Genomic DNA, 57,671 nt, shown 5'->3' with positions numbered 1-57,671 from the left:
GCCTCCATCCCCTTTCTCCAGTCGGCAAAGGCACCAAAAAATATCCTTGATGAAGAGATTTTGTTGCCCTTTATATAACCATGCGGTATGGTATCTCTAGTAATTCGCTGGTCGGTAAACCCATTTTTTACCGCAATAAAAATAGAATTGCCAACATTAAGTTTAGTTTCTACACCAGATTTCCATTTACCTTGTTCAACTGAGCCAGCAATTAGTCCTTTTTTGGAGGTATCGTTATACAACGCCCCTACTTCTGCGCTCATTTGAGGAGCGTCACTCATTAGCTTTTTAGTATGATAACTGATGAATGTATCGTTATCAAACGGCACAAAAACAGAATTAACGCCCGATTGATTCCCAAAATAACTTACATCACCTTGTATTGGAAATAGCTCATTAGATGACAAGGAATTACCAAATAGCTGAACTTGGCATAAAAAATAAGGCAATGCATCATAGACATAAAAGATTTGGTGCATTTCTGGTAAGCCTTTTCCTTTAAGCGTAATGATATGTTTTTTCCCCTTCCCAATGGCATCATTTAGCAGTTCATTCCTATAAGTTCTACTATCATAATCTTTTGAGCTATATATCTTACCCAGATTTTTCACTAGTGAGAACCCATTTTCTAACCATTGGGTTGTTTGTTGAAAAACCTTAAAATTTCCCTTTTTTAAATCATAGCTGATCTTGCCAGTTTTGCCAAACGGAATATCAACTCCCCAAGATTTGGTCAGGAGAAAGAACACTAGTAATAAGCTTAAGAAAGAGGCTTTTTTATTGATCATTTTTAGGTTAAGCTTTTGTAGCCATTACATTGATTATTTTACCATTAAGCCTAACCTTTACCATTTTAGGATTTGAGGAATACACTCTATATTTGGTTACCTTACCATCTTTCCAGTTGATGTCTACCGTAAAGTTACCCCTTGCTTTAAGTCCCTTGATCATGCCATATTTTTTCCAGGCATCTGGAATTGCAGGTAGAAGATCAATAAATCCATCATGGCTCTGTAATAACATCTCTACAATTGCCGCAGATGCACCAAAATTTCCATCAATCTGAAATGGCGGTCCAGCAGACAGCATATTAGGATAAACGCCACCTCCTGCTCCATAATTGATATCAGTTCTAAGGGTTGGCTTTAAAATTTCCCTGAGCAATTTAAAAGCTCGATTTCCATCTTGCAGCCTTGCCCAAAACAATTGTTTATAAGCTATAGACCAACTTGGCCCATCATCACCCCTAACTTCTAATGTTTTTTTTGCGGCTTCAGCCAGCGCTGGCGTAGAATAAGGAGTAATTAAAGCTGCTGGATATAAGCCATACAAATGAGAAATATGCCTATGCTGTGGGTCGGTTTCCTTATAATCTTCGAGCCATTCCTGAATACGTCCATCTTTGCTAATTATTCCTGCAGGCGGGAGCATTTTTAACCTGGATTGAAGCTCTGCCCTAAATTCAGCATCGATGCCCAATAATTTGGATGCGGTAATTACATTACTGAACAGCTCTCTTACAATCTGATTATCGATAGTTGGCCCCATAGAGATGCTTGCTGTGCGCCCATTTGGCAGATAGAAAGAATTTTCTGGAGAAACGGAAGGTGAAGTAACTAACCAACCTGATTTTGGATCTTTGATCAACGCACTTTTGTAAAATGCCGCTGAACCTTTCAGCACAGGATAAATACTTTTAAGATATTTTAGGTCTTGGCTAAAGGCATAATGTTCCCAAAGGTTATTGCATAACCAACCAGAACCCGCATTTGAAGCTCCCCAAGAAGCACTTTCTCCAGGCTCTGTAAAACCCCAAACATTGGTGATTACATGGGCAATCCAACCATCTGCATTATAATAAGCTTTCGCCGTTCTTTCCCCAGGCTTTTGCAAACTGCGCACCAATTCTGAAAGAGGCAGATTTAACTCTGAAAGATTAGCTGGTTCTATGGCCCAATGGTTCATTTGAACATTTACGTCTAAATGGTAATCTCCATTCCATGGCGTATTAATTTGATTAGCCCATAAACCTTGTAAATTGGGAGGTAGCAAGCCAACGCGTGTACTGCTAATACTTAAATATCTTCCGAATTGAAAGAATAAGGGTGCCAAAGCCACATCATCCCCATAATTTTTATAGAAATTATCAAGTCTTAAATTAGTAGGAAGCTTTGTCGAATTTCCTTCACCCAAATCTATGCTTACTCTTTTAAAAAGCTTTGCGTATTTTGTAATATGGTTGCTAAGTTCTAGTTGAAAAGGCTTTTTCTTGGCTGTAAAGAGTATATCAGCAGTTTTCTTTTCAAAATTTGGGTCTTTAAAATCTGTTGCGGCAGAAACGTAAATAACCACTTCTGTTGCATTTTCTATGATTAATGAGTTTTGATCCGCAATAATACTTCCACCAGTAAGTTTTGCGTTCACCCTACTAAAGTACCTCATCCCTTTGCCATCAGTTCCATTATCTAATTGGCCAAACATTTGCAATTCGTTACCCACCACTTTAACTGTTGATTTTTCAGGTCGATTGATAGTAATACTTAGATTTAATTTACCTGGCTGATCTGCAGTGAGCCTGATCATATTTACATCACTATCAAAGCTGCAAAAGTATTCTTTCTTGTAGTTAACCCCATTTAAACGATAGGTAGCTTTAGCTACTGCTGTATTTAAATCAAGTTCCCTTCTATATGTTTCGGGATTGGTATTAGGATTTTTCACTCCTGGATAGGTAAAATTAAGTTGTAAGTTGCCAAGCATTTGGTATTTACCCCATTGTGCACCTCCTGACCCAGGTCCCTTGCAAACAAAATCGCGATTTACCAAATCTTGGGCTTCATCATTCTTACCTTCTAAAATAAGCTGTCTTATTTTTGGCAGGCTTTTATAGGCCTCGTAATTATTCGCATCTTGCTTGCTACCAGACCACAGGGTGATATCATTTAAAACAATATTCTCCTTCCATACCCCACCATCAGGTGTCATACCTAATCTGCCGTTACCCAAAGGCAAGGTTTCTTCCCACATTTTTGCGGGCGAATTATACCATAACATTTGTGGTTTAACTTGTGCAAAAGACCTATGTATCGTGGCAAAACATAAAATTGAACAAAGAATAAAAACGAAAAGCTTTTTACACATACTTATTTTAAATTTACATAGGACTTTAATTACCTAAAAGCCTATCTACGGAACCAATTATTGATTAATTTATTGTTTATTCCAAAATCTAAGCTCACTCATGTTACTGTAGTTACCATCACCAGTTGTTACATGCTTAATCCTGATTCTGATGTAACGAATTGGTTTCCCCTGGTTATCTAAATCCACAGTAATTGCATTTTTTCCATCATCACTACGCACAACATCTTTAAGCAATGTCCATCCTTTAGCTATAGATTCATTTGCCCAACCACTATTGTTTGCCCTAAGTGTGGTAGTGGCATTGGTTAAATCGGCAATACCCCATACTTCAAACTGATCTGGGTTATTGCAACAATCTCTTCCTGTTTCTTCTATTCGAGCCAAATTTGAATAAACCTTTCCTAAATCAAAGGTGAGCACATGTGGCATTCCACCGCTCCCATCGCTATGAAAAATATTCGGATAACCCTGTGGACCTACACTTCCATCCCATAATTTGCTAATGCTTGTCCCTGATTCATAGGTATTCACATCATTTGGCAAACGAACTTCTCTAAACAACGAACGGTCGCACAATACATAAGTAAATATTTTCGGGAATGTAGAAAAATCCGTTACCGTGAAAACATCTAAAGAACCTTGCCCTGGGATATAAGAAGATTTATAAAGGATATCGGTTCCTGCTTTATAATCAGTAAGCGTAATGTTATTCTCGGTAGGTAAAAGTGTTTTATCAATACTTGCCCCGCTCGTATTTGTATACCTGATAATGGTATTTACATTAATGGTATCTGGTGTATCAAAATTCAATTGCACAGAACCATTACTGTTTACCACGTATGGATTTGTAGCATTAAAAGGCCTGTTGAGCAAGCCTGATTGATATAAAGGTCCAAATACCCTTACGTTATTGGCGGCAATTGGAATAGACCTATTGCCTTTCGCATCATAAGAATAAATGGTAAAGGTATAGGTATATTCCTTTAGGCTTGGAATCACTACTTTAATGACATCTGAAGTATTATGACTGGTTGCACTGACCACTACAGAATCTAAATTGTTATTCCAATAAATCACATATTTACTTACACTTGGATCTGGACTCGGATTCCACCACAATGCCGTTCTTAAATTCCCAGGTTTGGTTGTTACGTTGTCAACTTTACCTGGATAAACAATTTCTCCGTTCTTTAAATAATCTTTAAAGGCAATATCATCTTTAGTACAACTTATGATTACTATAACCAATAGTAATAACAGCCCACTAATTTTATATATATTTTTCATGTTAAAAAATTTAGCTTTTATAATTTTTACATCTTATTACCGTGGATCACCATAAATAGCCATTTCCATTGCATGGGCAAAAGTACCGCTAGACCAAGTGCTACTTACCGATAGGCGGATATAGTTAACTTTGGGATTGGTTAAAGGGAAGTTGAAGCTTACACCAGCTTTTACAAAATCATTATCGGCTGTTGTATGTGCTACGGGAGCTAGTCCTGAAGGAGGTGGAGGATAATTATAATTACCCATATTTATCCAATCGCCTATAATTGTACCCACAGGTGCCGATAATGGTAATTGCGCATCTCTAGGCGCTGTAGCGTTTGAGCCCCATACCGAAAATACCTTTGGATTACCGTGACCATAAGCGAATTTATCGCTTCCATCAGGTCTTTCCCATAAAACAAAGCGACTTAATTTTGCACTTATGCCCAAACCAAAAGTTGCAATTGCAGGCATTGCCCCACCAGGCGCGGTGTGCCATCCATTAGAATTCCCATCTGTTTTTCCATCCCACAAATAAGGCAAGTCCCATCCATACGCAATCACGCCATCACTAGCAAGCCTGTATTGGAAAAACTTAGTCCTATCGAGAATAGTTTCAAAAAATGGAGTAACAGTTTTATAGGTGGTATCTGAAATATTACCAAAATTATCTGTCACATAATAGCCGATTTTTTTTGCGACAGGTGCGTAACCTCTTACCGAGTAATCTATAGTTTCTATCTTACCATAATGCTGATCAATAACATCAGAGCTATTATTATCACTTACACCTAACAGAATAATGCCCAGGTTCTTTTTCAATGGATTTAGACCTGTTATTTTTATCCCACCAAAATCTGCCTCAGCATTAATTGTTGGTTTTAAAAGTAAATATGGCGGCGTATCTGGATTAACCTTTACCACTACAGGATCCGATTTAACCTCTGCTCTGCTAACTGCATACAACGTAACGTCGTAAACTTGCTTCTTGGCAAACCCATCAACCATGATGGTATCAGAATAGTAACTAGATTTTGTTTCTCTTGTAGTTACACCATTTATCTTATATCGAGCCAAAACGTATAAAAGGTTTTTAGAGTTGGGTAAATCATATGTAATATAGGCACCACCATTAAAATTATCTACTTTAATATTGGTTACCAACCCTGGCTTAGCCATATCTGTAGATGATGGTTCGTTATAGCTTTCAACTTTTTCACAAGCACTGAAGCTAGCGAAAGCTGAGATTATGGCTAACGAAAACAGCCAATTTTTAAAATTTTTCATATTATTTAATGTAAATATTTATAAACATCATTTTATTTACCAATAAGGATTTTGAACCAGGTTTGGATTAACTACCAAATCATAGCTCTTAATTGGCCATAAGTAATCTTTTAAACCAAATACTGGAATAAACTGCGTTGTTGGGCGATAATAGTTTATCGCATCAGCATTATTTATGCTCCAACCTTGTATAGGGTTACTTAGAACAGCTTGTAGTTCTTTCCACCTACGTAAATCCCAACCACTCTGTCCTTCAAAACACAATTCAATCCTTCTTTCTTGATGAATGATTTGTCTTAAACCATCTTTGGTGCTAAATTTATTCGGGGTTTTAGAGTAGTTTGTCCATGAGGCCTGAACACCTTGCAAACCAGCCCTTTGTCTTACCTTATCAATATAAGTAAACACCTCTGCTGTTGGCCCATTTACTTCATTTAAAGCCTCAGCATAGAGTAGGTATAAACCGGCTAACCTGATTAACGGTAGGCGGAACGGAGACGGTTGAAAACCATCATCATAAACAGATGCATAACTTACCAATTTTTTAGGCCAATAACCCGTTATGTTCAATCTTATATTATCACTAGGTGCTGCAAAACCACTTCCTCTTGCAGAAACAAAGTACAGCGGGTTGGCAGGGTCATCTTGATTATTTCTACCATTTCCAAACCATACACCACCATCAAAAGCTACATCCGCATAAAATCTAGCTTCGCGAGCAAAATGACCTTTTATAGTTTCATAACCTTGCTGTATATAATAACGGCTGGCATTATCGCCAGTTTTAATGGTATTTCTTCCTGCATAATCCCAAGTTTTATCTTCAGTTATTGGCACACCATTTACTGTATAAAATAGTTCTTGCGTACTTATTGGAGCAGAAAAAGTTGAAGGATTTGAGAAAGCATTAACAGCCGATTTTGCAGTTAATCTTGGCGTAGAATGTCCTTGGTAATTAAATTCGGGGTTTGAGGCCCAGATTACCTCGGGATTTAATTCCCATTTTTCTGTCACTGCATTTTGCACATCCAGTTCTCTTTTTATCGAATCGGATAGTTTACCTACTGTTGATGGAGAATTAAAAACATACAATTTAACACCTTGTGTTTCTGCAGCAGTTATAGCCGCTTTGGCTGCTAAAGCTGCCTTGTTCCATTTTTGCAAATCATAAACCAATGGAAAAAGACTAGCTCCTTCCTTGTCTTTAAAGCTCGCATAGTCTGGATTGCCGTTAAAAAGTGGGCTTGCGGCAGTCGCTAACACATCTGCTTTCACCGAAAGGGAGATTACACTAGTTACCCTACCTAATTCTGTTGCCTGACTTGTAATATTAGGTGGTAAATCAGGTGTAGCCTCATCTAATAATGAAACAATATAGTCCACAACTTCATCAACGGATGATCTTTTTACACGAACCTCATCTGTAGTGCTATTTATGGCCAAATTTGTTTTAATTAACGGTATTGGACCATACATTTTAAATAGCACATAGTGATAATAAGCTTTCAAGAATTTAGTCTCAGCTATCCATCTTTTTTTTTCTGCAGCACTTAAATCAATAGGCTGATCTATGTTCTCGAGCATGGTATTGCATATTCTTATCGACCTCCACAAACTGTAGCTGCCTTCGCTTCCATCCCAAGCATTTAATCCAGGGTTTGCTGCAGTTTGTGTGCCTCTCAACAAATTAAAACCAGTTCTGTTAAAGCCTTGAAAATTATCTAGAGAATTGGAATAAATTAGTTCTGAAGAAGTTGTAAAGCCTGGATTAGTAGCCACGTCATTCATTCTTTGTAAATAGGCATAACACGAATAAAGATAATTCTGTGCTTCATTTCTATTTCTAAAAGCATAATCAAGTGTGCCAATATTGTCAGGTGTTACATCAAGATACTTTTTACATGAAGTAAAAGACCAAATTGCAATGATGATGCAACTATATTTGAAATATATTTTTATCGTTTTCATTATAATGTTACGTTTAAACCAACATTGAATACCTTTTGTATAGGATAGGCAAAACCATTTCCACCTTGTTCTGGATCCCACATTTTAAATGGACTCCAGGTAATTAAATTTAATCCATTGAAATAGATGCGGCAAGAAGAAAGCTTAATGCTTTTGGAAATTTTTGCTGGAAGTGTATAACCAACTTCCAAAGATTTTAATCTCATCAGTCTGCCATTCCTCATCCACCATGTACTGGTTTGTGCATTATTTTCCAAATCAACCGCGTTTACAGCTAATCTTGGGTATAGCGCATAAAGGTTTTGATTTTCTGGAGACCAATGGTTATCTGCAAAATCTTTAAGCAATTGTGTATTTCCTAAAATATATTGTTGATCACTTGGTACAAAAGGACTAACCTTACGAGGATCTATAAAAAATGTCATCCTATCTTGGCCTGTAAAAAAGGCAGAAAGATCAAAACCTTTATAAGATGAGCTGAAACCAAAACCATAGACTAATTCTGGCGATTGTGGATAGCCGATATATGCTTTGTCTGCATCATCAATTCTACCATCATTGTTTAAATCTCTATACTTGATGTCACCTGCTTTTGGTGGTTTTCCATTAGTAGAAAAAATTTGAGTTGGTGAGTTCAGCACCTCTTTATCGTCAACAAATAAACGCTCGGCAATGTAGCCAAAGTTTCTGCTAATAGGTTGCCCTGTGGTATACCGATAAGCCTCTGCCCATTGCGGTTCTTCGTAATTAATGTATTTATTTTTAGCAAAAGTTAGATTAGATCTTACTGCAAAAGAGAAATCGTTAACCTTGAATTTATAATCTAGTGATAAGTCCATTCCTCTTGACCTTGCCTCACCCACATTTGCGCCAACTGCTGCCTCTAAACCTAACGTTGTAGGCAGATTGGCTCTGGTCATATAAATATCGTATCTGTAATTATTGTAAAACTCTGCGATTAGATTAAGATTTTTGAAAAATGTGGCTTCCAATGCTAGATTGGTTTGCCTTGAAGTTTCCCAAGTAACATCCTTATTTTCATAATTATTGATAAATACACCTTCTCTACTTGATCCATTGTTAAATCCAAACTGTGCATAATTTCCACCTCCATTCAGATTAACATCAGAGATGTAAAAAAATCTTTGTGCACCGATGGCATCATTACCAACAATACCATAACTACCTCTTAATTTTAGGCGGTTAACTACTTTGGAAATTCCTCCCTCCCAGAATTTTTCGTTAGAAACAATCCATCCAGCACCAATTGTTGGGAAAAACCCAAATCTGTGGTCTTCAGAAAATCTTTCTGAACCATTATACCCAAAATTTGTCTCCACAAAATAGCGGCTCTTATAAGAATAAGTTAATCGTCCTGCTAAACCCAAATTGCGAAAAGGCAGCGAATTTTGCAATGAACTTGCGTTACTGTAAACTGTTTGTTGAGCTGTACCAATTAAAGTACCACTCACACTGTGGCTACCAAAAGTCCTATCGTAATTTAATGACGCCTGACCATATAAAAAGGTATTTATATTAGTGCCTCCTGGACTGTAGCTTAAATATTCTTGCGCAATGTTTGGCGCACCATTAACCACAGAAGAGTTTAGCCAATTTAACACATAGGTGTTGCTAGCCTTATCATAAGAACCTACATTATAATAAAATGCAGAATAAGCCCTTTGAGAGTCAAAATAAGAATACCTATTTGTACTAAATATAGATTTAAAAGAAAGTCCTTCAGTAAAAAAATTTAATTTTTGGTTGAGCTCAAATTGTGCAGACATTCTAGATTCTGATGAATTTTTATGCCCACGAAGCATGGCTGCATAAGGATTGTTGTCTAAAATACTGTTTACGCCTGATCCCCCTCTATTTCCAAAAAGAATATGTTGTGTATTTTGATTAGCGGCATCAGCAGGGAAAAATGCAGGGAAATTTACTGGACTGGTATGAACTGCAATGTTATATAAATCAGTAGAGAATCCTCCATCCGTAGCAACTGGACCATTGTATTCACTAAAATTGCCCGATAAACGCACAACCATTTCAGTGGTTTTAGTTAAATCTATATTTACATTTGAACGAAGTTGATAGTTGCGAAATTTCACGTTGTTATCGTTGTTATTTCTATCGTCTTGTTTAAGTACGCCGTTATCTAAATTATATGAGCCAGCTATATAATACCTAGCAACACCACCACCCCCGCTTACGCTCATATTTGCACGTTGGGTACTTGTACGCTTTTTAAATAGCATATCTAACCAATCAACAGCAGGATAAACGTATTGGTTATAACCTGGACTTTTATTTACCGTAGCCTGGGTATTAATAATCTGGTTTGGTGTAAACATAGGATCCATACCTCTACCAATAGATGCCTCGTTGAAAAGTTTCATATAGGTAATAGGATCGGCAAGTTGAAGGTTTTCTGCAGATTGAGAAGAAGAATTTTCTAGTCTAAAGCTTATCTTAGCCTTACCTTCTCTACCAGACTTGGTACTCACTAAAATTACTCCATTTGCACCTCTTGCACCATATAATGCGGTTGCGCTTGCGTCTTTAAGAATGGAAAAACTTTCGATATCATCTACCTGCAAACGGGCCAAGTCTGAATTGGTCAATTCTACATTATCTATCAAAATAAGTGGATCCCTTTTATAACCAAAAGTAGTTACACCCCTGATAAAAAACTGAGAATTATCCTGTCCAGGTTGCCCAGTACGTTGATAACCGATTACCCCTGCAATTTGCCCTGAAAGTGCATTAGTTAAATTACTTGAAGGAATTTTAAGGTTGGCAACTTTTACAGTAGTTACCGAACCGACAACAGCTTCTTTTCGCTGTTTTTGACCTAATGCTGTAATTACTACTTCATTTGCTAAAGTAGTAGCCTCTTCTTTTAATACTATAGTATAGGAAGCCTCGTTGGTAACATTTACATTTTTTGATATGTAGCCAACCAATGAAACTTTAAGTACGGCTCCTGTTGTTACATCTAAAACAAAACGTCCATTGGCGTCGGTCTGAGTACCTAATTTCGTGTTTTCAACACTAATATTAACTCCAGGGAGCACTAAGCCTAAAGTATCCAGTACTGTTCCAGTAATTGTTTTCTTTGGAGATTGTTGACTAAGAGCGGGTAAAGCACAAAATAAGAGCTGAACGAATAAAGCTATGTAGGCAAATCCCCTTAAATGTTCGAGCTTTAAAAGCGCAGCAATGCGCTTGCAAAACAAAAATGAGTGTGTCATTTATTTTTAAACTTTAAAATGAGTGAGCTTAAGGCGAAGCAAGATTATTAGCCTTAAGAAAATTATTTTCCTTTAGATGTTCTGATGGAAATTATCCATCAATGGAAATGACGGAATTGCAGAAAACACAGATTCTCCAGCATAATTTAGATTTGGAATTGTTCATATATGTTATATTTGGTTGATTTCTTCTTTTCACTATTATTTGCAGTTGGCACTATAAATAGCTTTAACTCAAATATTAATGGCTTTGGCATTATTTTATCAAGCCGAATGTCTTATTGCCCTACACACAGACTTATTTTATTTATACCTAAACTTGAAAAGAATGAATTAAGTCAATTGCACTATCCTATCCTATCCTATTTAGTTAATGCAATTATAAACAATTTTTTTAATATTTCAATACTCTTAAAAAAAAATAAAAATATTCTAGTTATCAGCTATCCACCTTTAACATAGACAGATAAGAAAGAAAGCAAATCCAACATTAAGATAAGGGGTCATTATATCCTTGATTCTAAATTGTTCCACTAAAAATGATTCTATCTATAATAGACCAAACGATAAAAAAGAATTAGGCTATTCCAACTTTAGAGAACAGCGCAAAAACCAAAACCATTAATACAATTAAGAGTCCATTATAAAAATATCTTTCTTTCCATGGCTTCACATCTACCATATTTTCCATCTTTAGTTCATAAGCTTTTTTGAGTGGAAAAAACCTACCAATAATTAGCATCAAAATAGAAGTTACCAAGAAAATAAGCGCTAGGCAATGCAGGTAGTGAAGATGGGACTTAAAAATGAACTGGCTGAGCACATAACACGAAATGAAGAACACAACCCCAATCTTAGCGGCTGCTGGAGGCATTTTTTTAGTAAAAAAACCAAGAAATATAATAGTAAAGATAGGTAGACTAAAAATTGCGCTTATTTTTTGTAAATATTCATAAAAGCCACCCTGCGAAAAAACAATAAACGGGGCAAATAACATGGCAAATAAAGAAACTGAGATCTGAAATAATCTACCAGTCCTGAGCAGACTACGTTCGGTCAAGACAATACCTCTTCGTTTCTCTACAAAGGGTTTATACAGATTTAGCGTAAACAAGGTGCTTGAACTGTTTAAGCCTGCATTAAAAGTAGTTATTGCAGCACCAAACAGCATACAGGCAGCCAACCCAGTTAAAATAGGTGGCAGAACATCCTTAATTAGCAGAGGAAAAACCTCTGTGGTATTTGTTAAACTTGGATACAGGTGTACAGCTATCAAACCAGGAACATTAATCAATAAAGGGCAAAGCAATTTAGCAAATCCCGCCAAGGCAATACCCTTCTGGCTGTCCTTTAAGCTTTTTCCTGCCAAAACCTGCTGAACGATATATTGTTCCATTCCCCAGTAATACAGGTTGATAATGAACATGCCTGTAAAAAGAGTTGCAAATGGAACCGCATCATTCTCAGAACCAATAGCGTTCAGGTGTTCCTTTTTTGACGAAAGAACCGTCTTTAAACCAACCATAAAATCATCATTCCCTAAATAACGCAAACCGAAATATGGAATAGCTATCATTAAAACCAGCATTCCGGTACTAAGTACGGTGTCGGATATTGTAATTGTTTTTAGGCCTCCAAGAATTGTGTATAATGAACCTATAAGTCCCATTACCCAAACTAATAACCAAATGCTTGCCCAATAGGAAATATGGAGATTTCCTGACAGATTAAGGAGCCCGCCAAAAGCTACTGCACCACCATAAAGCACAGTAGGAAGCAGATTAATAATATAACTGAACAGAAATACCAATGAAACCAATGTCTTGGTTCCTTTATCATATCTTTTCTCTAAAAAGTCTGGAATAGTTCGAATACCTGTTTTAAGGTAAATTGGTATGAAAAACTCTGAAACAACAACCATGGCCAGTACAGAAGATATTCCCCAGCCTATTACAGACATATTATTTATATAGACAGATTCGTTTTCGCCAATAAATTGATTTGCGCTTATGTTGCTAAAAAAAAGAGAGGCGCCTATGATGATAAATCCATTAGACCTATTCCCTAAAAAAAAACCTGTAGTTGTTTTGTTTTGACTTTTACGCGATTTGAAATAAGAAATAACAGCAGCAATAACGGTAAAGAATACAAAACTTATGAATGCCGTTTTTCCCAATTTTTATAGGTTATAGTGAGTTTCTTTGTATCAATTTGTTTTCCATAACATGTTTAACTGGTACTTTTGTAAGTACAAATTCTGCTGCTCTTATGCCCATTTCTGCAAAATCAACAGAGAAAGTTGTTATCCCGTCGAAAATAATTTCCTTCACATTGTCGTCATTATGAGAAAGTATGCCCAAGTCGTGGCCAACCTTCAGGCCTCTCACTTTAGTATCCTTTAATATTTCCCACAATTCCAAATTATGGATTGTAAAATAGACTTTATCTGGCGCTATGCTACCGCTATGGTATTCACTTTTGATTACCCCATTAATCTTATAATCTTTTATAAACTGCTCAAAAGAAATTAAAATATCATTTGGCTCTGCAGAATTGGGTCTAAAGAAAAATACGAATTCCGAAAACTCTTTTATGCGAGGAGCAAGCTTTACAAAGGCATTATAAGATGATTGCCTAAATTCCTGAACAATATAGGAATAGGGCTCTTTCATTTCAACATACCTGTCCACCATCAAAAACTTATCCATAGGTAGTTTTTCAAGAATATTAATAGCCTCTGGACTATCAATAGGTGCAATCACATACATTCCATATTGCCCTTTGTTACTGTTAATGATAGATTCGAAAACCGTAAGGTTATTATGGTGAAAGAAAACATCAACTTGAACATTTGGCCCCAGGTGATTCCTAAAGTTCTGATAAAAAGTCTCCTGAAAAGTATCAAAGGCATAGATCAAAAGGCATACTTTTAAATGCTGTTCGGTATCGTCCGTTGCAACGAAATACCCTTTCCTGTTCTTGGACTCTACAATACCTCTGGCAATCAATTCCTTATAGGCTTTACCTATTGTTTCCTTGGCAAATCCCAGCTCCCTTATCATTTCGTTAACAGAAGGTAAAATATCTCCCCTAGCAATGATCTTCTGATTCAATGCATTTATAATTCCCTGAATAAGTTGCTCGTGCTTTGAAAAGCTACTGATGTTTGCCAGCAGTTTTATTTCGGAGAATAGTTTGGTTTTATTCATTCAGAGAGGAAATATTTAAATCGAAATGTAAAAATATTTAAATTAATTAAAAAATCACCATTTAATGTCCTGATACAAAAAGATTATTCCAGTCTGGTAGCTTTGCGTATTGACCCAAAAATTCAACAACTTAGATAATGTCTCTTGTAAACTACCTTTATTCCGTTACAAAATATCCCAGAAGCAATCTTTATTCTATTAAGTCTCTGCTGGACCTTGATGCCAATTTCGAGTGAAATACAATTATAATTAATGCAGCTGTGATATGAGAGCTACCAATATCGACCCCAAGGCGCATTGAATCTTTTACTTTTACCATTATTATTTATTTTTAATAACCATTATTTAAGTTATTTGTAAAATCGGCAACAATAAAGCGACAAAATCATTTCCCAGGCACTAGACAATCGATAGTTTTATTGAGCGACTATTACATTCATATTGTAGACGTCAATCTTTTCGATCCTCAAGTGAGCTAATCCTGCGTAAATCTCCAACATTACAGCTTGGTCAATTAGTGGTTTCTTTTTCTGCTTACCCATTAAACCAACTGCATCTCGTTGCTCTTCCCAAATATGGTCAGGGCCTCCTCAAAAATTCTAAGTTTAACCTTACCATTTTCGTACTAGGAAATAAAACCTCTAAAAAGCACCGCGCTGAACCAATAATTATCTACAAATTTTCCTTCTTTAAAAAAATATCTTTCTGCAGCATCTGCAGTTCTTTTTGCCTCCATTATGTATTTTTCCTGTTTAGTTAGTTGATGTAAAATTACATTTGCCTGAAGCATCGTACCTGAATTGTAAGAATAGATGTATTTAGCTAGTTTTAGGGAAGGGGATTTAATGGCATCATAAAAAAGTCCATCAGGGGTTTGTAGTTGTTCATTTATAAATCAAAATAGCTGTATTCAGGCAACCTTTCTTCTTCGTAGCCTTTTACAACTGAAGGGCCAATAGCACCCCAATGCCATTTGAGCATGTATTCTTTGTACTTAGATCCCCCTCGCGCCAATAAACCCGCCAGAAACAGTATCAAAACCCGTCATCATTAAACGATAGGTTTTTTCTGCCAATTCGAGATACCCCTTCCTTTTGGTTCGTTGATACACATCAATTGCGGCAATACCAATCCATTGGTTATCATCGTAATACCGAGTATCCCTGCCCTCACTCGCTACCTTGGCCTGATAACCAGCAGCAGGATGTGCTGGATTGTTGTATTGTTCGATAGCCTTAATATGGGACCCAGATAATCAATTTCAGGAACAAGCGCTTCCATTTCATTTGCTCGCTGCATCAATGTACATAGCGGCCAGAGATAAGAATGTTCATTATCCTTTACGGGCAACTCGTTGGTTTCGTGGTATATCTTACGTTTTGAATCCCTAAAATGGCAACTGATTTGGTGATTAATGAAAATTGCTTTTTCCTTGGCCGAATATCCTTTATTTTGCCCCATCGCTAAAAAGCTCGTCATTATCAACAGCGTAGCTAATAGGATTTTCCATGGGTTGAATATTTTAACATATCGATTAACTAATGTTGAAACTCAGATTTGTTGGTTATGCACTTCATTTATTTTTTTGAAACAATGCCTACCCAACCTCCACCAGTGGTAAGATTGATATTCAGACGGCTATTTTTGGTTACGTTGATAGTTTCCATTTTAAAATCCTTAGCATTACGATCAGCATTGATTCCGTCTTTCCAAACCTGAGCAGTATATTCTCCATCACCAAGAAAAGAAAAATCAAGAACCATTTCTCTTGCTGTCCAGTTTGTCATTGCCCCGATATACCATTTGTGATCCGCTCCCTCACGTGCAAATGCAACATACTCCCCCACTGAAGCTGCCAAAGGGATGCTTTGTTGCCAAACTGCAGGAACAGCTTTAATAAATTCCATACATTCTGGCTCTCTAAGATAATGGGTGGGCATATCGCAAAGCATTTGTAATGGACTTTCGAACACTACATACATTGCCATTTGGTTGCAACGCGTACCTAACGTCATTGGTTCTGAAGGAATGCCTGCAAAAGCATTTTTTTGAACATTTAACATGCCTCCAGGAGTAAAATCCATAGGCCCAGCTGCCATTCTTATAAAAGGCAAGGTGGTGGTATGTGCAGGGTCTATAGAACCTACAAACTTACTAATTTCATTGCCTAAAACCCCCTCAGATGACATTACATTTGGATAGGTGCGGCTCCATCCCGTTGGTTTATACGCACCATGGAAGTCAACCAAAAGCTTTCGCTTTGCAGCTGCCTTGGCAACCTTTTCATAGTAATTGACCATATCTTGATCATCACGTTGCATAAAATCTACCTTTATACCTTTTATGCCCCATTTCTCAAAAACATCCAATGCTTGATCTAGTTGTTTATCCAATACCAACCAGCTTGCCCAAAGAATAAGGTCAACATTCTTGCTTTTTGCATATCTTGCCAACTCTTCCACATCAATATCCCTTGCCTGTTTCATCAGATCCCTGGTATCACACCAGCCCTCATCCAACAATACATATTCGATACCATACTTAGCCGCAAAATCGACGTAATATTTATAGGTGTCGTTATTAATGCCAGCCCTGAAATCTACACCATAGATATTGTTATAATGCCACCAGTCCCATTGTACCTTTCCTGCTCTTACCCAACTATAGTCACCTTCAGCAGGACGTCCTAGGATATAGGGCAGCTGATTTGTCAATAGATCTACATCGTTTCTTGCAATCATTAAAATCCTCCACGGAAAATCTTGTTTGCCATCTATTTTGGCAATAAAATCCGTTCTTTCACTTACTTGCTCATCGCGATCACTTGTGATTTTTTTAACTTTTGGATAATGGGGGAAAACCGCTTGCACACCACCTTTGCCATTGCCAGTAACCCAAAGTCCTGCATAGTTGAACAAGCTGGATTCGGTAAGCAGTACCTTGGTTTGACCAACATCAAACAGTACAGGTAAGCTAGCCAGTTTTTTTGTTGTAATATCACTAACCGTATATTTTTTGTATGCCCTTTCATTATGCGAAAAAAAGCTTTGCTCTTCTGGATACCAGGATTTGGCATACTCAGGAAAATTGATACTTGCCTTTTCATCTAGTACTTTATAGGCTAAATTACTTTCATTAACCCATCGCCAAGCCACACCATTGTCATAAGCTCTCCACTCTAGGGATAAGCCATTGGCAAAATCTATGTGAAGTTGATTGTATTGATCTACAACAGATTTACTCTTTTGCCATACAACTGGATTTAAGACTTGGCTACCCTTGGTCTGTAAAGTTTTATTAATCTTCCATCCATTTGCTTGTTTATCTGTTTTAAAAAAGATTGCAGATCTTTTTACTAGAGATTTTCCATTTTGCGCAACCTGGTAATATACACTATCAGCCAGAACGAGTTCAACCTTTATTGTTTTATCAGGCGATCCCAAAATGTATTTTTTTTGCGCATAAGAGGTAATACAAAGCACTAGAATGAAAAGTATGATTGTTATTTTTTTGTTTGTCATCTTAATAAATTCAATGGTATATTTTACAATAAATGTGGTTTTTCGTTAAAGGTTTTCCATAGGAATTCGCCAAAAATGGTATTGCTCCAAGCAAACCATTTCCGGGTAAAGTTATTCGGATCGTTCTTATGGAAAGACTCATGCATAAAGCCTGTTCCAGCATGACTTTTCTGAAGCAACTCAAGGCAATACTTGATTTCCTTTTCATCGTTGCTGGTTAGACCCCTAGCTACAATGCCCAAGGGCCAGATCATATCTTTACCGACATGCGGCCCCCCGATGCCCTCTCCAACCTTGCCCTTGAAAAAGAATGGGTTTTCTGAAGAAAGCACCAACTTCCTTGTATTCTGATAAATTGGATCTGCTAATGGCACCGAACCCAAATATGGCATGGCCAACAAGCTTGGGATATTGGCATCATCCATTAAGTTATAACTACCAAAGCCATTCACTTCAAAGGCATACACCTTTCCAAATTTTGGATGAGTGGTAACAGCGTGAATTTTTAATGCATCTTCTACCTCTGTTGCCAATGCACTCAATTCATTTGCGGCTTGCTGGTCTTTCGCTATGGCATACATCATTTCTGAGGCCTGTTTTAGACTCGTGACAGCAAAAAAGTTAGAAGGAATAAGGTAATTGTAAATCGTGGCATCGTCACTCGGTCTAAAAGCAGAACAGATTAATCCTACCGGCTTTACCGGGTAGCCATAACCATTCATGGGAACACCATCGGTGGCCCAGGATGTTTTACGTTGAAACGAATAAGGCCCATCATTTTCTTTTCGCTGTTGTTCCTTGAACGTCTGAAGGGTAGCCTTGATTGCAGATTCCCATTGCGTATCAAATGGGCTTACATCGCCAGTGGTTTTCCAATAATGATAAGCTAACCTGATTGGGTAACATAGTGAATCGATTTCCCATTTGCGCTCGTGAATTCCGGGCTGCATTTTGGTCTGGTCATTTTTCCATTCTCCAACTTTGTTCACATCCCCATAAAAAGCATTAGCATAAGGATCTTTGACCACACATTTACTCTGATGATTGATCACTCCCGCAATGAGCTTACGCAATGGCTCATCCTTTTTAATAAATGATAGGTAAGGCCAAACCTGCGCAGTACTATCGCGAAGCCACATTGCATCTATATCCCCTGTAATTACATAGGTATCTGACTTGCCATTTTCTTCAGTATAGTGAACGGTCGTATCTAGGGTATTTGGGAAACAGTTATTAAAAAGCCAGGCCAGTTCCTTGTTTTTGACATTTGCCTCAAATTTGGCAATTGCCTCTTCTACGCCCCTACTGAGGAATTTTCTTTTCTCGATAGCTGTTCTGACCTGTGGAAAATCTATGGAAGAGGCATAGGCCAAGGGCCCTTTTAATAGGATAGCTGTTCCGATTAGACCCGAATTTTGGATAAAATTTCTTCTTTTCATCATATTTTTTAGTTAATGACAATCACTAAATTGTCAATCTTGTAAGTTTAAGCGTTGTTTTTGGTTCAATAATAATGTCTTAAGCTTTGCATAATCAACATCTTGGACATTGGTCTGATTATCTATGGCCAATGATGCTGCAGTTGACGCAGATTCGCCTAGAATCATAAAAACAGGTTCCATTCTAACTGACCCATAGGCAATATGGGATGATGACAAGCAAACGGGCACCAGCAGGTTTAGGCACTCTTCTTTTTTCGGGATGATTGAGCCATAGGCAATGCCATATGGCTTAGGTGCTTTCACACCAACATCACCTTCATTTTGCAAATAACCTTCTGGAGTTACATAACGTTGGACATTGTGCGAATCGAGCGAATAAGAACCCATTCCTACAGAATTTGGCACTTCTTTTTTGCCAAGCACTTCATTTTCTGTCATGATGTAACTACCAATCATTCTTCTGGCTTCACGAACATAGATTTGATATGGCCAATTTTCATTGTCCTTAAATTCATCTTTTGCCAAACCCCACTTATTTAAATTCTCCTGCACGTTTTTTGGAATTCTCGGATCGGTTGCCATAAAATACATGAGTCCTTTTTGATAATTTTCATGTGCTTTTAAAATCTCCCTTCTCCTTTTATAGGATGCGTTTGGATAGTCATGGTTCATTCCAATGTAGTCGGTACTAAATGGACCATGATTATTGGTATCTGTCTTATGGTTAGGTAATGGGTCATATTTATTAAAGAGTTCATTCCATCCACTATTAAAAACACGAATTAGCAATTCATAATCTAAAGGGTTATAATGATCTGGCTTCGGGAAAGAAATCCTGTTCTCGGGCTGGTCCGTTAAACACATTCTATAGGTATAAGCTTGTATTTTTTCATCACCAACACCCTTCAAAATAGTTTGTTTTCCACTTATACCTGCAAGCAAACCACTTGTGGTATCTCCAATAATCCGATAAGGATCTATGTTATTTTTAAAATAATGACCATGCTGAAAAACCAATGGTTGCGCTCCATTCCATTGTTCATTATAGACTTGATTACTCTCTCTGCCAATATGATAGCTAACTTTTGAAGCTGCCATTAAATCGCCTTCATAAGTTGCATCTATGAACATTTTCCCTACAAATTTCTTTTTACCTAAGGTAGTAAAGCTGATTATTTTGCCTAATTTCAATTCTACTCCAAGCTCACGATTTAACCACTCATTACGGTAAACCTTAATCCTATTCTCTTTTATGAAATCTTCCATAATTTGTTCGGCAACATGTGGCTCGAAAATCCACATCGTTCTTTCATTACCATCAATTGCAGGAGTTCCCTGGCCTTTGTTTCCGTAGTTTTCTTTTTTTTGCCAGTTCCAAGCCGATTTTTTTTGATAATGTAAGTAAACACGATGATAAAATTCTCTAGACAAACCACCAATTACAGATTTATCGCCAGTATCGGTAAAACCCAATCCAGAAGATGACAAACCTCCCAAATGAATATCTGGAGATACAACAACAACCGACTTGCCTAATCTTACAGACTGAACAGCTGCCATAATGGCTGCCGATGTACCACCATAAATAACAATATCTGCACGATGAATTTCTTGAGCTGTAATGGCATTAACTTCTTGCTTTAAAAACAAGATAACCAAACTGATGGCCACCTTAAAAATTGTTATTTTATTCATCTTGCAAAAGTTTTTTTAAGTAGGCTGGGTAACTATCCTTCATTATTGATCCATCACCTTTGGTAATGCTATCGCCAAAGCAAACGATGTTATTTTTTGGAAGTTTTGTCAACATTATATAATCATATACGGCCAAGGCAATAAAGCGGTAACCATTTGCAGTTGGATGGATGCCATCTTTTTTATTACTGTTTAACTCATTTTGAATTAGAGAATCCCTATCCAAACCTATTTTTCCGATGGCGCTAAGTCGATGTCCGAGATCTAAAAAATGAACATGCTGTTTTGCTGCGACTTTTTTGATTACCTCGTTTACTTGTTTTCTTCTCCCTTGAACACCTTCTGGATCATAAAATGAAGATGGATGCCTCGTTAACAAATATGGCTCAAAAGCTGGCAATATGCTCATCAACAAAACCTTACTTCCAATTGCTATAATTTCCTTAACGATCTCATTTAGATTGGCTTCATAAGTTTTTAGTTGCACATGTTTTACACTATTCATATCGTTTGTACCAACCATAAGTATGGTTAACTCAGGGCTTAGCGCTAAACAATCTTGATCTATTCTATTTAACAAATCAATGGTATTGTTACCTCCTACCCCTGCGTTTGTGATGGTGATATCAGTTTCCCGAAATAGATCTGTTGCAAATGAATTTGATAAACCATGAAAAGGTTTGGTTATTAAAAAAGATGTTAGGCCAACAATTGACCTTTTAAGTAAAAACCTTCTCTCCATCATACCCAAATTTACTTGCTCAAAAGTGCAAAACTACACCATAAAACAGGAGCTTGCCCGTGCATATCTCCTGTAATTCTTTTTCGATCCAGGTAGTATTGTTTACTGTTTTCTTTATTAGTTCCTTGACAAACTTCTCTTACATCACCATTTGGCTCGATATATTCTACAATTGCCAACCAGGCTTTTCGAGCCACTGGCCCATATTCTTCTTCATTTAACCAGCCGTTTTTCACACCAGTAATCATGGCAAAAGCAAACATTGCGCTCCCTGAAGTTTCGGGCCAGCTTTCTTTAACATCTAATAGTTGTAGCCACATCCCATCTGCAGTTTGATATTTCTTTAAACTAGCCATCATTTGTTGATAGCCCTTTAAAATTTTTGGGCGGTTAAGGTTGTCTTTGGGTAATGAAGTTAACAGTTCAGCCATTCCAGCTGCCATCCAACCATTTCCGCGTCCCCAAAAAAAAGGCACATCTGGTGCGTGATGAAAAAGCCCATTTGGCCGTTGTATAGAGTCTAAGTAAAAAGCCATTTCATGTGCTGCTCTTTCAATATATTTTTTATCACCAGTAGCGCGATAAGCTTGTGACTGAATATTGGTGATCATGTACATATCATCTATCCAAATACGGGTTTGCCATGTAAGGCCTTTTGCTAAAAGTGCCCGATAAGTTGCATTTTCCTTTTGGGGCATTGTCCATTGTTGATCTGCAAACCATTTACCTATATCCAAATACACTTGGTTTTTATTTTGCATATGTAATTCCAAAGGAAGCGAACCAAAAATATTTGGATCTACATGATCTGGCCTTGGCTGAAGGTTCTTTTTTTCATAAAGCAATGGCCTAAAACGTTCATCAAGCTTCGCTGTCATTTCCTTATTACCTGTTGTTCTGGCAAATTTAAGTGCACCATACCAAGCGCAAACTTCAGAATAGGTAATAGAACTTGGAGGTGTTGTAAATCCAAAATTAGTATGTGGTGTTGCCATAAAACGTTGGCTCAATAAGGTACCAACTTCCATTGGCGATGTACCTTTTGGCCAATTTTTGAAGTATTTAAGTTGGGCGCTAGCTTTTAAATGCACCATTTGTGTGATGCCGAATAACAATAGGACAACAATGATTATTTTTATCTTAAACATAGGATTGAAGTATTTATGGCTTAATTTTTATGTTTTTGGCGAATAGCATATCCGTTATTTTCATTTCGCTTAAACTTTCGGCTGGTAAAGTTTGGTTTGGCATCATTATATTTTTAAAAGTGATTTGCTCAACTGAATTTTTATCACTTGCACCTTTTATTTTAACAGGAGATCTACCTGCATCTCGTACCAAAATATTACTAACTAGAACTTTGGTAATTGGGCCACTGCCAAGTTTATCTCCGTTTTGCATCAAGAATACTGCCCAAGTTCGATGGTCATCATTTTGAAAACTTAATTTCTCGATATCGATATTGTCAAAAAATACATTCTTAACATAAGAAGTTCCCCATTTATGATGTATGCCGATACCTACCGCAGCATCATACACCACGCAGTTTTTAAACGTAATATTTATTTGCGGTTGCATTACACCCTGCCCAATCTTAAAACCATAACAATAGGTCCAAGAAATGCAATCATCGAATACTACATTTTTTTGAGCTAAGGGCACTCCTGGCCAATTGCGACATAAATCTGTATCTTGTTGCCAAGTTTTAGTAGAAAAAGGATCATCCAACGCAATCCCTATTGCATGTTTAACCAATACATTTTCAGATTCAATAACGTCTACCCCATCATTCTCGCCCATATCAAACCTATTAAAAAGCTTAAAATTTAGCAGTTTTACGTTTTTCGAACGAATAGGAAGTACTGCCCATGCACCAGAGTTTCTAATGATCAAACCATCCATTACAAAATTCTCTGCTCCCATAATCGCTAAAATATGGTTGCCAATCTTTCCCTTTTCTGTAGCTATTTTTCCATTTCCATCCAACGTTCCAGCGCCGTAAATTTTGATATTTCTGGCGCCAGACTTGGTATAAATCCACCAAGTAATGTTTCTATTCTGAGAAACCTTTTTGGCATTTACAGTATAATCTTCGGCCTTGCCTGAAAAAAGAAAAACTGCACCTGGCTCCATATACAATGACATGTTGCTTTTTAGCTCTAAATTACCGATTAGATATACACCCGCTGGTATGTAAACCGTTCCATTCTTAAAATTGGATGCCGCATCTATGGCTTTTTGAATTGCGCCTGTAGTTAAGATTTTCCCTGATTGATCTGCCTGATAATCTACAGCAACATTAAAAACACCTGAACCAGTTGATTTTGGCTGAACAACTTGGTGTTGATCTATCGCAATAATTAACTCTCTTTTTTTATTGATTTTAACAATCAAATATTGCGCATTACTTAAACTAAAAGTGAGCGTTTTTCCATTTACCTCGCCTTTTATATTGTATTTTTTCGGACTGATATTATAATCCACAATAACTTCATCAAACAGAGTTATACTAAGCTTTAATTGTCCTTTTGTAATCGAAAAATGAGCATAGTCATATTTATCGTTATAACTTGCTATCGGGATTTGAGTAGTTGCAGCAGTTAAAGAAAACTGCGTAGATTTTTTATAAATAGTTGGAAGTGCATAGCCAAAAACTTTGGCACCTTGCAGTTGGCCTGCAAAAACAAATGCAGGCCAAAGTAAACAAATTAGAATGACTTGGATTTTTCTCACTGTGTTAATTGGTTAAGATACCTGCTCTTTTAAGTTCATCTAATGTTTCTAACAACATCACTGCACTTAACTGCACAGAAGCGTCTCCGTTTTTTGTACTTGGTTTAGTAACCCAATCGTTTCCAAAAACATTTTCAGGTGTCTTTAATGCTTTATTACACAAACTTTCACCATTCATTTTTAAGTATTTTACGTAAAGCTCTTTTGTATAAGGATCAACTGCATTTTTAAGTAATAATTGGGCCATATATCTAATAAAAATCCCTTTAAACAAGCCTCCATCTCCAGTATTTTCGCCTTTAAGTATGCCATTCGGCGAAAATTTGAGTTGATCATTCATTACATAATTTGCATTACGAACAGCATCATCTAAATATGGCTTTTCATTTGTAATCAAATACAGCTCTAATCCTGCCCCTAACCATGTTCCTTGGTTGTAGGTAAGAATCATTCCTTCAGCAGTATTTCCATAGCCATCCCAAACCAAACCTCTTGCAGATTCTACCAAGTTAGATTTCATCCAACTATATATTTTTTTTGCCCATACCAAATCATCTGCATTGTTATTTATTTTATAGAGACGGGCAGCTATAATTGCTGCAGGCGCATTTGAACATGCATTTTTTGAGGTTGGAGAGCCAGTTGCCCACATGATACCGCCATTGTTTACTGTTGTCCAGCCTACTTTTATCCAGATCCAAAGTTGTTCTGCTACGTTTTTATATTCTACATCTCCTGTAGCATCATATGCTCTCAAGCAAGCCAATGCCCACCATTCCATATCATCATAAAATGTATTTTTATAGGTATTACCGTTTTTCACATAACAACCGTTAAGCAAAGTCTTCATTTTAAGCAAAAGCTTCGGGTCTTTTGTTCTATTGTAAGCATCAACCTGAACATCCAATGCATGTGCATTCCACCAATAGTTAAAACCACTGTTGCCTGTATTGTTTTGGTTGTAATAATTTTGTGTTTGGTTATAAAATTCTACATCAAGTGCGATTTGCGCCGCATCTGCCACCTTTGCAAAATTTACCGGGGCGTAGGTGATAACTGGTTCTGGTTGCGCAATAGATTTTGTTTCTTTTTTACAGGCAAAAAGAGTTACTGCTAATCCCACTAAAGCGATTAGTTTAATTTTTTTTATGATAGATTTCATTTGAGGAAATTTAAAGACAGACTCCTTAAATAATATTTTAGAATATCAACTAAAGAGTCTGTCTAATGCATACTATTTGTAAGTTATTTTTTGTGTGTAATCGGCTAGTGCCGACATTCTAAATTCGATGTCAGCCGGTGCCTCCAATGCGAACTTAAAGGCAAAATCATATTGTGTATTATCTACAGGTTTCAGTAAATAATAAGTCAGTGCTGTTGTTAAAGTAGGTCTAACATTATCTTTAACAGACCCGCCCCAGTTTTTAACTGTGACTACACCTGCTACATCTTTTTCAGTAACCCTAAACTTATAGCGTTCATCTCTGCCCCAACTTTCAGGTTTCCAAGCAATGGCAACATTATTGGCTTTCCAAACACCTGCTGCATCGTAATCCAAAGTATACTTAATCGCATTAAACCCAGAAACCCAGATGCCAACAGTTTGTATTTCAGTAAATGTGGCACTAGCGGTATTAAAATCAATATTAATTCTATATACCTTTTTGGTTGTGGTTGGGCTAGCAATTTCTAATGCCTCTTTGATTACTCCTGCATCAATAACAGCAGTTAAAGATGCATTTGTAACATTATCTATCAGTTTATAATTACCTGTGCTTAGTGCCGTATAAACTTCAAAGACACCATCACTTAATCTTTTTAAAGGAAGAGCCTTGTTAAGATCTGTTCCGCCTTCGGTGGCTGTTCCTGTGATAAATAAAGTTGCTGGGTTTTCAGCAATACCCGCAGGCCTAGTCAATTCCATTGTAGAAACTGCTGAGGACATACCGACAACTCCATTAGAAGCTTCAATTCTCCATTTAACTTTGCCTTTTTCCAATTGTTTAATTCCAGCTGCATAGGCCATTTTGTTCATTTCACGATGAGATACCGCCACCTTACTATCATATCCTAATTTTGTAGATACAATGGCATATATTGGTTTTGAGAAATCTCCATCTTCCTTAGCAAAAACTACTTTATAAAATGGTGATGTATAATTACCTGTTTTAGATTGATCCCATTCAAAAGTAACTACTGCATTACTAGATGGACTTAAAACTACTGATGTATTGTTAGAAGGAGCAGTTGAAACTGGTGCGGTAATCGTTGTTTCTACCATATCAGAATCATCCTTCCTGCAGGCCTGCATAAAAATGAGGCCAGATATACCTAATGCAAATAAATGCTTTATCGTTCTTTTCATGATTTTTTTTATTTTACCACCAAGGGTTTCCTACCAATTTTTTGTCTCTATTCAATTCACTCTGAAGAATATTCCAGAAGTAATGTTTTTTAGTAAAAACACGTGTTTCAAATACAGTTCGCTTTTGGAAATCTGTATTATTGGTTCCGTTGGTTGCATTCATTCCATAAAATGGACCATTCTCAACTTGTTCAGCTATCTTCCATCTTCTTGTATCAAAAAATCTGAAGTTTTCAAAAGCCAATTCAACTCTTCTTTCTTGTCGAATAGCTGCACGCATGTCACTTGGAGGAGTGATTTGACCTGCTCCACCACCATATTGAGGGATACCTGCTCTTTCTCTAACCATATTCAAATAGGTTAGGATATCTGAATGTCCTGGATTATATTCATTCAATGCTTCTACATAATTCAAATAGATTTCTGCCAATCGCATTTTAATTTCAAATCTTGGAGAAATGGTTACTGGCGCAAGTAATGAAGTAGACGGACTGGCTAATTTACGTGTAGAATATCCTGTTTTAGACCAATTGGCACCAGTATAACCTCCACTTGCACCGCCATAATACATCAGTAACACTAACGGATTAGCTTGTGTTCCTCCTGCTGCATTAATCCATTTACTTTGGTTAAAAGAAATTGCAACATAAAAACGTGGCTCACGATTAACGTACATCATCGAAGCTCCTGCAGCATAATTACTGGTTGCTGTTGCAGTTGTACCACTTTCAGTATAACCAGATGCAGGATTGATAATCGGAGAACCATCTCCATTATAACCTGTAATTGGAGGTAAACCATTTGCCATAAAGTAAGAATCTACAGCTGATTGAGTCGGACCCCATGATGACCAACCACCAGCAGGTCTTGGTGCACCATTCTGATCATAAGGCGTAACATCTGATGCCTTAACCATTATCGATTCGGAATTCCAGTTGCTCAGAAATACATTTTTTAATGAAACCGCTGGATTATACACACCTCCAGTATTTGCCAATGGTTCTTTATATAAGGCGTATACATTCAAATCAATCAATGCTTTTGCCGCATCAGCTGCTTTCTTCCATTTACTTACATCATAACTTTGGTTAATTAACTGTTTGCCATCTAAATTTTTAAAATCTGCATAGTCTGTATTTCCATTAACCAACGGACTGGCAGCATAAAGTAATAACCTAGATTTTACGCCAAGTGCAATCCCTTTGTTCATTCGGTTATAATCTCCTGTTGGAATATCCTGTTTGGGTTCTTGCAAATCGGGGTAAGCTTTATCGATTTCAGACACGATATAGTTTACGCACTCATCATAACTGCTTCTTGGCAAGCTAAATTCTTCGATTGTAGCATCTGGGGCAATAGGTACTTCTGGCATCATCACAAATGGACCATATTGTCTTAAAAGCATGAAATAAAAATAAGCCCTTAACATTCTCGCCTCAGCTCTCCATTTGGCCAGCAAGGCTGGATCGGTTATTTTATTGTTATCTGAATTTGCATTCTGGATAAAATAAGAAGCATTACGGATAGCTTTATAATAGAAATCCCAATAATTATAATTGGTGGTTGCCTTTGTCCAATTGGTATTCATTGTAAACATTGGATAATTCACATAGGTAACATCCATTTCATCAGAAAGGCCTTCCCATGGCACGTTTTCGCCACTGTGATCGGTTTCTGAACGGATATTCGAATAAACATTTGCTAAAAATGCCCTGGTTAGGTCATCTTTTTGAAAAACATCTTCAATAGCCAATGCATCATCGGGGATCTGGCCTAGAAAATCTTTTTTACATGCACCCAAAACACTCATTACTGCAATTACAGCAATGAGGGTAATAAATTTTAAATTTCTTTTCATTGTATATGAGATTAAAAAGATACGTTTAAGCCTAAACTATAAGTTTTAATATTCGGATAGCGTGTTCCACTTCCATCACCCATTTCTGGATCGAACATTTTATAAGGGCTAAAAGTCAATAAGTTATAACCGATAAAATATACCCTCATGTTTTTTACACCAAACTTTGTGAACATTGTTCTAGGAAAGGTATAGCCAAAATCGAGAGTTTTCAACCTCAGGAATTTGCCATTCATTAACCAATGACTACTTGATGCAGAATAATTTTGATTGATATCGGCTCCATAAGATAAACGCGGATAGAAAGCATCTTGCCTAGGGTTTTCAGGTGTCCATCTATCTAAAATATTCTCGTAAACACTTCCCCTTGCCACACCGCTTCTAAATGGCATAAACACATTAGATAAATACAGGTCTACATTTCCAATTCCTTGGAAAAACGCACCCAATGAAAATCCTTTATAGGATACTGACGTGCCAAAGCCATAAACGATTTGTGGCAATGAACTACGTCCAATTGCAGTTTGATCAAACTCACTGATTATTCCATCACCATTTAAATCCCTAAATTTAATATCCCCGGCTTGTACCGTGCCTCCTGCAGTTCTGGCAACCAATGGATTATCAATTTCTGCTTGCGTATAATACCCTTCAGAAATATATCCAAATCTTTGTCTAATTGGCCACCCTCTACTATCCTGATAATCATACTGTTGTAGAGGCTGGTCATTTTCGATCACTTTGTTTTTATTGTAAGTGAATGTGCCTCTGAATTGCACATCAAACTTGCCCATTCTTTTATTGAACTCGCCAGTAATATCAACTCCTTTACTATTATTTTTACCAAGGTTACCTAATAAGTTCGCTGGTAAGCCAACAAAGTTTGGTACAGAAGCTCGTTGCAAAAAGATATTTTCTCTTCTTCTATTAAAAAAGTCTAATTGTATGTATAAAGCATTGTTAAATGTTTTAAACTCTAAGCCTAGGTTGATGTCTTTTTCAGTCTCCCAGGTCACATCCGAAGCAAAACGGGTAATGGCCAATCCACTTACCGAATTAGACCCAACCGTTTGTCCGTAAGAATAACCTCCTGCACTTGCAACTTGAGCTAAATAAGTAAAACGATCTCTTGCATCTGGGTCACTAGAAAATATATTAATCTTGCTATTTCCAACTACCCCATAAGAAGCTCTTATTTTTAACAATTGGAAGGTTTTTTGAATGTTACCAAAAAATTTCTCATTAGAAAGTACCCAACCAATTGCATAAGAAGGAAAGTAACCAAACCGTTTAGATGGTGCAAAATTTTCGGCACCATTATAGCCCAAACTAACTTCTGCAAGATATTTCTCATCATAGGCATAAGTCGCCCTTCCTACCAAACCTAAATTGCGATATGGCAATGATAAAATTAAAGTAGTTGCCGATGAAATTACTTTATCTGTTTGGTTATATAACAAGAGGCCCCCGATGTGATGTTTGCCAAAAGTATTATCATAGCTAACTGCACCCTCTAAATAGAACTGTCTTTCCCCTCCATTATCTTTGGAGAAAACTAAAAAATCATTTCCAGCAGGCGCGGCAATATCGTATACCAAATTGCCATTTGCATCTCTACTTCTAGCATAATTAGCAGCAGGTGCTTTAATTCTTGCCAATCGGTTAGTGTTTCTAGCATCGAATGCAAATAATACTCTTGCAGAAAGTCCTTTTACCAAAGAGCTAAGATCCTGAATTACCCTGATATCAGAGTTAATCTGGTTGTTATAGGTAGAAACATAACCTCTATTAGTTAACAAACCAAAAGGGCTATTCATACCTCCGCCAGTAGATACAAATGGCTCTTGTCCATTTGGATAAAGACCTTTGGGATAAATTGTCGGGTAGGTTTCAAATGCTTCGGCAAAAATTTCTGATGTACCTGTTCCAGGATAATTCCCATTCCCAATAAACCCTTTTATTCCTAAATCTATAACTGTTGATTTTGTAGCATTAATATTTAATCGCGAAGCAAAATTGTACCTGTCGAATGAGATTTTAGAATCATATTTTTGTAGATCATCTGTTTTGAAAAGACCATTCTCACTATACAAACCTGCAGAAACATAGAAGGTTGCTTTATCAGATCCCCCGCTAACATTCATATTTGCTTTTCTATTGTTTCCAAAGTCATTAAAAATTTCTTCCATCCAATTTACATTAGGATATAGGATTGGGTCTTCTTGTGTATAGGTTTTACGAATAACTTCTTCAGAATATCTTGGTGTGCCGCCACGTGTAGTATTGGCCTCATTTGCCATTTGCAAATAAGTTACGCCATCAGCAGCTTTAGGGATTGTTGTAAATTCGGTTACACCCTGATAATAATCAAAGTTAAACTTAGTTTTACCAGCAACACCTTTTTTGGTAGTTACCAAGATTACACCATTTGCACCACGTACACCATATACCGAGGTAGAAGAAGCGTCTTTAAGAATAGTAAAACCTTCTACATCATTAGGATCTAGGTTTGAAAAACTACGTTCTACACCATCAACTAAAATTAATGGAGCATTGTTACTGGTTGTATTTAGGCCACGAATAAAGATATCAGCACCATCTAAACCTGGCTCTGCACTACGCTGAACACCTACTAAGCCTGATACTCTACCGGCTAATACCGTTGATAGGTTTGCGACTGGCTGTTTTAATTCCTGAACATTTAGACTAGATTGAGCACCCAAGGTTTCGATCTTTTTTTGTTTTTGCCCATAAGCAACTACAATTACTTCACTTAAACCATTATTTGAAGGTTTTAAAACTATGTTGAAACTTTTTCTCTTTTCAACCGCCACTTCGACAGTTTCATATCCCACATAAGAAACCACTAAGGTTGCCTCTTCTGGCACTTTGATTACAAACTCTCCTTCACTAGAGGTTTGAACCGTTAATGGAGCTCCCTTCAATTTTACAGAGGCGCCAGGTATGGGTAAATTGGCTTCATCCAATACTTTACCTGTTACAACAATATCAGCTAAGATGGGCTGAACTATAGTTGGAGCTACTTTTTTTCTCAATACGATGGTATTTCGATCTATCACAAAAGTGAATGGCTGGTTCGCGAAGCATTTTTCCAGAACGCTTTCAAAATTTTCATTTACCACGTTAAGTGTAACTGGTTTCGAGTTTTTGATCAGTTCATCCTCATAGTAAAAGTTAAAGTTACTCTGACTGCGTAATGCTTTAAAGACTTTCTCTATTGATACATTCTTTACATTAAGGTTGATTTTCTGAGCATGCGTTTCTGCGCTGATCTGTAGCGAGAAAGCAAACATTAAGATCAAGATAAATTTCATACAGAGGAGAAATTTAAAAGGCACTGGTTTTGACCCACTACATGCCGTTGTGTTAATTTTTTTGTACATTTGGTTAGTAAGTTAAATGATAACTTTTTTGATATAGGTTTATTTGATTTGCATTAGGCTTAGGCCGAGGACCTAAAGTGGCTCAAACACTTTGGGTCTTTTTTTTAAGCCGTTAAGGGTGTAGCATTATTTCATAACTATGATCCTCCTTCCTTCAATTTTAAATTTCACTGAACCCGTTAATTGCATTATTTTCAATACATCTATTACCTCTCCGAATTTGGAAATAGTACCACTGTAATATTGATTGTTAAAATTCCCTTTATATTCTACTTCAACATTGTACCACCTCGAAACCTTGCTCATTATCCCATAAAGGTCTTCGTGGTTAAACAAGAACAATCCGTTTTTCCACGCAATGCTTTCGCTTGCATCTTCTAACATGGCTGATTTTAGGGTATTGCCACTTTTAAAATTCACAACTTGTTCACCAGGTTTCATTAATGCCTTTTCATTAGCGGTAGATACCCTAACTTTCCCTTCCAACAAGGTAGTTTTAGTTTCTTTTTCTTCTGGATAAGCATTGATGTTAAAATGTGTACCCAATACCTCTACATCCTGATTGGCAGTATGCACAATAAAAGGTTTCTCTTTATTCTTTGCAACTTCAAAATAACCTTCACCGTTTAGCTCTACTTTACGTTTATCGCCATTAAATACCAAAGGATATTTTAAAGATGATGAAGCATTTAACCAAACTTTGCTCCCATCTTGTAATACAACAGTATATTGGCTTCCTCTTGGGGTTGCTATAGTATTAAATTGATTTGTTGAATTTGTACTATTAGCTACATTTAGGATTTCATAAACCAGTTCGCCATTTGCTGTCTTCTTAATGCTAATTCCAGCTATGCTATCCACTACCAGTGTAGAAGCATTTTTATCTAGGATAATTTGCCTACCATTTGCAAGTGTTAAAATTGCTTTATCAGTACCAGGCAGAATTTTCTCCTGGTTATTTTTTGCAACACTGTAATTACTTTCCTTTCGAAAGGCAAAAAATAGGGAGCCACCAAAAGCAACAACTATTGCTGCCGCAATACTTAATTTTTTGAGTAGGGTAAATTTAATTTCCGGCTTGGAAAACTGAAGGTTAGCTGCTATCAACTTCAAATCTTCGGCAATCTCTTCTTCTTTTAATGGTTCATGATTTGGAAGATATTTAAGATAAGAAGTTTCTACCAAAGCTTTTTCTGCTTCAGTGCAATTGCCCGAAAGATATCGGCTAATGAGGTCTTGTATTTGGTTAGGTTGCATGTATTTAAGGATGATTAATTATCCTTATCACAACAGTAGACGAACAACTAGAAGGTATGGGGTAGATTTTTTAAATTTTAACTTAAAAAATAGAAAATCAGCATTATACTTAGCTTGGGACGCATTATTTTTAAGGCGTTTTGAATTTGTTTACGAACAGTTTGCTCTGAGATCTCCAATTGTGTGGCAATTTCTTTATGGCTCAAGTGTTCATTTCTACTCAATTCAAATACTTGGCGCATTTTTGAAGGAAGTGCGCTAATTTCTTCTGCTATCATTTCCATCAATTGTTTGTGCCTAATTAAATGATCTGTCAGGTCATTTTTTTCGGCCTCATAACATTCGAGAAAATTGATATAATTTGATTCTAATTTCTTTCGAGAAAAGTAATCCAAAATACGATTCCTTAAAGAGGTATATAAATAAGCAGAAAGTAAGGTTTTAATATTGATCTCTTCCCTTTTGAGCCAAAGTGCAGTAAATAAATCTTGGGTAAAATCTCTCGCTAGCTCTCTTTCTCCAGTTTTTTTATAGGCATGTAGATACAACAAGCGACTATATCTTTTGTAAATTTCTGCATAGGCAACATGACTGCCCTTTTGCAACAGAACAAACAATTCTTCATCACTTATATGATCACTTAGTTGCATATTTGGTTAGCGTTAAACAAATATATACAAATAAAAATGCCATGCAAATACTTTGTAAAACGATTTACTAAGCAATAAGTCCCAGTTACAAGAGGAGGACGATTTCTAGGATTTAATAATATTTTATCCTATTTTTTATAAATTCTTTCATTCAATAAAGCACTTAAGATTTTGCAGGGGATTGCAATTGAATTTTTGTGCCACTTTCTGAAATCCTGACTTAAGACTGCTATTGTTTGAAAGAATTAGGTATGTTTTTTGGTTGCAAACTCTGCGGATGAACGAATGCTGCTGTTTATGCATAAAATGAAAGCCCTTGATATTTCCTTAAATTTTGAAAAAATAAGCGGAAATAAAAATTTCTGTATCCTAAGTTCTAGAAAGGACACAACGTATTGCATCCTTTGCCAATGCACTATGTCACCAAACCCTCTCTTTAGCTTAAAAACACAATCCATTGACTGAATATTCGCTGAACACAAGTGCATTACAACTACAATTAATATATTATTAGCTTAATACCTAAGCTGTGTAAACTGCAATAATCATCACAAGTATTTGCCTATAAAATATTGATGTGAGATATATTGTTCCGCTTCAAAAGTTGTGTAAAAAAGTTATTGGCGTCAAGCCTTAATCAGGAGATTAAATATTTTTCTAAACAAAAAAGATATAGAATAACATACAATCTATAGAAATAAAAAAGCCCCACTCGGACGGAGTGGGGCTAACCTACTGGTTGTGAGCTCCCGAGACTGTGTACTTTTCTAGAAATTTGTTTGACGACCTTACTAGAATTTCAAAAATTGATGTAGATGATTTGGAATAATTCAATGATCTTCTTTTTCATTTGAAAGATTCTTAATTGTAACCGAAATCAGGTCTTCTAGATTTTAGCTGATATTGACGGAAATACTTTTGTGTATATATGTTTTATTCAGAAACCAATTTAACTTTTAAGTAGCTTCAAGATCTTTCTGACATCTCATCCCATAGTTGTGTTTTTACCGCTACGAGAGAAACAATATTCACTCGTATTGGTGCCAATTCCTTGTTAGGTCTATTGCTTGCAATACCACTGGACAGGACAACAGAACCTGTAGTGTTGATAAATGGAGCAGCATATTTTGCGACGGCTTTTACCTATATTTCATTTGTTACATCTATGGCGTATCCAACACTTTCGGTTGCTATTTCTTGCAAGACTCCGTCTATACGCTGTTGAATACTCAATGCAATAATTACACGACCACCTTTTGAAGCAACTAATTTTGCTGTTGCCAAACCAATACCTGAACTGCCTCCAATAAGCAAAAAAAATTAATTACAATTTACAGAATGAGCCCCACAGCAAATGAAATTTGAGCCTTACAGAAAATACGTTCTCTTAGAAAATGTACATCTTTGCACTATCAATTTACTACAAATGGACATTTTAAAATTAAGTACCGATTGGGCAAGAGCCGAGGTGTTTTCCTCCAAAATAACTTTACTGCTTAGTTTGCTGTTTTTCTTGGCGGCTTTTGGCTTTTGGCAATTGGGCAAAACCTCTATGGCAAAGGCTTTTATTTGGCCAATGTTGGTTGCAGGTGTATTAATCGTTGCAGTCGCAGCAGGTTTATATTTTGCCAACAAGCCAAGGATTGCACAATTTGAAACAGCTTATACTACCGATGCGAAAGCATTTGTGCAAGCGGAAACAGAACGTACAGCAAAATCTCAAAATGACTTTACACTCGTCTTTAAAGTGCTTCCCCTTATTATTCTTGTGGCAGTATTGCTGATTTTTTTTGTAAATACGCCTTTGTGGAGGGCCATTGGCATTACCACTATTGCACTAATGACTATATTGATGTTTATTGATAGCAATACCAATGCAAGAAACACGGTATATCATCAACAATTAATAGCATTAATAAAATGAACAAAAGCATAATACCTGTGACACGGGTTTTGGAAGACAGTTTTGTGTATTCCTGTACTTTTGACCAGCAACGCGGCAACGAACAATTTGTGCCACATCACGTTTTGTCTTTTCAAATTTCCGGTGAAACACGTATCCAACATCAAAATGGTTTGTTGATACTCAAAGAAAATCAAATTCTTTTAACCAGGAAAAATCAACTTGTAAAAACGTTAAAAATCCCTGCTAAGGATAAAGAATATAAAGTCATTTCTGTAATCATAACAACTACAGCTTTGCAGCAATATGCAGAGGACAACTCCATCCACGAAAGCAAAAATTATACGGGAGAAAAAAATCTTTTGCTAAAACCTGATACATTGCTGAAAAGTTATTTTCAATCACTATTACCCTATGTAGAGCAATCTCAAAAAATAAGCAAAAAATTGGCAGGTATTAAAACCAATGAAAGCATAGAATTGCTGCAACGTCAAAACCCTTCTCTCTCCACTTTTCTATTTGATTTTTCAGAGCCGTATAAAATAGACATCGAAAAATATATGTTACAAAACTATCATTACAATGCACCGATAGAAAATTTTGCAAAACTCACAGGGAGAAGTTTGGCAGCATTTAAAAGAGATTTTGTAAAATCATTTAAAGTTCCACCTGCAAAATGGCTTAAAGAAAAACGCCTTGAAGAAGCCCATTATCTTATTCATCAAAAAAACAAAAAGCCTTCAAATATTTATTTGGATTTGGGCTTTGAAAATTTATCACACTTCTACACTTCATTCAAGAAGAAATACGGAGTTACACCCGCAGAAAGTTTAATAATTAATCAATAAAAAAAAATGAACTACGAACAAAAAATTAAGGAAGCGCAAGACCGCTTAGCTATTCGCGAATTAGTGGACAGTTATGCCTATTGTGCAGATACAAGGGATGCACAAGGGCAAATGGCATTGTTTACCGAAGACACCAATTTCGAGGTGTATTACGACCCAAAATCAGAAACGCCATCGCAAGTTGTTAGCAGCAGGGCAGATTTGTTTCCTGTCTTTGATAACCTGAACACATACAACACAACGATGCACTTCAATGGGCAAAGCACTGTAAAACTGAATGGCGATAAAGCAACGGGCATCGCTTATTGTATGGCACATCATTTAACCATAGAAGATGGTAAGCAAAAACTGATGGTAGCTGCTATTCGTTACCAAGACAGCTATGTAAAACAAAATGATAAATGGCTTTTTGCAGAACGCAAATTGCTGGTTGATTGGATTGAGAATAGATAAACACTTTAACTATTATAAAAAATGATAGTACAAAGAAGTATTGATTTTCGGAAATTATGGAAATGGTCGGCACACCATATAGCTTGGCTTCTTTTGGGAGCCACAGCTATTACCCTTTTGTATAAATTTGGGCTGATTGATTTTTATATCCCTTGGCTGCCTGTTTCTGTAATAGGTACTGCGGTAGCATTTTATGTGGGCTTTAAAAATAATGCGGCTTATGATAGAATGTGGGAGGCACGAAAAGTTTGGGGAGCTATTGTAAATAATAGTCGGGCTTGGGGCAGTTATGTAAATAATTTTGTAAGCAACCTGTTTCGTAAAGAAAAAATTTCGGAAGAAGATTTACAGGCCATCAAAAAGCGATTACTGTACCGGCATATCGGATGGGTATATGCCCTTAGAAACCAACTATTGCAGGTTGCACCTTGGGAACACGCTGCACAAAGAGGGACAATTGGGAAAACCGCAAAAAAATATCAAAGAAATGACGGTGTGGGGCTTCTAGATGATGATATTACCTCAAACGCATTAAAACGCTACCTGCCTGAAAATGAGTATAAAAAATTAATCAGTTATAAAACCCCCGCTACACAGATTATCGATTATCAGGGAAAAGACTTAGTTGAATTAAGGAGCGACTATACCATTGATGATTTTCGTCATATTGAATTGCAAAAAATTCTGTATTCTTTTTATGAAAATCAGGGAGCTGTGGAGCGGATTAAAAAATTTCCGTTGCCAAGGCAGTATGCAAGTATGAGCCAGTATTTTATCGGAATTTTTCTTTTACTAATGCCTTTCAGCCTAATTCCCGAATTGATGAAAGTAGGAAGCTGGGGCATTTGGCTGTCCATTCCTATAACGGCACTCATTGGTTATGTGTATGTAATGATGGAGCTTATTGGGGATTATACCGAAAACCCTTTTCAGGGAATGGCGAATGACATTCCAATGCTATCATTGAGCCGAACCATTGAAATTGATTTGTTAGAAATGCTGGGAGAAAAAGAATTGCCTCAACCCATTTCAAGTAATAATGGTGTTTTGTTGTAAGGTAAAAAGACTTGTAAACTTACAACCACGGTGTATTATGCCTTCTTTTAAAAAAAAATATATGCTTAAAAAACAAAAATTAGCAATCATTAGAAAATGGTATCCCAATGCACTAACAACTATTGATAGTGTAAATATACTGATTGATTTTGTGGAGAATAACTTAGAGCTTGAACCTAACCAGATAATGGTAGCAGATAGTGTTTGCAGTGACGATGTAAATAGCATTCAGTACCCTGCAAGAGCACAGGAATTTTTAGGGCCTTTTAAAATGGGCGGATTAAACGGCTTTCCGTTTACAGGTTTAACCGGTATGGGAGCATTTGCCAGTCACGTACCAGATAATGGTGCTGTTTACATTTACTATGGTCCACATATTGGCATTACTAAGTCAGGGGACATTGGAGAAATACAACGATTTGGACAAAGTAAAAACAGTGGCTGTTGTGGGGCTGCAAAAGGAGCCTTGGCTAAACTAATAGACGGGACAATAACTGAAGGGAATATTACTGATATGGATTATCAAATGAATACCATCGAACAAATTTTGTTTAAGCAAAAGGAAAGGATTTTAAATGCTCAGACACCAATATTAGAGGCCACAGAAGTTATTTACGAAGCAATTGACGAAAGAATAAACACGTTGGTTGAAAAAACGAGTTATAACTGCAAGTATGTAATATTAGTAGGTGCAGTTTTGATAAATAGTGATTCAGATATGGGGTCGTTTAATACAATTAAAAGATTTGATGTAATAAATGTTGCAACGAAAGAACGGAAAAGTTTTAAGAACATTTTTTTTGGATAGCCTATTGAAATTGATTCGTTATAGCTGTAGAAGCGGTAGTGCTGTCTAAATTTAGCCAATTGAAGTGGCTGCACGATGCTTTGTTCCCCAATCACTCAATTGTAAACATACCGGTATAAGTTCCGTTCCCAAAACTGTTAATTCATACTCTACTTTCGGAGGTACTTCTGCATATACCTTTCTTGTGATCAGGTTGTCTTCGGCCATTTCTTTCAACTGAAGGGTAAGCATGCGTTCTGTAATATGTGGGATTTTCTTATTAAGTTCACCAAAACGTAATTTACCCTTGCTCAGGTGAGTGAGTATCAATAGTTTCCACCTTCCACCTATTAATTGTATGGCATAAGTCATATCACATGTTGTTAAGAATTTTCTATTGTGATTGTTCGTTGAGTTTTCTTTAATTCTTTCCATTACTTCCTTTTTGTGCGTATAACACATTTTGTTGTTAACGATGTAAAAGTAAGCAAGCTGTTTTACTTTTGTCTTCATAATTTTAAAAAATAAAAAATGAACAGTCAAAAAACAGTAAGGGTTGTAAAATTCAAAGAAACCGGAAGTGCGGAAGTGTTGACACTTGAAACAGTAGAAATGCCTATCCCTAAGAGTCACGAGATATTGATTGAAGTTAAGGCCATTGGTTTAAACAGAGCTGATGTAATGTATCGGAACGGAATGTATATAGAGACGCCACAGTTCCCAGCTATGCTTGGTTATGAAGCTTCGGGCATTGTGGAATCCGTGGGCAATGATGCAAGTGGCCAATTTAGCGCTGGTGATGTTGTTAGTATTATACCAGCGTTTTCACTGCATGATTATGCCACTTATGGAGATTATATCATAGTCCCGGCCTATGCCGTGCAAAAGCATCCGGCAAAGTTGTCATTCAATGAAGCAGCTACTTTATGGACAAGTTACTTATCAATGTATGGAATATTAGTAGATTCTGCAAAAATGAAAGCAGGTGACATTGTGGTAATTAATGCAGCATCGAGTGCCACTGGCCTTGCTGCCATTCAAATTGTTAACTATTTGGGAGGTATTTCAATAGCTTTGACTACTTCGGCTAGTAAAAAAGAAGCCTTGATAAATGCAGGTGCTAAGTATGTAGTTGTTACCTCTGAAGACAATTTAATAAATGAAATAGCCACTATTTCAAATGGCAAAGGTGCCAACATTATCCTGGATCCTGTAACAGGAGAAAAATTCGGTGAATTAGTTTCTACTGTGGCCGAATATGGAAAAGTTTATGTTTATGGCATTTTGAGCTCTGCTCCCTCAGTATTTCCTGCAATGCAGGTGCTAATGAAAACACCTACCATAAAAGGTTATAACGCTATGGAAATTCTTGCCGATCCTGTAAAATTACCTCAAGCAATCGCATTTGTAAGTAATGGTGTGGAAGATAGTGCATTCAAACCACTAGTAAATAAAACATTTGCTTTGTCTGAAATAGTGGAAGCCCATAAATATTTAGAAAGCAACACACAATTTGGTAAAATTGTAGTTATCCCTTGATTTTAAATCTCAAAAACAGGAGATTTATTGGGTAACTATTTAACTTTCTTCAACTTAGCATCATTTCTACCTGTAATTATAACTGTTTTACCAGGTTTAATTAGACATGAGGCAAATTCAAAAATTTTAATGACCGTTCAGAATTTTTTTGAACGGTCATTTTTCATCATAAAAATTAGCATAATGAACTTTATAGAAAATAAAAATTGAGCCGTATAGAAAATGAAAATTTTAACCACTGTTATAGCTTTACCTCCACAATTAAATTTTAAAATAAAACTGTATGAACAAAACAATTTTAATAACAGGAAGCAGTAGTGGCATCGGTAAAGCGACTGCGTTACTTTTTGCAGAAAAAGGCTGGAATGTAATAGCAACAGTACGGGAGCCGGAAAAAATACAAGCATCTGAATTCAAGGCTTTGGAGAATATATGGGTAGCCAAATTGGATGTGCTGGTTCCTGCAACTATTCAGAAAACGGTAGAAGAAGGAATAGCACGCTTCGGCAAAATTGATGTTTTAGTGAACAATGCCGGATATGGTGCTTATGGACCTTTAGAGGTTTTTGACAGAGAAAGTATCATCCGTCAGTTCAATACCAATGTGATTGGGTTATTAGATGTTACGAAAGCTGTTCTACCGCATTTCAGAAAAAACAAAGATGGCATTATCATCAACGTTTCATCTATGGGTGGACGGTTTACTTTTCCTTTCGGAGCATTATACCACGGAACAAAATTTGCGGTGGAAGGTATTTCAGAAAGTTTGAGTTTTGAAGCGGAAACAATTGGTGTAAAAGTGAAAATTATCGAGCCTGGAGCTACCGAAACTAATTTCGCAGGCACTTCTTTTGATTTTAAAAATGACGAGAGTATTGAAGAATATCAGGGCTTGATGAATACCCTGAAGAAAATGATAGAAGATGTTGGAGCAAATAGTGTTTCGCCCAGGGTTGTAGCCGAAAAAATTTATGAAGCTGCAACCGATGGCTCCAATCAATTACGTTATCCTGCAACACCGGACGCAGTAGCTCTTTTAGAAAAGCGTTCAACTGAAGACGATGATACTTTTATTAATGGGTTTAAAAAACAATTCGGACTATAACTGTGCTAGCAAACTAGATTAGACGTGAGGCAATTCAAAAAATAAAACAACCATTCTGAACTTTTCGGAATGGTTGTTTTTTTATTCAGAACATATTTATTGAGCCACACAGCAACTAATTTTTGAGCCGTCAAGAAAACGTTGTGAAGGTATGATTGGTGAATTTTGTGTAAACAAAAAAATATTCAGAAATGAAAACAATTGATAAAATTTACATCAATGGTGAATTTGTAACACCACACGGCAAACAAGTATTGGATATAATCAGCCCAACCACTAATCAAAAAACAGGGGAAGTTACATTAGGCGATGAAGTGGATACTCAAAACGCCGTAGCTGCAGCTAAGGATGCATTAAAATTATTTTCAAAAACAACCAAGGAAGAACGTATTGCCTATTTAGAAAAGCTACGTTCTGTGATAAGCAGGCGTGAAAAGGATTTAACCGATATAATGGTGGAAGAATATGGCGGAGTGTTCCAGTTCAGTTCAATGGTTGCCCGGTTTGCCGTTGACGATATTAATGCAATGATTGACACGTTGAAAAATTTTGACTTTGAACCTACCACCGGAAAATCAAAAGTCCATTTGCAACCGGTAGGTGTGGTGGGCATCATTATTCCTTGGAATATGAGCAACGGATTTATTGTTACAAAACTTTCGACAGCTATTGCAGCAGGTTGTACAGCAGTGGTTAAACCAAGCGAAATGAGCACCCAACAAACACAGGTAATTGCAGAATGCTTTCACGAAGCTGGTTTGCCAAAAGGTGTTGTGAACTTTGTGAATGGTTTAGGCGATGTAGTGGGTGCAGAACTTACCCGTAATCCGGATATTTCAAAAATCGCTTTTACCGGCTCAACTGGTGTAGGTAAAATTATTGCCAAAGGTGCCGTTGATACTATGAAAAGAGTAACGCTGGAATTGGGGGGGAAATCGCCCAATATTATTTTAGATGATGCCAATTTGGAAGAAGCTATACCCACAGCAATAATTGCTGCTTTCCTGAACAGCGGGCAAGCCTGCGCAGCAGCTACCCGTTTAATTGTACCAGAAAGCAAGCTAGATGAAGTAAATATAATAGCCAAAGCAGTAGTAGAAAAACTAAAAGTGGGTGACCCAAAAGATAGCGATACCACCATTGGCCCGATGGTAAGTAAAAAGCAATACGAACGAGTTTTAGATTACATCAAAATCGGACAAGAAGAAGGTGCCACATTATTAATAGGCGGAACGGATAAACCTGAAGGATTAGAAGACGGAAATTTTGTAAAAGCAACCATTTTCACGAATGTAAAAAATAATATGCGTATTGCTCAGGAAGAAATTTTCGGCCCCGTATTATCCATTATCCCATATAAAGATGAACAAGATGCGATAACCATTGCAAACGATACTGCTTATGGCTTGTGTGCCTATGTTAGTTCTGCCGACAAAGAAAGAGCGTACCGTGTAGCATCTCAAATTGATGCAGGAAGAGTTTGCATTAACGGTCTTTCACACGATTCCAAAGCTCCCTTTGGAGGTTTTAAACAATCTGGAATAGGCAGAGAATATGGTGTTTTTGGGTTGGAAGAATATTTGGAGGCTAAGGCGATTTTGGAATAAAAATAAAGTTGAACAACATGTCGGAGATTTCGCTGAAACTTCTCCGAAATATACCCTTTAATGCCGATTATCTGCTCGACAAGTACAGCAAGAACTGGATTTATTAGGTAAGGCCTTGGCTTGGCCTATTGTTTGGCATCAACCTGAACCAGAGCCATCTTTTTCTCCTGAACCATATATAGATCGAACCGCTAAGGTGAGTTTTTTATTGCTCTTATCTATCAGATTAACAGCAAATTATGGGCTAAAAAAAGAGGGCAAGCGACCGTTTTACCGTGCTTGCCCATTATGGCTCCAGAAGCTGTGTGCTTTTCTAGAAATCTACTTGACGACCTTACCAGAATGGCAAAAATTGATGAAGATCCTTTTGAATAATCCAATTATATTACATTTTTGCGATCATTTTTAAAAGGGATAGCTGAAACTTGATATTCATCTTCATAGACAACATAGCCTGGATTTTTACTAATAATCCTTTCAACTCCTATATCATATTGCTCAGCTATTTTAATAAATTCCTGCATTTTTTTAAGATGCTCACTTGCTGTATCTTTAAACCAAGATAAGGAAATAGCAGCATTATGCTTACTTGTTCCATTAGAAAACCTACTTGGCTTTTCCAAATTTTTATTAAACCAAACTGTAAGTCCTTTAAGCTTTACAATGTCTTCATCATTTGTAAGGGAGTAATCTTCTCTCAGATATTTTAATGCCATAAATATACCCGTTTCCAGTTCTCCATATGGATTTATAAATTGAGTGGTAAATCGAAGATACATTGAGCGTGCTGTAGTAAGTTTGTTAATCCAAATATAGCGATAAGAATGAGCAGGCAAATATTTAAAAAAGAATTCACCAAAACTCACCATAATGGAAAATCAAAAAAAGCTTACCACTAAAAAGGTAATCGAAGATTTCAAAGTCAAAGGCACAGTTCTTTCTGAAGAAGAAGCAGAGAAATATATTGACCTCATCTATTTCTTTTCAGAACAAGCATTTAAACTATATAATGCCAGCAAAACTTGCAATCCTATCGAATTTAATAGCATCGAGCTAAAAAAAGCAGAGAATATAAATTATAATCTATTCGCTAAGAAGGTATTAGTAAAGCAAGTTTGAGTTTTTTAGAAGCTTTGCACAGTATGGGTGCGGACACTGGGTTCGAACCAAAAATCGGCCTCTATTTGCAGTATTCAACGATTTGAGAATCAGCTAAAAACAGAAATGCCCTTCACGATATCGTGAAGGGCATTGGCTCCCTCTGCTGGGCTCGAACCAGCGACCCTCTGATTAACAGTCAGATGCTCTAACCAGCTGAGCTAAGAAGGAGTACTGGTTATTCCTAAAACGGCTTTGGATTGATGTGCAACACATAAAGCCTTGTTCGTTTTGGGAATGCAATATTAGGGCTTTTAAATTATTTATGCAATATTTGCAGTGAAAAAAATTAAAAAAAATTTAACAAAAATCATATGAGCCTGATAATCATAGGTACTGTGGCTTTCGATGCCATTGAAACTCCCTTCGGAAAAACAGATAAAATAGTAGGTGGGGCTGCAACTTACGCTAGTTTAGCTGCTTCTTACTTCTATAACAAGACAAAAATTGTGGCTGTTGTAGGTGATGATTTTAAAAAAGAGGATATTGCTCTACTTGAAAATCATGGCGTAGATACTGAAGGTTTACAAATTAAAGAAGGCGAAAAATCATTTTTTTGGAGCGGAAAATATCATAACGACATGAATAGTCGTGATACTTTGGTTACAGAGTTAAACGTATTGGAGCATTTCGACCCAATAATTCCAGAAAGCTACCAAGATTGCGAATATTTAATGTTGGGCAATTTAACACCTCAAATTCAGCGCACAGTTATAGAAAGATTAAATAAACGCCCTAAGTTAATTGTTTTAGATACCATGAACTTCTGGATGGACATCATGATGGATGATTTATTGGAAACCATTAAATTGGTCGACGTATTAACCATTAATGATTCTGAAGCTCGCCAATTATCTGGAGAATACTCTTTAGTTAAGGCCGCTAACAAGATTTTAACCATGGGACCAAAATACCTGATCATTAAAAAAGGTGAGCATGGCGCTTTGTTATTCCACGAAGACAAAATCTTCTCTGCTCCTGCCCTTCCATTAGCCGATGTTTTTGACCCTACAGGCGCAGGCGATACCTTTGCCGGAGGTTTTATTGGTTACTTGGCACAAGTTGGCACAGTGAACTTTAATAACATGAAAAACGCATTAATCTATGGTTCTGCCTTAGCATCATTCTGTGTAGAGAAATTCGGAACAGAAAGATTATTAGAATTAGACAAAACAACAATCGCAGCTCGTTTGCAACAGTTTGTAAGCTTAAGTAGCTTCGAGATTACGCAAGACTAGTTTATATCCTCCAAAAATAGAAAGGGCAAGCTGCTTAGCTTGCCCTTTCTATTTTTGCTCAACTAATTTTTTCAAGCCCTTCAATACTTTTTTCCAGCCTTTTGTAGAGCGTTTATATCTCTTTTCTGCTCCTTCACCTTTGCCAACATCATCAGTTATCGTAAGGGTGGTTATTCCCTTAGCATAAGTTAATTTATCAGTTACTGTAGAAAATGACTTGCCTTTTTTATCACCGCTATTTTTTAAAGTATACTTCAAAAGACTTTCTGGTTTAATTGCCAAGATTTTACCAATCATTTCAAACTTAATGATCAAAAACATCCTTCCTTTAAAAGTTATTCTACTCCCTTCCTTCCACGTCGAAAAAACCTTCGCGTTAAAGAAATATTCCTTTGTTTTTTCAGGATTAGTTAATGCATCCCAAACTTCAGCTGGTTTGGCTTTTATCTTGATTTTTTGTTTAACAATGTATTCCATTATTTAGGTTGTATTAACCTAAAAACGAAGCACTAGCCTTATTGTTTGTAATAATTTGATGTTGAGGTATTTATTTCAGGAGGCCAATTACCTCAAACTTTTCAAAAACCGCTTCGGTATGTGGTGCATCGGGCAATTCATCGGTTAAATCTTGTCCGGCCCAATGCTCATAATGTTTGCCATTTTTCCATAATCGACTGCTGCCCACATCATAAATATTTCCCTTGTAAGCCACCCATATTTCGGGCTTATCTTGTCCGTTTCGAAGTGCGAGTTGTTGTTTGCTATAAATTGGCAAATCCATTAAACAGACTTTCTAGATTTAAAAAATTCCAATAAATAAACGCCTAACAAAAGCATCCCCATTGTAAAAAAGTAATTTTCAAATGGGATTTTGAATAAATCAAAGCCTAAGTTTTCAGTAGCCTGATATGTAGTTATTGGCAAATTACAAATAACACCATAACAAATGTAGAACAGGATTAACGAGGCCACGAATGCCCTATAAAACTTATACATGAATCTTAATGTATTGATGTATTCTACCCCAATTAAAAGCATCATTAAAAATGCAAAAGTAATAGCCGGATACCATTTAGTGTAGGCGAAAAACAACATCGCTATGCAAACACCCATTAAAGCGTGACTTAGTGCTAAACTATATTTTTGCAGGTCGTTTTTAGGAAACTTAGCGTTTAAATAATTGTAAATGCCCAATCCAGCAAAGCTGAAAGTAAAAATGAAAAGATATTCTTCTAAAGGAAGTTCCCTGTAATATATACCAACCAAGTAAGCAGCATTAAATTCCCAAACTTTTAACCCGGTAAAAAAGACTGCAATTTCAGAGAATATCACCGTTACAATTAGTGATGGAACGATTAGGGAGCGAATATTTTCTATTTTAAATACTTTTTTATCTAATGCTAGTGCAAATGGAATTAGGAATAAAAATAAATTGAGTTGTAAAAAAGTATAGGTCATTCGAAATCTTATTAATTCAGATTTTCAAAAGTAATGATTTGCCTTCGTTTAAAAGGTCACAAAAATAAAAAGGTTCTCTAATCTGCGACTAGAGAACCTTTTCGGTATATGTTTTTCAGGTTTTATTATGCTTCTGTAGATGCAAGGTCCTTTGCATAAGTTTTTAAGTATTTTTTAAGTATTCCACGAGCTACGTGGATACGAGTTTTTACTGTCCCAATAGGAATATCTAATTCTTCGGCAATTTCATGGTATTTAAATCCCTCAAAATATTTGATAAACGGCACATAATATTCTGGCTGTAAGGTAGCCAAGGCTTTGTGAATATCGCCTAAAACAAATTTACTCTCTACATCATTACGAGTTGCGCTATAATGCAGGTTAGCCGAAGAAATATCTTCGCTTTGCGTAATTAATGTATTTGTTTTTACCATACGTCTGTAATTATTGATAAACGTATTGCGCATAATGGTAAATAACCAACCTTTTAGATTTGTACCTTCCTTAAACTTGCTGTAGTATGTTACAGCCTTAAGCATGGTATCCTGTACCAAATCATTGGCGTCTTCGACATCTTTAGTAAAATTTAAAGCGAATGACTGTAATGAACCAGAATAATCGTGCAATTGGTGGTTAAATTGTAGCTGTGTCATAGTTTTTAGTTTTAAGTTTTAAAAAAGAAACAGAAACTTTTATTTGGTTCGAAGTAACTGTTATATCTAATTACACTTATACAACTATAATACCAAAAAATTAAAATCTGAATTAACTTTAACGAAAACCCTACTAAAATGGTCGAAAATCAACTTGTCACAATATGTTTACCTCACGTTCTAGCTGAACATTAAATTTGGTATACACAGTTTTAATAATTTGTTCTGAAAAATTGTACACTTCCTGTCCACTTGCATGACCATGATTTACCAACACCAAGGCTTGATTTTTCCATGTGCCAGTTTCACCTACAACTTTTCCCTTAAAACCACATTGCTCAATTAGCCAACCCGCAGCTAATTTTACATTTCCATTTGCTATAGGATAATTAACTATCTCTGGGAATTTTTTAATTAACTTATCAAATGCTGGTTTTTCGATAACGGGATTTTTAAAAAAACTACCTGCATTGCCAATTGTTTTTGGATCGGGTAATTTACTCACCCTAATATGAGATACAACTTTAGAAACATCTGCAATAGTTGGCTCGTTAATATGCCTATTTTCTAACTCTGTTGTAATGGCTCCGTAATGTGTTTGTAGGTTAGCTTTTTTACTTAAATGGAAAACAACCGAGGTGATGATGTATTTCCCCTTAAGTTCATTTTTAAAGACACTATCTCTATAATCAAATTTACAATCTGCATAAGTAAAAGTTCTTATTTCGCCAGTGGCGATTTCAAATGCCTGGCAAGAATGAAATACATCTTTAAGCTCTACGCCATAAGCACCAATGTTTTGTATGGGTGAAGCCCCTACTGTTCCAGGGATTAAACTTAAGTTTTCGATGCCTGCAAAACCGTTATCCACACAATAATTTACTAAATCGTTCCATACTATGCCACCACCTGCAGTAACCATCACATCATCACCTTCTGTTGTAAAACTGATGCCAGGTATACTTACTTTGACAACTAATCCATCAAAATCTTTAGTGAATAGCATATTACTGCCTCCACCTAACACCAACAATTGTTTTTCCTTGCTCCCAAGAAGCCCCTTTGGGGCAATCAGATGACTGAAAACCTCTTTTAAATCTGCTATGCTTTTTACTTCTGCAAAGTATTTCGCATTTACATCAATACCAAATGTATTATAGTTTTTTAAGGAAGTGTTTTCTTGTAAGATTGGCATGGGGCAAAGATATTAATTAGCTAATTGATTAATTAGCTAATTAGCTAATTTCTTCCTCATGAATAACCCTTTCAATTCTCTTGTCAGGAATTAACCAAAGTAACGCCACCAAAACAAATAATACTCCAGAAATCCAAGTGAGAATAAAAGCGCAAGGAATAGCGATGATGTAACATGTCAAAGAGATTTTTCCTTTAAAATCGCTCCCTAATGCTCTTGATAATAAAGAATTCTCACCATGATGTTTAACCAAAATCATAGATAAAATGGTATAAGCTATTGCATTCATTAACAAAACAAAGCCATAAAGTGCTGTTGGCGCTGGGGTGAAATGGTTCTCTCCCATCCACGCTGTGGCGAAGGGAATCATAGAAAGCCAAAACAGTAAATGCAAATTGGCCCAAAGTATGGCGCCATTTACTTTATTTACCACCATAAACATGTGATGATGGTTGTTCCAATAAATACCTACATAAATAAAGCTTAAAACATAACTAAGAAAGACAAATAGCAACGGCATTAAATCTTTTATAGAATCCCCATGTGGAACTTTTAATTCCAAAACCATAATAGTTATAATTATGGCAAGTACACCATCGCTAAATGCTTCAATTCTTCCTTTTTTCATAAAATGACGACCGTTTTGAGATAATTAGTTATACAAATCGAAGATAGAATAAAATATTAAATGAGCTTATGCTGAAAAATCAATTAAAATACAATCTTCAGATTTTCACCTACTCAAATCCTTAATTCACCGAATAAACCTATAGCAACTAAACTCTTTTATCTTTTTTTGTAGCATGGAAACAACACAGAATGAGCTAACGCTCGCAGAAGAGATCAAAATTTTAATCAGGAAACTTTGGAATTAAAAAAAGTTTCCATAGTTTTGCGCCATCATTTAATATTATGTTGGAATATAATAAAGTAGAAACTACCATAGCCGAGGAGATAGAGATTTTAATCAGAAAAATTTGGGGCTAGTTTTACTAAAATAATTAAGGAGCAAAATTGGAAGTTAAAGAATATATAGTTGAAGAGGCGGATAAGCTTTTTTGCCAATACGGTTTTAAAAGCGTAACCATGGATGACATTGCCAAACACTTGGGTATGTCGAAGAAAACCATTTATCAGCATTTTAGCGATAAAGATGAATTGGTTAATATTCTGATAAAGGATAAACTATCTAATCAAGATTGCACAATGGATTTTTGTGCAAAAAATGCAGAGAATGCAGTACATGAAATATTTTTTGCCATAACTAATATTAATGAGTTATTGACTACCATGAATCCTAAGCTTTTTTATGACTTGCAAAAGTATCATCCTAAAGCTTGGCTACATTTTAGGGAATTTAAAGAAAATAGATTGGGTAAATGTATCCATGTAAATCTTGAGCGTGGTATAAGTGAAGGCTTTTATCGCCCAGAAATTAACAAGGAGATTTTAACACAAATGCGTTTAGACCAAGTTGATTTAATTTTTAATCAGCATGACCAATATAAAATGGCAAAATACAACCTTGCTCAGGTAATGGCAGAAATAACAGAGCATTTCTTGTATGGTATTTGTAACCATGCGGGATTAGAAAAAATTAATTATTACAAACAACAATCGTCGCAAGCATTATAACCTTTTATGAAACATCAACTTTACATCATCATCTTATTTTTGGGCTTAGCCATACCGGCAACAGCACAAATTAAAGACACCACGGCAAGTTTTAGCTTACAAGAAGCTATTGCGTATTCATTGAATCATCAAATTGACATTAAAAATGCTAAAATAGATGAGCAAATAGCAATCAACACTGTTAAGCAAACAATTGGTATTGGCTTACCACAAGTAAGTGCAAATGCAAGTTTTCAAGATTATTTGAAAGTACCTACAAGTTTATTGCCCGGAGAAGTTTTTGGGCAACCTGGAACGCAAATTCCAGTTAAGTTTGGAGTAAAATTTAACTCATCTGTAGGTTTAGAAATTAATCAGTTATTATTTGATGGTTCTTATCTTGTTGGCCTAAAAGCATCAAGAACTTACAAAGAATTATCTACCAAAAACACTACTAGAACTCGGATAGAAACTGCAGTTGCAGTAACCAAGGGATATTATTCTGTTTTGGTTAGCAATGAGCAACTAGCATTAATAGATGCCAATTTAGATCGTTTAAAAAAATCATTAAATGATACAGAGCAAATGTTTAAAAACGGTTTTGTAGAGAAAATTGATGTTGATAGGCTAAGTGTACTTAACAACAACTTACTTACAGAACGCGAAAACGTAATTAGACTATTAGCGCTAAATATCAACCTTTTGAAGTTTCAAATGGGAATGACCATTGGCAGTAAATTGGAGCTTACAGATAAGATTAACAATGTAAACATTGATAAAAACCCAATATTAACCGACAGTGAAGTATTTAATAAGAGAATTGAGTACTCATTATTGCAAACTCAAAAGAAATTGAATGAGTTAGATGTTAAGCGTTACAAAAGTTTGTTTTTACCAAGCTTAGGTGCTTTTGGAAGTACTTCTTCCAATTTCCAAAACAACAAATTTTCTAATTTATATGATACTCGTTTCCCAACTACAGTTATTGGTTTAAGGCTGTCAGTCCCTTTGATATCTGGTGGCCAAAAACTTTATCAGCTTCGCAATGCGAAATTAGCATCTCTTAAAACTGATAATGAATTAATTAATGCACAGAATGCAATTAATTTGGAAGTCAATCAAGCACAAACTACTTACTTAAACGGACAACAATCTTTAGAAAACCAAAAAAGAAACATGGAGTTGGCTAAAGAAGTTTTACGTGTTACTAAAATTAAATACGACCAAGGTGTTGGCTCTAGCTTAGAAGTAACCACTGCCGAAACTTCGCTAAAAGAATCTCAAAATAATTACATCAATGCTTTATATGATATGCTGATAAACAAAGTAAATCTTGATAAAGCTTTAGGAAACATAAACTACTAACCTTACAAAATCAATTTATAATGAAAAGAATATTATTTATAGCAGCCATCGCATTTTTAGCAGCATGTTCTGATAAAAAAGATCCAAAAGCTGAATTAGCAGACTTAAAAAAACAGCGTACAGAGTTAGATGCTAAAATTGCAGACTTAGAAACAAAATTAGGTGCAAGCGACACCTCAAAAGTGGTAGCTAAAGACGTTTCAGTTGCTGATGTAACCGAATCTAGCTTTAAAAATTACTTAGAAATACAAGGTAAAATTGACGCCGAAGAGAATATCTTAGTTACATCAGAAGCACAAGGTGTTGTTACAGCGGTTTATGTAAAAGTTGGACAAAATGTTAGCAAAGGCCAGGTTTTAGCGCAAATTGATGATAAAGTTTTACGTCAGAACATTGCTGAATTACAAACTCAATTAACGTTAGCTACTAGCTTATTTAACAGGCAAAAAAATCTTTGGGATCAAAAAATCGGAACTGAGGTTCAGTACATTAATGCTAAAACTCAAAAGGAAGCTGCTGAAAATAGAATTGCAACTTTACGTTCTCAAATCTCGATGTATAAAATTAAATCTCCAATAAGTGGAACCGTTGATGCAATGGAATTAAAAGTTGGAGATGCAGTAATGCCTGGTCTATCAAGCATTAGAGTTATTAATGCGAGCAATTTAAAAGCTAAAGCATCTGTTGCAGAAACTTATGCTGGTCGTGTTAGCCAAGGTGATGAAGTAAATGTAATTTTTCCTGACGTACCAGATAGCTTAAGAACAAAAATCAATTTTGCTTCAAAAACTATCGATCCTTCATCAAGAAGTTTTGAGGTTCAAATCAACTTGCCTTCTAACAAAAAATATCGCCCTAATATGTTAGCCGTGCTAAAAATTGTTGATTATCAAAATGCAAAAGCAATTGTAATTCCTGTTTCAGCTATTCAAAAATCTGAAAGTGGCGACTTTGTATTCATTGCCGTAAATAACATTGCTAAAAAAGCAACTGTTAAATTGGGCAAAACCTATGAAGGTAAGGTAGAAATACTTTCAGGTTTAAAAGTTGGTGATAAATTAATTACCGCAGGCGCACAGAATTTGAATGAGGACGATACCGTTAAATTCTAATTACAAAATACACCAATCATATTTACGCTTAATCTTAAAATAGATGAAAGACGACTTTAAAAAAGAATTTGGTCCCTCAAGCTGGGCTATAGATAACAAAACAGCTATATATGTTTTAACTGTTATCATTGCCATTATGGGATACTTTGGATACATGGGCTTACCAAAGGAAAATTTCCCTGAGGTACTTGTTCCAAAAATATTTGTACAAACAATTTATCCTGGTACTTCTCCATCCAATATGGAGACTTTAGTAACCAAACAAATTGAAAAACAATTAAAATCTACTAAGGGACTTAAAAAGGTAACCTCAAACTCTTATCAAAATGCCTCTGTAATTGTTGCTGAATTTAATACCAATATCGAAATAGCAGAAGCAAAACAAAGAGTAAAAGATGCTGTGGATAAATCTAAAACAGATTTGCCGAGCGATTTGCCCGATGACCCAATTGTTTCTGACATTAATTTGGCAGATTTACCTATCATGTACATCAACCTTTCGGGTGATTATGATTTAAAAAGCTTAAAAAAATACGCCAAGGATTTACAAGATAGAATTGAAAGTTTCAAGGAAATTTCTGGTGTTGACATTGTTGGAGCCTTGGAACAAGAGGTTCAAATCAATGTCGACTTGAATAAAATGGAAGCTGCTAAGATTTCATTTGGTGATATTGAACGTGCCGTAGCTTATGAAAACTTAACCATATCTGGTGGTGATATTGCAATAGATGGCATTAAAAGAACACTTAATGTTAAAAAGGAGTTCACCAATGCAGATCAAATTGCTAATTTAATTATTAAAACTCCTACTGGTTCTTCTGTTTATTTAAGAGACATTGCCGAAGTTAAGGATAGTTTTAAGGAACAAAATAGCTATGCTAGTTTGTATGGCAAAAACGTAGTAACCTTAAATATTAAAAAACGCAGCGGCGAAAATTTAATTGAGGCTTCTGATAAAATCAATGCTTTAATTAAAGAATTGAAAGGTACTTCGTTACCAAAAAACTTAGAGATTACTGTAACTGGAGACCAATCTGATCAAACTCGTGTAACCTTACATGATTTGATTAACACTATTATTATTGGTTTTATTTTGGTGACCATTATTTTAATGTTCTTTATGGGCGTTAAAAATGCATTGTTCGTTGCGTTATCTGTGCCACTATCAATGTTTATTGCCTTTATTACCATGCCGTTTATTGGCGGGATATTTGGCTTTAGCTTTACCATGAATATGATTGTACTCTTCTCCTTCCTTTTAGGATTAGGTATTGTGGTAGATGATGCGATTGTGGTAATCGAAAACACACACCGTATTTTTAATAACGGGAAGGTTCCGATTGTAAAAGCAGCAAAAGCAGCAGCTGGTGAGGTATTTATGCCTGTACTTTCAGGAACTTTAACAACCCTTGCTCCTTTTGTGCCATTGTTATTTTGGCCAGGTATTATTGGCGAGTTCATGTTCTTTTTACCTGTAACATTAATCATCACCTTATTGGCATCCTTAGTTGTGGCTTATATCATGAACCCTGTTTTTGCAGTAGATTTCATGGAAATTGAAGACCATGAAACGCACAGACCAAAATTTGATAAAAAGGTTAAGAGAACGACTTTAATAATGATTGGTGTTACTGTTTTTTCTTACCTAATAGGTTTTGGGCTTGGTAACTTCATGGTATTAATGACCTTGCTTTATTTACTAAACCATTTCTTCTTAGAAAATGCCGTTAAGAATTTTCAAAACAACTTATGGCCACGTTTTCAGGCAAGTTATGCAAGGTTATTAACCAGAGCATTAAACTGGCCAAGAGCTATGTTATTTGGAACTTTAGGATTGTTAGTGTTTACAATAGGTTTAATGACTGTTTTACCACCTAAAGTGGTGTTTTTCCCAGAAGGAGATCCAAACTTTATTTATGTTTATTTAAACCTCCCACTCGGAACAGACCAAGCCTACACCAATGAAGTTGTTAAAAAACTAGAGAAAAAAGTAACGGATGTTGTTGGCGGAAAAAACAACAAAGATGTTTCTTCAATCATTTCGAACGTTACAGTTGGTGTAACCGACCCACAAGATGAGGATCAAGGTGAATATCCTAACAAAGGTAAAATTACCATTGCCTTTGTTCAGTTTGGCAAACGTACTGGTCCAGAAACATCTACTTATTTAAGCAAAATCAGGGAAGCTGTAAAAGGTATTCCTGGAGCTGAAATTACGGTAGCGAAAGAACAAGGGGGTCCGCCAACGGCGAAACCAATTAGTATTGAAATTACAGGAGACAATCTTGACTCTTTAGTAAAAACCTCTGAAAGTTTGAAAAAATACATTGTTGCTAAAAGAATATATGGCATAGAGGAGTTGAAATCAGACTTCATGAACAACAAACCTGAGATTGTATTTAATTTAGATAGAGAACGTGCAAACAGAGAAGGTATTTCTTCTGGACAAATTGGTGGTGATCTACGTACAGCAATTTTTGGCAAGGAAGTTTCAAAGTTTAGAGATGTAGATGAAGATTACGATATCACTTTACGTTCTCAAGAAAACCAAAGGAACAACCTTGATGCACTAAGAAACATGAAGATGACTTACCGTGATATGGGTATGGGCGGAATTATTCGTCAAGTTCCATTGTCATCATTCGGAACTGTTGATTATGTAAATACTTATGGTGGCATTAAACGTAAGCAAGAAAAACGAATCATCATTTTATCTTCTAACGTATTAGCAGATGCAAATCCGAATGAGGTTGTTGCTAAAATTCAAGGAGAAATTAATCAATATAAAGTACCTACTGGTGTAACCGTTAAAATGGCTGGTGAGCAAGAAGAGCAAATGGAAACCATGGCCTTTTTAGGAAGAGCAATGTTAATTGCTCTTGGTTTAATTTTGATCATCTTGGTAACTCAATTTAACTCTATCAGTAAACCATTAATTATTTTGAGCGAGATTTTGTTCAGTATAATCGGTGTAATATTAGGTATTACCATTTTCGGAATGGAAATGTCTATCGTAATGAGTGGTATTGGTATTGTAGCATTGGCAGGTATAGTTGTTAGAAATGGTATTTTACTTGTGGAGTTTACTGATTTACTAATTGAACAAGGGATGGAAGTTAAAGCAGCTGTAATTGAAGCTGGCCGTACCCGTATGACTCCGGTATTATTAACCGCAACTGCAACTATGTTAGGTTTAATACCTTTAGCAGTAGGCTTAAACATGGACTTTACTACATTGTTTACAGAGTTTAACCCACATTTATATTTTGGAGGTGATAACGTTGCGTTCTGGGGACCATTATCATGGACAATGATTTTCGGACTTGCCTTTGCAACTTTCTTAACCTTGATATTAGTGCCTTGTATGTATTTATTAGGAGATATTAATTCTAAGAAAATTAAAGGTTGGTTTAAGCAAAAACCAGAAGCTACCAAAAAAGCTGCTAAAGTAGAAGTTAGCGAGTAATACAAAACACAAATAAACCTAAGCCCTTTAGTCGAAAGATTAAAGGGCTTTTTTTTGTATGTCAGTCTGAGCGTACCTGTCCCGACTTCTCCTATGTTTGTTATCTCTGAACAGAATGTAAGGCATATCGTTCAACGTTATAGCCAGGATATCCAGCAGGAGAAAAGACGAGGGAAGGTCACTCACTTGGGTTCAATTAAAACTCAAAGACTATGACGGTAAAACAGGCGGTGGGCATTGACGTGGCCAAAAAAGAACTGGTGGTGTCCATTGGGCGAATGAGCCATGACACGGGCGTAGATATATACGCCCACAAGACATTTTCCAATCACGCCAGGGGCTTCATGGATCTTGTGGCATGGGTGGATAGGATGACAATGAGGGGCGTTCAGACCAGGTATGTGATGGAGGCAACGGGCGTTTACCATGAATGTGTGGCGTATTATCTCTCAGGCCACGGGCATCAGCTGAGCATCGTGCTGCCAAACAAGATCAGTAATTATTTCAGGACACTGGACGTGAAGACGATTACCGACAAGACCGCCTCCCAGGCGATATGCCAGTTTGGGCTGGAACGGAAACTGGACGACTGGCAGAGACCAAAAAAGGTATTCAGGGAACTCAGGCAGCTTACCAGGGAAAGAGATCAGCTGATCACCGACAGGACGGTACTGAAGAACCAGCTGCATGCCGAGATGGCGGAGGCATTTCCAAACCAGGGCAGCATCAGAAGGGCGGCAGAACGAATCCAGTTGATCAACGGGCAGGAGTTGGAGATCAGGGCAGAACTGGCCGGAATAATAAAGAGGGATGCAGAGCTGGCCAGAAAGATAGGCCTGATCACCACGATCCCGGGGGTGGGCAGGCTGACTGCGGTGACAGTCCTGGCGGAGACCAACGGATTTGAACTCATAAGCAACAAAAAACAGCTTGTTGGCTATAGTGGGCTGGATGTAAGGCTCAAGGATTCCGGCACCTCCGTGAAGGGAAAGCCAAGGATATCCAAAAGAGGAAACAGGCACCTGAGAAAGGCGATGCACATGCCAGCCCTGGCGGCAATAAGACATAACAGGGAGCATAAGATGCTCTTTGTCCGCCTGGTATCGGGCCATGGCATAAAAATGAAGTCAGTGGTAGCGGTGCAGAGAAAAATACTTGAGCTAATCTACACCATCTTTAAGACAGACAAGCCCTTTGACAGGGATTATGTAAGAATAGAAGTGCCAGAAGCATTAAATGGTTAGAGCAGCCATTACATAAATGAACTGCTCTAATGAGGCTAGCTTAAAGCTGCCTTTGAAGAAATAAAATTA

General features: G+C 36.4%; 46 protein-coding genes and 1 tRNA gene (1 of these 47 running past the window's edge). 15 read left to right on the top strand and 32 right to left on the bottom strand.

What is annotated here, in order from left to right; genetic code table 11:
* The 23 genes from EZ428_RS19595 to EZ428_RS19485 form a co-directional block, all read right to left on the bottom strand.
* Positions 1 to 788, bottom strand: partial view of an alpha-amylase family protein gene (locus EZ428_RS19595; RefSeq protein ID WP_131554907.1) — the 5' portion only. Its footprint begins 1,240 nt before the window's first position; only the first 788 of its 2,028 coding nucleotides appear in the window; its start codon is at positions 786 to 788; the stop codon falls past the left edge of the window.
* 7 nt (positions 789 to 795) lie between these two features.
* Complete coding sequence (locus EZ428_RS19590; RefSeq protein ID WP_225871104.1) at positions 796 to 3,054, bottom strand: glycoside hydrolase family 95 protein; 2,259 nt, start codon at positions 3,052 to 3,054, stop codon at positions 796 to 798.
* A gap of 156 nt (positions 3,055 to 3,210) precedes the next feature.
* The gene (locus EZ428_RS19585) at positions 3,211 to 4,431 is read right to left on the bottom strand and encodes a DUF4998 domain-containing protein (RefSeq protein ID WP_131554905.1); all 1,221 of its coding nucleotides are present in this window, start codon (positions 4,429 to 4,431) and stop codon (positions 3,211 to 3,213) included.
* A gap of 36 nt (positions 4,432 to 4,467) precedes the next feature.
* The gene (locus EZ428_RS19580) at positions 4,468 to 5,703 is read right to left on the bottom strand and encodes a DUF5000 domain-containing lipoprotein (protein ID WP_131554904.1); all 1,236 of its coding nucleotides are present in this window, start codon (positions 5,701 to 5,703) and stop codon (positions 4,468 to 4,470) included.
* Between the two features lie 36 nt (positions 5,704 to 5,739).
* Positions 5,740 to 7,671: a RagB/SusD family nutrient uptake outer membrane protein gene (locus tag EZ428_RS19575; protein WP_225871103.1), complete on the bottom strand. Its 1,932-nt coding sequence runs from the start codon at positions 7,669 to 7,671 to the stop codon at positions 5,740 to 5,742.
* On the bottom strand, positions 7,671 to 10,925 hold the full coding sequence (locus EZ428_RS19570) for a SusC/RagA family TonB-linked outer membrane protein (protein WP_131554903.1): 3,255 nt from the start codon (positions 10,923 to 10,925) through the stop codon (positions 7,671 to 7,673). Before EZ428_RS19570 ends, EZ428_RS19575 begins: the two co-directional genes overlap by 1 nt.
* A gap of 577 nt (positions 10,926 to 11,502) precedes the next feature.
* Complete coding sequence (locus EZ428_RS19565) at positions 11,503 to 13,101, bottom strand: solute:sodium symporter family transporter (protein ID WP_131554902.1); 1,599 nt, start codon at positions 13,099 to 13,101, stop codon at positions 11,503 to 11,505.
* Positions 13,102 to 13,111: 10 nt separating this feature from the next.
* Positions 13,112 to 14,134, bottom strand: a complete 1,023-nt coding sequence (locus EZ428_RS19560; RefSeq protein WP_131554901.1) for a GntR family transcriptional regulator — start codon at positions 14,132 to 14,134, stop codon at positions 13,112 to 13,114.
* 625 nt (positions 14,135 to 14,759) lie between these two features.
* Positions 14,760 to 15,026: a glycoside hydrolase family 76 protein gene (locus tag EZ428_RS19555; protein ID WP_131554900.1), complete on the bottom strand. Its 267-nt coding sequence runs from the start codon at positions 15,024 to 15,026 to the stop codon at positions 14,760 to 14,762.
* A gap of 102 nt (positions 15,027 to 15,128) precedes the next feature.
* Positions 15,129 to 15,365 (bottom strand): glycoside hydrolase family 76 protein, encoded by a 237-nt coding sequence (locus EZ428_RS24385; protein WP_225871111.1) that lies wholly within the window; start codon positions 15,363 to 15,365, stop codon positions 15,129 to 15,131.
* 346 nt (positions 15,366 to 15,711) lie between these two features.
* Positions 15,712 to 17,655: a glycoside hydrolase family 97 protein gene (locus EZ428_RS19545; RefSeq protein WP_131554899.1), complete on the bottom strand. Its 1,944-nt coding sequence runs from the start codon at positions 17,653 to 17,655 to the stop codon at positions 15,712 to 15,714.
* 23 nt (positions 17,656 to 17,678) lie between these two features.
* Positions 17,679 to 19,094, bottom strand: a complete 1,416-nt coding sequence (locus EZ428_RS19540; RefSeq protein WP_131555288.1) for a glycoside hydrolase family 125 protein — start codon at positions 19,092 to 19,094, stop codon at positions 17,679 to 17,681.
* A 33-nt stretch (positions 19,095 to 19,127) separates the two neighbouring features.
* The gene (locus tag EZ428_RS19535) at positions 19,128 to 20,792 is read right to left on the bottom strand and encodes an FAD-dependent oxidoreductase (RefSeq protein ID WP_131554898.1); all 1,665 of its coding nucleotides are present in this window, start codon (positions 20,790 to 20,792) and stop codon (positions 19,128 to 19,130) included.
* A complete protein-coding gene (locus EZ428_RS19530) occupies positions 20,785 to 21,534 on the bottom strand; it encodes an SGNH/GDSL hydrolase family protein (RefSeq protein WP_225871102.1) in 750 nt (249 codons plus the stop codon). Before EZ428_RS19530 ends, EZ428_RS19535 begins: the two co-directional genes overlap by 8 nt.
* Positions 21,535 to 21,545: 11 nt before the next feature.
* Positions 21,546 to 22,682 carry a glycoside hydrolase family 88/105 protein gene (locus tag EZ428_RS19525; protein ID WP_131554896.1) on the bottom strand — a complete coding sequence of 379 codons (1,137 nt, stop codon included), beginning with the start codon at positions 22,680 to 22,682 and terminating at the stop codon, positions 21,546 to 21,548.
* Between the two features lie 13 nt (positions 22,683 to 22,695).
* Positions 22,696 to 24,267 (bottom strand): glycoside hydrolase family 28 protein, encoded by a 1,572-nt coding sequence (locus EZ428_RS19520; RefSeq protein ID WP_165501834.1) that lies wholly within the window; start codon positions 24,265 to 24,267, stop codon positions 22,696 to 22,698.
* 4 nt (positions 24,268 to 24,271) lie between these two features.
* Positions 24,272 to 25,429, bottom strand: coding sequence for a glycoside hydrolase family 76 protein (locus EZ428_RS19515; protein WP_131554894.1), 1,158 nt, complete (start codon positions 25,427 to 25,429; stop codon positions 24,272 to 24,274).
* A 72-nt stretch (positions 25,430 to 25,501) separates the two neighbouring features.
* Positions 25,502 to 26,632, bottom strand: coding sequence for a SusE domain-containing protein (locus tag EZ428_RS19510; RefSeq protein WP_131554893.1), 1,131 nt, complete (start codon positions 26,630 to 26,632; stop codon positions 25,502 to 25,504).
* 13 nt (positions 26,633 to 26,645) lie between these two features.
* Entirely contained in the window at positions 26,646 to 28,490 is a 1,845-nt protein-coding gene (locus EZ428_RS19505) for a RagB/SusD family nutrient uptake outer membrane protein (protein WP_225871101.1), read from the bottom strand.
* 11 nt (positions 28,491 to 28,501) lie between these two features.
* On the bottom strand, positions 28,502 to 31,825 hold the full coding sequence (locus EZ428_RS19500) for a TonB-dependent receptor (RefSeq protein ID WP_165501833.1): 3,324 nt from the start codon (positions 31,823 to 31,825) through the stop codon (positions 28,502 to 28,504).
* 195 nt (positions 31,826 to 32,020) lie between these two features.
* Positions 32,021 to 33,151 carry a FecR family protein gene (locus EZ428_RS19495; RefSeq protein ID WP_131554891.1) on the bottom strand — a complete coding sequence of 377 codons (1,131 nt, stop codon included), beginning with the start codon at positions 33,149 to 33,151 and terminating at the stop codon, positions 32,021 to 32,023.
* 77 nt (positions 33,152 to 33,228) lie between these two features.
* On the bottom strand, positions 33,229 to 33,801 hold the full coding sequence (locus tag EZ428_RS19490) for an RNA polymerase sigma factor (RefSeq protein WP_131554890.1): 573 nt from the start codon (positions 33,799 to 33,801) through the stop codon (positions 33,229 to 33,231).
* Positions 33,802 to 34,944: 1,143 nt separating this feature from the next.
* Complete coding sequence (locus EZ428_RS19485; protein WP_131554889.1) at positions 34,945 to 35,115, bottom strand: SDR family NAD(P)-dependent oxidoreductase; 171 nt, start codon at positions 35,113 to 35,115, stop codon at positions 34,945 to 34,947.
* Positions 35,116 to 35,227: 112 nt separating this feature from the next.
* Between EZ428_RS19485 and EZ428_RS19480 the strand changes: the two genes are divergently transcribed.
* From EZ428_RS19480 to EZ428_RS19460, 5 genes are all read left to right on the top strand, one after another.
* Positions 35,228 to 35,725 carry a hypothetical protein gene (locus EZ428_RS19480; RefSeq protein ID WP_131554888.1) on the top strand — a complete coding sequence of 166 codons (498 nt, stop codon included), beginning with the start codon at positions 35,228 to 35,230 and terminating at the stop codon, positions 35,723 to 35,725.
* Positions 35,722 to 36,552, top strand: coding sequence for a helix-turn-helix domain-containing protein (locus EZ428_RS19475; protein WP_131554887.1), 831 nt, complete (start codon positions 35,722 to 35,724; stop codon positions 36,550 to 36,552). Before EZ428_RS19480 ends, EZ428_RS19475 begins: the two co-directional genes overlap by 4 nt.
* 6 nt (positions 36,553 to 36,558) lie before the next feature.
* Positions 36,559 to 37,005: a nuclear transport factor 2 family protein gene (locus EZ428_RS19470; protein ID WP_131554886.1), complete on the top strand. Its 447-nt coding sequence runs from the start codon at positions 36,559 to 36,561 to the stop codon at positions 37,003 to 37,005.
* Between the two features lie 21 nt (positions 37,006 to 37,026).
* A complete protein-coding gene (locus EZ428_RS19465; protein WP_131554885.1) occupies positions 37,027 to 38,061 on the top strand; it encodes a bestrophin family protein in 1,035 nt (344 codons plus the stop codon).
* A gap of 61 nt (positions 38,062 to 38,122) precedes the next feature.
* On the top strand, positions 38,123 to 38,869 hold the full coding sequence (locus EZ428_RS19460; RefSeq protein ID WP_131554884.1) for a hypothetical protein: 747 nt from the start codon (positions 38,123 to 38,125) through the stop codon (positions 38,867 to 38,869).
* Between the two features lie 51 nt (positions 38,870 to 38,920).
* Here EZ428_RS19460 and EZ428_RS19455 read toward each other — a convergent pair whose 3' ends face one another.
* Positions 38,921 to 39,361 (bottom strand): winged helix-turn-helix transcriptional regulator, encoded by a 441-nt coding sequence (locus tag EZ428_RS19455; protein WP_317126460.1) that lies wholly within the window; start codon positions 39,359 to 39,361, stop codon positions 38,921 to 38,923.
* An 18-nt stretch (positions 39,362 to 39,379) separates the two neighbouring features.
* On the opposite strand from EZ428_RS19455, the gene EZ428_RS19450 reads away from it, so the two are divergent.
* The 3 genes from EZ428_RS19450 (at position 39,380) to EZ428_RS19440 (ending at position 43,099) form a co-directional block, all read left to right on the top strand.
* Entirely contained in the window at positions 39,380 to 40,387 is a 1,008-nt protein-coding gene (locus EZ428_RS19450) for a zinc-dependent alcohol dehydrogenase family protein (RefSeq protein WP_131554883.1), read from the top strand.
* Between the two features lie 283 nt (positions 40,388 to 40,670).
* Positions 40,671 to 41,492, top strand: coding sequence for an SDR family oxidoreductase (locus EZ428_RS19445; protein WP_131554882.1), 822 nt, complete (start codon positions 40,671 to 40,673; stop codon positions 41,490 to 41,492).
* Positions 41,493 to 41,683: 191 nt separating this feature from the next.
* The gene (locus EZ428_RS19440) at positions 41,684 to 43,099 is read left to right on the top strand and encodes an aldehyde dehydrogenase family protein (protein ID WP_131554881.1); all 1,416 of its coding nucleotides are present in this window, start codon (positions 41,684 to 41,686) and stop codon (positions 43,097 to 43,099) included.
* Positions 43,100 to 43,479: 380 nt separating this feature from the next.
* Here the strand turns inward: EZ428_RS19440 and EZ428_RS19435 are convergent, their stop codons facing one another.
* The gene (locus EZ428_RS19435) at positions 43,480 to 43,968 is read right to left on the bottom strand and encodes a hypothetical protein (RefSeq protein WP_131554880.1); all 489 of its coding nucleotides are present in this window, start codon (positions 43,966 to 43,968) and stop codon (positions 43,480 to 43,482) included.
* Between the two features lies 1 nt (position 43,969).
* Here EZ428_RS19435 and EZ428_RS19430 point away from each other — a divergent pair, with 1 nt between their 5' ends.
* Complete coding sequence (locus EZ428_RS19430) at positions 43,970 to 44,218, top strand: hypothetical protein (RefSeq protein ID WP_131554879.1); 249 nt, start codon at positions 43,970 to 43,972, stop codon at positions 44,216 to 44,218.
* Positions 44,219 to 44,351: 133 nt separating this feature from the next.
* On the opposite strand, the gene EZ428_RS19425 is transcribed toward EZ428_RS19430, so the two are convergent.
* Positions 44,352 to 44,428: transfer RNA gene (locus tag EZ428_RS19425), tRNA-Asn, on the bottom strand.
* 143 nt (positions 44,429 to 44,571) lie between these two features.
* Here EZ428_RS19425 and EZ428_RS19420 point away from each other — a divergent pair.
* A complete protein-coding gene (locus EZ428_RS19420) occupies positions 44,572 to 45,495 on the top strand; it encodes a PfkB family carbohydrate kinase (protein WP_131554878.1) in 924 nt (307 codons plus the stop codon).
* Positions 45,496 to 45,543: 48 nt separating this feature from the next.
* Here the strand turns inward: EZ428_RS19420 and EZ428_RS19415 are convergent, their stop codons facing one another.
* From EZ428_RS19415 to EZ428_RS19390, 6 genes are all read right to left on the bottom strand, one after another.
* Entirely contained in the window at positions 45,544 to 45,972 is a 429-nt protein-coding gene (locus tag EZ428_RS19415) for an SRPBCC domain-containing protein (RefSeq protein WP_131554877.1), read from the bottom strand.
* A gap of 70 nt (positions 45,973 to 46,042) precedes the next feature.
* Positions 46,043 to 46,276, bottom strand: coding sequence for a cytochrome b5 domain-containing protein (locus tag EZ428_RS19410; RefSeq protein ID WP_131554876.1), 234 nt, complete (start codon positions 46,274 to 46,276; stop codon positions 46,043 to 46,045).
* Entirely contained in the window at positions 46,276 to 46,953 is a 678-nt protein-coding gene (locus tag EZ428_RS19405) for a lycopene cyclase domain-containing protein (protein WP_131554875.1), read from the bottom strand. Before EZ428_RS19405 ends, EZ428_RS19410 begins: the two co-directional genes overlap by 1 nt.
* 125 nt (positions 46,954 to 47,078) lie before the next feature.
* On the bottom strand, positions 47,079 to 47,606 hold the full coding sequence (locus tag EZ428_RS19400) for an RNA polymerase sigma factor (protein ID WP_131554874.1): 528 nt from the start codon (positions 47,604 to 47,606) through the stop codon (positions 47,079 to 47,081).
* Between the two features lie 157 nt (positions 47,607 to 47,763).
* On the bottom strand, positions 47,764 to 48,801 hold the full coding sequence (gene murB, locus EZ428_RS19395; RefSeq protein ID WP_131554873.1) for a UDP-N-acetylmuramate dehydrogenase: 1,038 nt from the start codon (positions 48,799 to 48,801) through the stop codon (positions 47,764 to 47,766).
* A 40-nt stretch (positions 48,802 to 48,841) separates the two neighbouring features.
* On the bottom strand, positions 48,842 to 49,429 hold the full coding sequence (locus EZ428_RS19390; RefSeq protein ID WP_131554872.1) for a TMEM175 family protein: 588 nt from the start codon (positions 49,427 to 49,429) through the stop codon (positions 48,842 to 48,844).
* 386 nt (positions 49,430 to 49,815) lie between these two features.
* Here EZ428_RS19390 and EZ428_RS19385 point away from each other — a divergent pair, with 386 nt between their 5' ends.
* The 5 genes from EZ428_RS19385 (at position 49,816) to EZ428_RS19365 (ending at position 57,602) form a co-directional block, all read left to right on the top strand.
* Positions 49,816 to 50,436 (top strand): TetR/AcrR family transcriptional regulator, encoded by a 621-nt coding sequence (locus EZ428_RS19385; RefSeq protein WP_131554871.1) that lies wholly within the window; start codon positions 49,816 to 49,818, stop codon positions 50,434 to 50,436.
* Between the two features lie 6 nt (positions 50,437 to 50,442).
* Positions 50,443 to 51,780, top strand: coding sequence for a TolC family protein (locus tag EZ428_RS19380; protein WP_131554870.1), 1,338 nt, complete (start codon positions 50,443 to 50,445; stop codon positions 51,778 to 51,780).
* 20 nt (positions 51,781 to 51,800) lie between these two features.
* Positions 51,801 to 52,892 (top strand): efflux RND transporter periplasmic adaptor subunit, encoded by a 1,092-nt coding sequence (locus tag EZ428_RS19375; RefSeq protein WP_131554869.1) that lies wholly within the window; start codon positions 51,801 to 51,803, stop codon positions 52,890 to 52,892.
* Positions 52,893 to 52,935: 43 nt separating this feature from the next.
* Positions 52,936 to 56,358, top strand: a complete 3,423-nt coding sequence (locus tag EZ428_RS19370) for an efflux RND transporter permease subunit (RefSeq protein ID WP_131554868.1) — start codon at positions 52,936 to 52,938, stop codon at positions 56,356 to 56,358.
* 212 nt (positions 56,359 to 56,570) lie between these two features.
* Positions 56,571 to 57,602: an IS110 family RNA-guided transposase gene (locus EZ428_RS19365; RefSeq protein ID WP_131554867.1), complete on the top strand. Its 1,032-nt coding sequence runs from the start codon at positions 56,571 to 56,573 to the stop codon at positions 57,600 to 57,602.
* The last annotated feature ends 69 nt before the right edge of the window (positions 57,603 to 57,671 follow it).

It is taken from the genome of Pedobacter frigiditerrae, from assembly GCF_004331645.1.
Taxonomy (GTDB): Bacteria; Bacteroidota; Bacteroidia; order Sphingobacteriales; family Sphingobacteriaceae; genus Pedobacter; species Pedobacter frigiditerrae.
This window is presented reverse-complemented; position numbering and strand designations above follow the sequence as displayed.

Coding starts and splice junctions, on each gene's coding strand:
- EZ428_RS19560 (WP_131554901.1), bottom strand. CDS start 14,134: ATGAATAAAACCAAACTATTCTCCGAAATAAAACTGCTGGCAAACATC.
- EZ428_RS19420 (WP_131554878.1), top strand. CDS start 44,572: ATGAGCCTGATAATCATAGGTACTGTGGCTTTCGATGCCATTGAAACT.
- EZ428_RS19505 (WP_225871101.1), bottom strand. CDS start 28,490: ATGAAAAGAAATTTAAAATTTATTACCCTCATTGCTGTAATTGCAGTA.
- EZ428_RS19465 (WP_131554885.1), top strand. CDS start 37,027: ATGATAGTACAAAGAAGTATTGATTTTCGGAAATTATGGAAATGGTCG.
- EZ428_RS19545 (WP_131554899.1), bottom strand. CDS start 17,655: ATGACAAACAAAAAAATAACAATCATACTTTTCATTCTAGTGCTTTGT.
- EZ428_RS19390 (WP_131554872.1), bottom strand. CDS start 49,429: ATGAAAAAAGGAAGAATTGAAGCATTTAGCGATGGTGTACTTGCCATA.
- EZ428_RS19535 (WP_131554898.1), bottom strand. CDS start 20,792: ATGAATAAAATAACAATTTTTAAGGTGGCCATCAGTTTGGTTATCTTG.
- EZ428_RS19525 (WP_131554896.1), bottom strand. CDS start 22,682: ATGTTTAAGATAAAAATAATCATTGTTGTCCTATTGTTATTCGGCATC.
- EZ428_RS19460 (WP_131554884.1), top strand. CDS start 38,123: ATGCTTAAAAAACAAAAATTAGCAATCATTAGAAAATGGTATCCCAAT.
- EZ428_RS19570 (WP_131554903.1), bottom strand. CDS start 10,925: ATGACACACTCATTTTTGTTTTGCAAGCGCATTGCTGCGCTTTTAAAG.
- EZ428_RS19590 (WP_225871104.1), bottom strand. CDS start 3,054: ATGTTATGGTATAATTCGCCCGCAAAAATGTGGGAAGAAACCTTGCCT.
- EZ428_RS19540 (WP_131555288.1), bottom strand. CDS start 19,094: ATGAAAAGAAGAAATTTTATCCAAAATTCGGGTCTAATCGGAACAGCT.
- EZ428_RS19430 (WP_131554879.1), top strand. CDS start 43,970: ATGGAAAATCAAAAAAAGCTTACCACTAAAAAGGTAATCGAAGATTTC.
- EZ428_RS19445 (WP_131554882.1), top strand. CDS start 40,671: ATGAACAAAACAATTTTAATAACAGGAAGCAGTAGTGGCATCGGTAAA.
- EZ428_RS19450 (WP_131554883.1), top strand. CDS start 39,380: ATGAACAGTCAAAAAACAGTAAGGGTTGTAAAATTCAAAGAAACCGGA.
- EZ428_RS19475 (WP_131554887.1), top strand. CDS start 35,722: ATGAACAAAAGCATAATACCTGTGACACGGGTTTTGGAAGACAGTTTT.
- EZ428_RS19580 (WP_131554904.1), bottom strand. CDS start 5,703: ATGAAAAATTTTAAAAATTGGCTGTTTTCGTTAGCCATAATCTCAGCT.
- EZ428_RS19435 (WP_131554880.1), bottom strand. CDS start 43,968: ATGGTGAGTTTTGGTGAATTCTTTTTTAAATATTTGCCTGCTCATTCT.
- EZ428_RS19495 (WP_131554891.1), bottom strand. CDS start 33,151: ATGCAACCTAACCAAATACAAGACCTCATTAGCCGATATCTTTCGGGC.
- EZ428_RS19490 (WP_131554890.1), bottom strand. CDS start 33,801: ATGCAACTAAGTGATCATATAAGTGATGAAGAATTGTTTGTTCTGTTG.
- EZ428_RS19440 (WP_131554881.1), top strand. CDS start 41,684: ATGAAAACAATTGATAAAATTTACATCAATGGTGAATTTGTAACACCA.
- EZ428_RS19480 (WP_131554888.1), top strand. CDS start 35,228: ATGGACATTTTAAAATTAAGTACCGATTGGGCAAGAGCCGAGGTGTTT.
- EZ428_RS19515 (WP_131554894.1), bottom strand. CDS start 25,429: ATGAAATCTATCATAAAAAAAATTAAACTAATCGCTTTAGTGGGATTA.
- EZ428_RS19585 (WP_131554905.1), bottom strand. CDS start 4,431: ATGAAAAATATATATAAAATTAGTGGGCTGTTATTACTATTGGTTATA.
- EZ428_RS19375 (WP_131554869.1), top strand. CDS start 51,801: ATGAAAAGAATATTATTTATAGCAGCCATCGCATTTTTAGCAGCATGT.
- EZ428_RS19365 (WP_131554867.1), top strand. CDS start 56,571: ATGACGGTAAAACAGGCGGTGGGCATTGACGTGGCCAAAAAAGAACTG.
- EZ428_RS19500 (WP_165501833.1), bottom strand. CDS start 31,825: ATGAAATTTATCTTGATCTTAATGTTTGCTTTCTCGCTACAGATCAGC.
- EZ428_RS19455 (WP_317126460.1), bottom strand. CDS start 39,361: ATGAAGACAAAAGTAAAACAGCTTGCTTACTTTTACATCGTTAACAAC.
- EZ428_RS19405 (WP_131554875.1), bottom strand. CDS start 46,953: ATGACCTATACTTTTTTACAACTCAATTTATTTTTATTCCTAATTCCA.
- murB (WP_131554873.1), bottom strand. CDS start 48,801: ATGCCAATCTTACAAGAAAACACTTCCTTAAAAAACTATAATACATTT.
- EZ428_RS19370 (WP_131554868.1), top strand. CDS start 52,936: ATGAAAGACGACTTTAAAAAAGAATTTGGTCCCTCAAGCTGGGCTATA.
- EZ428_RS19470 (WP_131554886.1), top strand. CDS start 36,559: ATGAACTACGAACAAAAAATTAAGGAAGCGCAAGACCGCTTAGCTATT.
- EZ428_RS19400 (WP_131554874.1), bottom strand. CDS start 47,606: ATGACACAGCTACAATTTAACCACCAATTGCACGATTATTCTGGTTCA.
- EZ428_RS19530 (WP_225871102.1), bottom strand. CDS start 21,534: ATGGAGAGAAGGTTTTTACTTAAAAGGTCAATTGTTGGCCTAACATCT.
- EZ428_RS19380 (WP_131554870.1), top strand. CDS start 50,443: ATGAAACATCAACTTTACATCATCATCTTATTTTTGGGCTTAGCCATA.
- EZ428_RS19510 (WP_131554893.1), bottom strand. CDS start 26,632: ATGAAAAGAACGATAAAGCATTTATTTGCATTAGGTATATCTGGCCTC.
- EZ428_RS19415 (WP_131554877.1), bottom strand. CDS start 45,972: ATGGAATACATTGTTAAACAAAAAATCAAGATAAAAGCCAAACCAGCT.
- EZ428_RS19410 (WP_131554876.1), bottom strand. CDS start 46,276: ATGGATTTGCCAATTTATAGCAAACAACAACTCGCACTTCGAAACGGA.
- EZ428_RS19575 (WP_225871103.1), bottom strand. CDS start 7,671: ATGAAAACGATAAAAATATATTTCAAATATAGTTGCATCATCATTGCA.